Here is a 55,223-nt window from a genome sequence, read left to right as displayed (position 1 = left end):
TCGAGTCGACGAATTCGGTGTCCTCGGTGTCGGGATTCGTATCGTCGAACCGCAGATTGCACACCCCGCCGTGGTTGGCTGCGGTATCGAAGTCGACGGTGATCGCCTTGGCGTGGCCGATGTGCAGGTAACCGTTCGGTTCGGGTGGAAACCGGGTCTGAACCCGGCCGGAGTAGGTACCGGCAGCATTGTCAGCGCGCACGATCTCATTGATGAAATCCCCGGCCGAGGACACGGTCTCACTCATGAACAGGATTCTACCGGTGCACAGCGCCCGGGCCGGTGACTGACCGCCGGGGTATCCACGATGACCGAGCACCGCCACAAACCAGGACCTCAACCTCTCCGAGAGCCCAATTCTCCATGCTGACCAGCCGAAATACGCACCCGGCGTAACGGACCCGTGCCCTTCGTCGCCACGCGAACTACTATGGGTGGTCACAGGGAAGGGGGAAATTCATGCGCGGAAAGCAGAATACGGACGGCGATGCGCTGTCAACCATCCCCCCGCATCCGGTGAAACACCCGATCGCCATCGTCTTGCTGTCGATCCTTCTCGTGTCCTCGGTGGTCATGGTGGTATGCGGGGCGGCCTTCTTCGCCCTGGGTATCGCCCCACTGCTGATGCGCATACTGGCTCTGCTCGTCGGGGTGGGGTTGATCGGCTGGTATGGCTGGCTGATGTCGCAAGGGTCGGGTCGGCGCACCCCAGTAGTCACCGACCGCACGACGATGCACGTGGTACCCATCGCAGCCTTCGGGCTGCCGATGGGTTTTGCCCTGTTCGACGTACTCACCGGCCAGGGATCGGGCCCCCACTTCGCCATGCTGGGGGCCGGGACAGTGGGGATGGTCACATCCTGGGTGGTCTTCGTGCGCGACACTGCCCTGCTGGAGGATGCGGCCGAGGTCACGCAACAGCCGGTCGCGGTCCCATCTGCTTCCCAGCAACCCGCGATGATCACCCAGATCAAGGAGCCTGTCTTCTTTGATCCCACCGACACCGATACTGATACCGACACGCACGTCAGCCCGCCCCTACCGCAGTACGCATTCTCCGCCCCGACACCGCAAGCTCCGCTGCCGCCCGCATCCCGGTTTTCCGACGCGCTCCCGGCAGCCCCCAAACCCGGGGCGAGACGCCGGGCCATGGTCGAAGAGCCAGTGGAGGAATTCGCGGAGGTGGCTGCTCCTCGTCGCGCAGCCCGCAGAGCAGCTCCTGAGGACTGAGTTGATGCTGCCGTGACCTCGGCCGCTTTCGACCGGCTCCCTCCCGCCTATCCCCAACGCACCCCGTGGGGCACGTCTGCGTCCCTGCGGGCCTGGCAGCAGGAGGCGTTGGAGCTCTACCATTGCTCGCCCCGTAAGGATTTCCTGGCCGTTGCCACCCCGGGAGCAGGTAAGACCACCTTCGCGCTGCGCGTGGCATCCGAACTTCTGCACTCCCGGACCGTGAAGCGGGTCATCGTCGTGGTGCCCACCGAACACCTGAAGGTCCAGTGGGCCGACGCCGCCGCCCGGGTTGGTATACAACTCGATCCCGGCAATGGGGGACGCCGTCAGGGGAGGTCTAGGCAGTTCCACGGTGTGGCGGTCACCTATGCGGGGGTGGCGGTGAAACCGTGGCACTACGAAGGGTTGTGTTCCAATTACGACACCTTGGTGATCTTCGACGAGATCCACCACGCCGGTGATGCACTGAGCTGGGGGGAGGCTATCGAATCGGCCTTCACCATCGCGACCCGGCGGCTGGCCCTCACCGGCACCCCGTTTCGTTCCGACGAATCACGGATTCCCTTCGTCGCTTACGATGAGCAACCCGACGGTTCCCTAGTCTCCCGCGCCGACTACGTCTACGGCTATGCGGAGGCGCTGCGCGACCATGTGGTGCGCCCAGTGGTATTCATGAACTACGGCGGCCCGATGCGCTGGCGCACCTCCAGCGGCGAGGAGATGGCGGTCAATCTCGGGGAGATCCAGACCAAGGACATCACCTCCCAGGCCTGGCGCACCGCCCTAGATCCGAAGGGCGAATGGATCGCCGCGGTACTGCGAGCCGCCGACCGCCGTCTCACCGAGGTGCGTCGCCACATCCCTGACGCCGGCGGGCTGGTGATCGCCTCGAACCAGGAGTCGGCGCGCGCCTACGCCCGCACCCTGGGGAAGGTCAGCGGGGAATCCCCGGCGGTCGTGCTGAGCGACGATGCCGCGTCCTCGAAACGTATTGAGGAGTTCTCCGCGGGAGACTCGCGATGGATGGTGGCGGTGCGCATGGTCTCGGAAGGGGTCGACGTACCGCGGCTGGCTGTCGGGGTATATGCCACCTCGACATCCACCCCGTTGTTCTTCGCCCAAGCCGTGGGCCGGTTCGTCCGGGTGCGACGGCGTGGCGAACTGGCAACCGTTTTCCTGCCAACGGTGCCGATCATTCTGGCCCATGCCTCGATGCTGGAACGCCAGCGCAACCATGTGCTGGGCAAACCCCGCAGTAACGAAACGGCGGACGTGTGGGAAGAAACCGAGGCCCTGATAGAGCAGGCGAACCGCACCGAGGCGGCCAGTGACGACCTGCTCGGGGCCTACGAGATGGTCAGCTCCGAGGCGAGCTTCGACCATGTTCTCTTCGATTCCCAGGCCTACGGGATGCATGCAGTACCGACCAGCGACGACGAGGCCGACTACCTGGGGCTTCCAGGAATGCTCGACGCCAGCCAGGTGAAACTACTGCTGGCCGAGCGGCAGCGTCGCCAAGTGAAACGCCACGACCGGCAGATGCGACGCGAAAAGGTGCCCCCCACAGAAGCACTGCACCGTCAGATCACCGCCCGCCGCAAGGAACTCAACTCGCTGGTGGCCCAGTATGCGCGAATGAAAGGCATCCCGCACTCCCACGTGCACGCGAATCTGCGCCGGGAATGCGGTGGCCCGGCCCTGGCCCAGTGCACCAGCGACCAGGTGGAGGCCCGGATCGCCGCGATTAAGGCTTGGCTGCGTCGCTGATGCCTGGCCGTGGCGGCCCGGGCTCCCGATGGCCGTAGCCTGACCACAGTCAACGACGGTCCACTGCAGTCAGGACCTGATAAGCACCACCGCATTGTTGCCACCCTTGCAGGTGGTGGCATCGTGCTCTGCCCCGGTGATGTCAACGGTGACGCAGGTCATCTCGTAATCCTTGTGGGTAACCGGGGAGTGAGCCTTCACCACCTGGGTGGAAGCCCGGGGGGAAGCCAGGAAGGCCTTCTCGACGGCCAGGGAAAATTCGCAGCTGGTCTCCGCATTTCCCGCTGCGACAGTGGCGGAACATTCGGTGGCCCCGGGCGGATACTCCATCTCGGCCCCGGAGCTGGCCGATCCACCCGCCGTGGGTTGGGTACCCGCACTGACGCCGGGATTGCTAGCACCATTGGATCCCTTGAGCGCCTTAGATACGGCAGGCACCACCAGAAGCGCTGCGACGAGGGTATTCACCACAAAAAAGATGCCGAAGGTGAACCAGTACCTCTTCGACGACGCACCTGCCTGCTGTGCCCGGTCGTGGCTAATGAAGGCCGGGATCACCCCGAAGATGCCGAACAAAAAGGTGACGATGCCGGTGATCACTGGCGACGGCAGCGAGGGGCCCCGGCCCTGCTCCTCGACGATCGGGATGGGGGGCGCTGGGTCCACCGGGGGGCGCCGAGGGGGAGTCGATGCGGAGGCATCCGATGCTCCAGATGAATGGTCGCTCCAACCGGTCTCGTTGGCCAGGGGCGATGATGCGGTGTTCTGCCACGGCTGGTTGCCCAGATGGGTGGCGACCGCAGGTTTCTGGGGCGGGACGTCTGCAGGAACCGAGCCGACGGACTGCATCACCTGAGTTGGTGCATCATCGGATCCGGCATCTGTCCAGTTCCGGGACGTCGCATTGTTGCCGGAATGGGGAGCGGGAGCGTCAATCGGACCGCTGGTGATCACCACGGTGGGCTCATCTGGGCCGGAGGGCATCTGGATCACCCGGGTGGGTTCATCGTGGCCCCTGTTCTCAAGACGTGCGCCAGATGCAGGTGCAGCATCCGGGCTGGGAGTAGGACTCTGAACGACACCACCGGTGACCGCCGGTCCGGGTCGCATCTGGATGACATGGGTCCGGTCATCGTCCATCCCAGAACGAGCCATCCCGGGGGCGGGCTGGGGGTCCTGGGCGACGGGCGGTGGGGGGGCCGGTTCGGGCTCGGTGCCAAGCTCGGGGTCTGTTTCCGGTTCGTCGAATAGCAGCGTGATGCCGACGTCCTCGGCCTGGTCCAGGGATGCGCCAGGATTGGAGCGCCCTGGTGCCGCGCCGGGTGTCGCCGGTTGCCGGGTGGCACACATGGAGCAGAAGGCCGCCGTCATCGGCAGCATCTTGCCGCACTGGGGGCACTGTTTCCCAGGGCTGGACGTCATGCTCATGGTTCCTCCTGGTCGACGGTCGCGTGCGTGCTGGGGTTCCGTGGCAGGCCTAATCTTGAGGGATGCGCCGAACCATGACAGCAACCGATGCCCTGGCCGAGACCCACCTGCAAGAAACGATAGTTCGTTCTCCAACCTTCGCCACCCAACTCGGTATTTCCTCCGACGCCTATGACGATTTCTCCCCGGCTGGTCTGGCAGCCCGCGCAGACCTAGCTAGAACGACTTTGGCCACGCTGGAAAAGATAGAACCCGTTGACAGCACGGATCGGGTGACGGCTTCTGCTCTATGTGAACGGCTGGGTCTGGAGATCGAGATGCACGAAGCGCATACCGATCTAGCGAGTCTCAACGGGATTGTCTCCGGGTTGCATGCCATCCAGGAGTGCTATGACCTGATGGCCACCGACACCGACGAGGACTGGGCAGTGGTGGCGCGACGACTGCACCGTATCCCGGAGGCCGTCGACGGGTGGTTCGCCTCGCAACTGGCCGCCGTCGAGTACGGTATCCGCCCCGCGGCGCGGCAGGTAACGACCCTCGTCGAACAAGTGGCCGGGTGGATCGCCCCGGATGGCTATTTCGACAGATTCATCGCCTCGGCTGGTGACCGGCCGAAGGGGCTGGCCGAGGATCTGGCCAGTGGTTTGGCGAGCGCTCGGCAGGGGTTCCGCAGTGCTGTGGACCGGTTGCGCGGCGAGTTGGGGCCGCTGGCCACTGAGGTTGACGGGGTCGGGCGGGAACGTTATCTGTTGGCCTCACGAGAGTTCCTGGGCACGACGATCAACATCGACGAGACCTACGAGTGGGGGCTCGCCGAGGTGGCCAAGGTGCAAGCCGAGCAACGCACAACGGCCGGGAAGATCGTCGCGGGCGGCAGCGTCGCCGATGCGATGGCCGCCCTGGACGCCGATCCCCGCTACCGGCTGAATTCGACCGCTGAGTTACAGCGGTGGATGCAGACCCGGGCCGACGAGGCCATCGCCCGGCTGGTTGATGGCGGACATTTCGTCATTCCCGAGCAGTTGCGGCGCATCGACTGCCGGATCGCGGACACCACTTCGGGCGGCATCTACTACACCTCACCGTCCGAGGACTTCTCCCGACCGGGCACCATGTGGTGGTCGGTTCCGCTGGGGGTCACGTCGTTCACCACCTGGCGGGAACTGACCACGGTGTACCACGAGGGGGCACCCGGCCACCATCTGCAGCATGCCTTCGCGATGGCGAACCAGGATCTCAACCGGTGGCGGCAAAACGGTGTGTGGGTATCGGGACATGGGGAAGGCTGGGCGCTGTATGCGGAGCGGCTGATGGCCGAGCTCGGTTTCCTCGATGATCCCGGGATGTACATGGGCTTATTGGATTCCCAGGCGCTGCGGGCGACCCGCGTGGTGCTGGACATCGGCGTGCACTGCGGGCTTCCTGCTCCCGGCGAGGTGGGTGGCGGCGCGTGGACCTTCGAGAAGGCGTGGGAGTATTTCAATTCCCACGTGTCGATGCCCGAGGCCAATGCCCGCTTCGAGGTGTTGCGCTATTTCGGTTGGCCGGGTCAGGCACCCAGCTACCGGATTGGCGAACAGCGCTGGCTTGATCTCCGGGAGCAGGCCCGGGCAGCAGCCGGGGATGGTTTCGACCTGACCGAGTTCCATTCCAGAGCCCTGTCACTGGGTGCGCTGGGGCTGGACACCCTGACCGAAGCGGTTCTCGAGCAGCCAAGACGGTGAGAGCCGGGGTCGCAGAGCTAGGCCACCAGCTTCTGACCAGCGGATGAATGATTGAACCGATACCTTATGGGCAGACGACTCCAGATCATACACAAAGGGGCTCCTATGATTTTTGAACTCATAGACGGCAAAGGAACTAACAACATCCGAATTGGAATAAACAGAACCAAGCTTCAAGCCATTCTCGGGCCTGGCGAAGAGTTCCGCAGAACCCCAGATGCCCCTCTGTCTGAAGATTTCAATGGTTTCATGGCGACCTACGGTTCAAACGATAAACTGATAATGATGGAATTCTGCGAGCCAGCTATCCCCATGCTCTCAGGAATACCACTTCTTGGCGCGCCGCTTGCATCTGTTATCAATGAGATACAGACACGGCTTGGACTCAAAGTCACTCACGATGCAGAAGGAGCTTTCATCGATGAATTAGGCTTAGGTCTTTGGTCGCCTGATGGACCAACAGGAAACGTCGAAGGCGTCCAGTTGGGGGATGCATGAACCGGCTTCTATGGACCCGGCGAGGAATCCATGGCCTTCAGCCAAGCTGACAGGTGAATGAGAACGCACCAGAACGCCACACTAGCAACGGTCACGATCAGGCATTTGACAAGGCATTATACCACTAGATCCTCATGCAGAATTGTGACAGTACCTCGCAGGGGGTGAGAGATCGGGGCGGCATTCCAAACCGATGCGTGATGCTGCACCCGGCAGGATCAATACCGCGGATAACCGTGCCCGGTCACCGCACAGGTTCCCAGCCAACCTCACCATTGTCGGTGGCCAGACCTGCGTCGCACAAAGTAGCGACGATCGCGTCGGCGGTGTACTGGCGGGGGGTGCGCCCGTCGGGCAGGATCGTGGTCGCCGAATAGTAGCCATGGTCGCCAATATGGGTCAGCGATCCCATCGAGATGATCTCCAGGCGGCCATCGCCCAGGGCCTGGTTCCACGGGGAATGACGAAACAACGGCCAGCGGCGCACTGCGAGGGTCGCACCGATGGCCTCCACCGCATCGTGGTCGCCGCGCAGGTGCCAGATGTGTTCTGCCCGGCCAAGGCCGGGATCGGCAGAAATGATGCCGGCCATCGACATGATGCGCACCTGCGTGCCCGCACCTCCCAGATGCCTGGCCACCCCGGCAGCCACCTGCGCACCGCCGCTCCACCCCAGCAAGGTGATCGGACGACGGTTCTCGGGCACATATCCGGCCCTGACGAGCGCTTCTGCCACCCTGCGGGCGATGGTGCGGTTGTATCTGGTTACCCGGCGGTCTGCGCTGACGAACAGCTGGAAGCCGTTGCGGACATTGATGAGCGCGGCCAGGTAACGCAGCCGGTTCTTTTCGAATTTCCATCTGGTTGCCGCCGCCCAGAACCTCGAACCTCGCCGCCTACGGATCAGCGATGGGGTGCGCACCGCATAGGGACATACCTGCCACACCACCTTGGTGCCCCCAAGTCGCTTGGTGAGATGTTCCACCATGGGAATTTCCACCACAGGCAGTTGCTCGGGGGTAGACATGCCGATCCCGGACAGGTAGACGAGGTAGTGAGGCTGTTCTTCAGGGAGTTCATCGGGCACCAGCGCCGGGATATCCGCGGCAGCGCAGGCCTCCTCAAAACCGGGCCATTCGATGATCTGCTCGTCGACGGGGAACGCTCTGCCCGACCCACCGGCCGCATCACTCACCCGATCATGATCTCACGATCACGCCATGAGCACTGCGACGGTTCACCGACGGATAGGCCACCAGTAACGCACGCACCACACCAGGAGAAGCAGGCCCATCCAGACGATCGCCGGGGTGATATCGCCCTGCAGCCAGTGCCCGGCCGAGGCCGCGGAGATCTCATCAATCGGCAGGAAATCCCGGCCCCGCGCCCACGTACGGGTGAGCAGGGGCGCGAACCATACGAAGCACAGGATCACCGACGCCCCCACCACCGCATTGCGCGCCAGATCAGCGAGCATGGCGGCACAGGCCGTCAGGCAACCGAGTAGCACGAACACCGGCAGCAGTTCACCCTTGATGCCCAGGTGCAGGGCGACGGATAATCCCGCCGTACTCACCACCGCCCCCAGCATCGCCACCACGACCAGACGCACCGCATCCGCGCACAGCCTCGTCCATACCCCGGGAACAGCGAGCTGGATGGTCCGGTGCTGGTCACCGCGGTATTCCCCGGCCGCAACGACCGCAGCCCAGCACACCGGAGCCGCCATGACAAGTGGCAACACCGTGGATAGCACCTGGGACACCGAGATCTCGGGAGTTGCCCGTCTCACCACCGTCGCTAGGCCAGCACCCAGCAGGGGGCAGGCCATCAGCACCCACCAGTTCAGCTGAATCGTCGTCGCCCGGCGCAGCCCGGAAACAGTCGCGTTGATCACACCGGCCTCCTGCGCTCAAGCACCCATGCGACCGCCATCACAACCACCAGCCAGCCAGCTGCCACCAGCCCCGATACCACTTTCGTGGGCTGATGGGGGTCATCCATGCGCGCGACCACCAGGCCAATGAGACTGGTATCCGGCAGATACCAAGCCGCTGCGGTCAACCGGGTGAGCAGAAAGCCCGGCGAGAACAAAGTATTGTTGACCACCAGATACACCATGGGCACCAGGCCACTGCGCAGCACCGTCGTCACCGACGCACCGAGCAGCCCGGTAGCAATCATGTACCAACATCCCGCCAGCATCCCCGCGATACGCTCCCGGTCCCAGCCGATCCCGGCAGGTTCCAGTATCCACAAGGCCACTGCGGTGCTGAGCAGGTTCGTCGTCACCGCGACCGGCACCATGAGCAGCAAGGCGACGAGCATCTTGGCCGCCAATCCCGGCCCACGGCGGGGAATAGCCAATGCCGTCGTGACCCGTTCATATCCCCCTCCCTGGTCGACGGACAGTTCCCGGTACTCGCTGGAAACCAGCATCACCCCGACCGCAGCCAAGGCAGCCGCCGCAAGTAGCGATTCAGTGACCCCGATCTGCGCCAGGTCCTGCGTCGTCCAACCGTCGGTGCCTGTCTGCCAGCCGCGCAAAGCGGCACGAGCGTTGAACCAGGTGAGCAGGGCGGGGATGACGGCACCGGCGATCAGGGTGTGTCGTACCCCGGCCAGAGTCACAGCCTTGAGTATCTCGGCACGAAGAACTCCCATCATCGCCCCTCCTCGGTTGTGAGGGCGAAGAATGCCTCCTCAAGGCCCCCATGACCGGCGACCACCTCGGACACTGTGCCGCTGGCCCTGACCCGGCCACCGGAGATCACGACGAGGTCGTCGGCGACGGTCGCGAGTTCGGCCATCACATGGCTGGATAGCAGGACGGTTCCCCCGTCGTCGGCCCGGCGGCGCACGAGGGTGCGAATCCACCGGATGCCTTCCGGGTCCAGGCCGTTGATCGGTTCATCAAGGACGAGCACCTCGGGATCACCAAGCAGGGCGGTGGCGATGCCCAGGCGCTGCGCCATGCCCAAAGAAAAGGTCCGCACCCTGGCCTTCGCAGCGTGGGCAAGCCCCACCTGTTCGAGTACCTCATGCACCCGCGCCCGCCCATAACCGTGGCTGGCGGCCACCCACCCAAGATGGTCGACTGCCCGTCGCGACGGATGGGCGCCTGCGCCACCGAGGCTGGCCCCGATGTGATCGAGAGGACGGCCGAAATCCCGGTATCGTCGCTTGCTGATGGTCGCTTCACCGCTCGTTGGAGTCTGCAAGCCGAGCAGCACCCGCAGGGTCGATGATTTGCCCGCACCGTTGGGTCCGACGAACCCGGTGACCCTCCTAGGTGCAGCCCGGAAACTCACGTGGTCCAAAATTGTGCGGCCCCGAAGTGTCCAGGTCAGTTGGTCGATGTCAATCATTGGTCCACGCTCTCGCGAGCGAGCCCTAGCGCGCATCGGATTTCCGGCCTCGGCCCCTGGTCCGATCTGTCAGCCGGACGACTTGCCTAGACTCAGCCGCGTGCAGCTTCCCGAGGACGGTTTCTGGGCCCGATGGCGGTGGGCGGTCGTCGCCGCATGCGGGTTAGCCTTCCTGCTCACGATGCTCTCAGTGGGTTTCGCTCAGCCCACGACTATCGTCCCACTGGTGTCGATCACGCTGCTCGGTCTGCTGGCAGCCCTGATCATCCACACGGCTAACCAGCAGCGGCAGGCCTACCGTGCCGCGCTGCATGACTGGAGTGTGCGACAGGCGGTGCAAGCAGACCGGTTGCGGATCGCCACCGAACTGCACGACGTGATCTCCCACGGTCTGGGCGCGATCACCATCCGGGCGCGAGCCGGGCGATTGCCCTCGCCATCGCGGCCAGGTGCTGCGGTGGAGGCACTGGGCGACGTCGAGGCCCTGGCCCGGGCGGCCACCGACGACCTGCGACATCTGCTGAGGCTGCTGCGTGATGAATCCCAGCCCGCGCCACTGTTGCCCGCCCCCGGGGTGGTCACCCTGCCGCAACTCGTCGAGGAGGCCCGCCAAGGCGGGCTAGAAGTCCAGACCAACGGTCTGGAGGTGCACGGGCTGAGTCCCGGTCAAGAGCTGACCGTCCATCACATCGTACGCGAGGGACTGGCGAATTCGGCCCGCCACTGCGGGACAACCAGTGTACAAGTCGACCTGGGTTTGGAGACGTCTGAGCTTGTCGTGACCATCACCGACACCGGTCCGGTTCCCGGCTGGGAAGCTACCCCGGGCTCAGGTCACGGGCTGGAGTTGCTGCGGATGCGCGTTGAATCCTTGGGCGGAGTCCTTGATTTCACCCGGCAGGGCACCGGTCATCGGTTGCGTGCGGTGCTGCCCAGGAGCATCAATGACTGAGCCGGTGCGGGTCGTCGTCGCCGATGACCAGGTCCTGTTGCGGCATAGCCTGGTGGCCCTGCTGGAGTCGACCGGGCAGGTCACCGTCGTGGCCGAGGTCGGTGATGGGGCCACCGCCGTGGCCGAGGTTCGTCGTACCCACCCCGACGTAGCCCTGCTCGACATCCGCATGCCAGAAACCGACGGAATCGCCGCGACGCGGATGATCTGCTGCGACCCGGACCTCGCCGATGTGCGGGTGTGCATCCTCACCATGTTCGAGCTCGACGACTATCTGTTCGGTGCGTTGCGGGCGGGGGCCTGCGGATTCCTACTCAAGGACACGACCCCCGAGGTGCTGATCCGCGCACTGCACACCATCAGGGCTGGTGATCAGGTGCTGTCTCCGTCGTCGCTGCGTCGGGTGATCGCTCGGTGCGTCGATGCACCGTCACGCCATGTCGCAGCGCCCGAGGCATTGACACCGCGTGAGGTGGAAGTGCTGCAGGCGATCGGCGGCGGGTTATCCAATGCTGAGATACAAGCCACATTGTTCATCAGCCGGGGCACCCTCAAAACCCATATCGGTCATCTGCTGATGAAACTCGGGGCCCGCGACCGGGCCCAGCTGGTGATTGCGGCCTACGAACACGGGTTGGTGGATTGATATGCAGACGTTTCCTATCGGGTGACGGGGTCAGTCTGAGCGGGGTCGGTCTGGGAATCGGGATCAGCCTGCGGAACCACCCGCAAGCCGCGCAGGGGCGTGACCACCACCCACAGCGCTGCCACCGCAACCCAGCAAGCGGAAACCACCAGGGCAGCACCCGTCCCTGCGACCTCCCCGACGGCCCCACCGATCAGCGAACCCAGTGGCATGACTCCCCATTCAGCAAACCGCAGGGTGCCCAGGATGCGTCCCCTCATCTCCTCGGGGGCCAGCGACTGACGCAACCCGGCGGCCAGTGACTGCTGGGCGAGCAGCCCAGCACCTGCCAGTGCCGCGCCCACGTGAACAAGGAGCACCCCGGGTGCCGCGATGCGACCGGCCAGGGCGAAGACGACCAGCCCGAGGCCACCAAGCAGCGGGCCGACCATGAGGCAACGCCCCACCATTGCCCGGGCTGCCAGCTGGGAAGCAGCCAGCGCGCCGAGGGCCGCGCATACCGCGAAGGTGAAAAAGACAAGCCCGATTCCCAGGGAGCCCAGACCGACGACATTGGACAGGTCATGGATGAGAACGGCGAATGCAGCATTCATGCCGATGGATACGAAGGCCCCCGCACCTGCGAGACCTACCAGTCGGCGATCCCGCAACACCGCCACCAAGCCCTGCTTGATCTCGGCTCCGGGGCTGGTCCCTGATTCCTTGGGCTCAGGTTCACGCCCGGCACAGCGTCGTACCATGACCAGCGATCCTGCCGACAACAGATAGGAGAAGGCGTCGACGAGCATCGCCACGGGTGCCCCGACGGTCGCGATGAATACCCCGACGAGCCCCGGGGCCGCTAGTGATGCGATGCCCGTGCTGGTCTGCAATGCCCCATTCGCCCCGACCAGTCGATCCTGCTCAACGAGATCGGGAAGTTGGGCTTGGCAAGCGACGTCGAAGACGATGTTGCCGATGCCGACGGCGAAGGCCACCACACACAGGTGCGCAAAGCTGATCCCGTGAAAGATGAAGACCACCGGGATGGAGACGACGGCTGCCGCCCGCGTCAGATCGGCGATCATCATCAAGGAGCGGCGACGGTGCCGGTCGACTAGCGAACCAACTGCCAGCCCGAACAACAGGTAGGGCAGATTGTCCAACGCACCCAGCAGCCCCATCTCCCCCGGCGAGGCATTGAGGGTGACCACCGCGATCAGGGGCAGAGCCATGAAGGTGACCTGGGAACCGATAGCTGAGACTGCTTGCCCGGCAAGCAACCATCCGAAACTACCTGGGCGTTGCATCTCCCGCCTCCAAACTTACGCTGTATGTCTGTTTGCAGCAGGTTACAATTACACCGTAAGTTCGTCAATCTCCAGGGAACCGTGATGCCACGTCCGACACCAATCACCAAGCAGGCCATCATCGATGCCGCGCTGGAGCTTGGCGACGCCCAAGGCGTCGAGGCGATCTCCATGAGGCGGGTGGCCGCCAGCCTGGGAATCCAGGCAATGTCCCTCTACAACCACATCGCCAACAAAGAGGAACTGCTGGGGGCACTACACGAGCGGCTGATCCTTGAGATCCATCTGCCCGGCGACTGCGGCTCCTGGCAGGAGGCTTTACGGCAGGCGGCACGCGGTTATCGCGACGTCGCCGTTGCCCATCCCAGTCTGTTCGTTCTGCTGGCCACCCGCCCACTGGGCACCGACAGGGAATTCACGCACGTCGCCCCGACTCTGGCCTATCTCGACCGGGAGGGATTGAGCGCCGAGCAGCAACTCTTCATCGTCGACGTGTTTTTCAATTCACTCAACGGGTATCTCCTCGCGGATGTGGCGCCGGTTCCCGGTCATCCGGACGTCGCGAATCCTGCACTCGATACACCGAAAGGTGAGGTTCCCCCGCTGATCAAACTGGTGGCATCGATGGCCACCACCAAGCAGGGCGAGGAATACCTGCGCAACACCTTCGACGAGTTCGTTGAGGTGCTGATCGCCGGGCTGGAGGCCCATCTGCGTCGAAGGTCGCCAGCATCGGTGAACAACCACCCGGCAGGAAGATTGCATGCTCCCCCACGACGCAGGTAACCCATGGTGTACCGGTTGGCGCTGCCGTGCGGGATGGGCGGATAGAAAATAGAGTTGGTCCATGACATTATTCGGAGCCCACGTCGACCCGGCCGATCCTCTCGCAGCCGCCCAGGAGATCGGAGCCGAGATCATCCAGGTGAATATCGGCGACCCGCAGTCATGGAAGGCCCCCGCGCCGAGGTTCCCATGGGATCTGGAGGAGTTCGGTGCCCGCGCAGCCGAGGCCGGGATCGGTATCTACGTCCACTCCCCCTTTGTCATCAACGTCGCATCCACCAACAACCGGATCCGCATCCCTTCGCGCAAGCTGCTCCAGCAGCACCTTGATGCGGCTGCGAGACTCGGAGCCTGGGGCGTGATCGTGCACGGCGGTCATGTCACCGCCAATGACCCGATGGAAGCCGGTTTCGAGAACTGGTTCAAAGCCGTCGACGGGTTGCGGATCGAAGTGCCCCTGCTCATCGAGAACACCGCCGGCGGGAACCATGCGATGGCCAGGCGTTGGGAGAACCTCGCCCGGCTGTGGCAGGCGATTTCCACCTCTAACAACGCGAAACGGGTGGGCTTTTGCCTCGACACCTGCCATGCGCACGCCTCAGGGAATCCGCTGCAAGGCCTCGTCGATGATGTCTTGGCGATCACCGGGCGCATTGATCTGGTGCACCTGAACGATTCCCGCGATACCGAGGGCTCGGGTGCGGACCGTCATGCGAATCTGGGCAAGGGGCAGGCTGATCCCGATTGGCTGGTCGAGGTCATGCGTCGGGCTCAGGCTCCGGCCATCCTGGAGACCCCATCCGAGGGCCATACCGACGACCTGGAGTGGATCCGTTCCCGGGTGTGATGCGCCTGCGAAGATCGCGACCGTCCTCAATGCCTAGTGGGGTCAGAGATGCCCCTATGGTTCTCTGTTAAACCGCTGCGGGGGCTTTCGCCTGGTAATAGGGCCGTTGCGGAGCATGCGTGATGATGTGCTCCTTGCCAACATCAAGACCACCTAGAAGGTAACTGGTGATTGGAATGCTATAGATTTTGTGGACGACAGCAGAATATTGGATTGTGGTTTAGACTGCTGTTTTATGATCCTCGAGGTTTGGTCCGTTTTGTGTGAGCGGAATGGAGGAATAGTGACTTCGCGCGACCACAGTCTGGGTGATGATCCGAATAGTTCACGGGCAAGTGTGATCAGCGGTTGACGGGGATGAATTGGCAGTGATCGCTGCGGGGTTGACGTGTGGGAAGTCAGTGGTCGCGATCACTCATAGTTTGAGACGGCATCGTCAAATGGTGTCTCGAGAAATCAATCGTGGTTGTGACGAGGGCATTATCGTCCTGGGCGAGCCCAGCAGTGAATATGCAGCGGTTGAAAGGTCTCAAGCCCAGGAAGCCTGATGTGCGCCTTGGCCTGCAGGCCAAGGCGGTGGAGTTGTTGAATGACCGGTGCGCTCCACGCCAGATCTTGATGCGGCTGAAGTCCGATTTTCCTGATGACCAGACTATAAGGATGTCTTATGAACAGATCTATTAAGCTCCCTATTACTCAAGCCATTGGATCATTACAACTCCGGGTTGAGGGTTGACAAAGCGTTACTTACTGACCGGGCGTTCCGGTTTTCTCGTTCGTCACTGGCAAGGATGACAACCTCGACACGCCGTGAACCATAAACGAGGGAGCTACCATCAGCCTGCGTTCACTTCAGGTCGAAGACCGAGCCGTACCGAGTTACTGGAAAGGAGACCCGGTCATCGACGCTGAAGGGCGTAGCGCATTTACGACATTGTGGAACAACACTCCGACTCTTGCCCACGCACCGGTTGAGAGCCGATCACCGCACCAATGACGACACCCACGTCGTCGACGGATGGTTCGAACGACTCTCGTAACCAGCTCTAGCGACCAGATCGCTAGAGCTGGGCCCGGGCTTGGTTCACGACAGCATAGACACCCTCCAAGTTGACCATGCGGGCCATTGATGCTTGAGCGATCTCCACGCTGCACTGTCGCTCGAGCATCGCGAGGATCTCGATGGCGAGCATCGAATCGGCGCCGTGGTCATCCTTGAAGAGTGAAGTCTCAGTCACCTCCTCGGCGTCCACTTCAAGGATGTCGCAGATGCGTTCCTTGAGGTCTGCCTTCTCCTCGGGAGTCAGTTCAGCCATGGCACAAGCCTCCTTGAGCTGCAAAGTGGCCCCGTGGGGCCCGGACGGGGGCGAGCGACTCGCTAGAAGCGCGCGAAATAGCCGTGTGGCTTTGGAGATTTTCCCCACTAACCGCACTCCACTTGAGGTCATTGCTTGGTGCTGCCCCGATGGTTATATTTTAGAGGCACCTCCGACCGTCCGTCAATATATTGCGTTGGCTTAATCTCAAAGTGCCCACGTGGGTCCAGGGCGAGCAGATGGAGTTGGAGCTAACTCAACGCAAAGCAATCCCTGCTGCGCAGGCGACGAAATGACCCATGGCGACCAAGAAGGAAAATAGCGAGATCCTGGACACGATCTACCACATCACTGGCTGGCATCGCGACCATACCCATCAAATGATCCAGCAACGACTGACGGAGTCGGGCCCAGCCTGCATCAGCGCCGAGAACCCATACTCACCTACGGTCCAGACGCTGCGTCGATCACGACCATTGAATTTGCCCCGTGTGGGCGGACACCAGTGTTGCGGCCTGGAGGCCGCGGGTCTTGGTGTTCTCTTAGTCTACGGGACTAAAATAGCCCAGTGCTGAGTGGCTGCGGCCTCGGTTGTAGATGGCGTCGATCCAGGTGGTGACCGCGGTGATCGCGGCTTGCCGGATGGCGAAGTGATAGCGGTTGTAGAACCGTCTTGAGAGTGGACCAGAAAGGATTCCTGCTGGGCGTTGTCCCAGCACACACCGGTACGACCGACTGACAATCTCACACCTGCATCTCGGGCTGCTTGGGCCAACTGGACAAAGATGTACTGGGGACCTCTCATGTAGGAGCACATTGGTGGTATCGCCCTCCATGATTTCCTCCCCACGCGGATGAAGACCTCACGGATCATGCCGGATACCTCGGCTGCGACGTGCCCGGTTTGAGGTGCTTTATCCGGATTCTCCAGTGGAAGTGGTGGACGTCGAGGCTTCCGCGAGTCGGCAGAGGATTCTCAATTGGCGATCCATCATCGCAACGTCACCCCACACCAGCAGCAGTCGCCGCAGACGAGGCGTCAGCCGACCAACCTGCCCGAACCAGATGGCAACCACCAGATGCCGAACCCCGAGCCTTTCCTCGATCGTGTAGGTGAGCACGACCTCGCCAAAGAGACGGGTCGGTCGACCTGGACGCATTCGCAGCGTCAGAGAGCGGCCCGGCTCCATGTCCACCAGAGTGAAAATGGTCATGAAGCGATCGCCCGGCGACGGTGTGCACAGTGTCGGATCCGCGTCACGCGGGCTGCGGCGCCCGAAGTTATCAATCCAGTCGTAGCTGTACGGAGCTCGACGCAGCTGGCACAGCCATAGGAAGAGCGTATCGGCAGGGGCATGCGTCGTCCGGCTGCGTACTGCCCTACGGGACGTGGGATCGGCCACGTAACGATCGCATGGCGCGGGAAACTCTGCCCACTCGGCTGGGCCAACAAGCCAAGGAAGTCGACGAGACCCGGTCCGCCCGTCTGCTCGACCCGAGCCTCTCATCTTCGGGTGTCCTGCTCGACCCGATCAAGGAACTCGTAAACGAGGCGATCGTACTCAGCTCCGGCGGAACTACTCAGACGCAGGTGGCCACCAGGTATCCGATGTACTTCAGCACGCGACCATGCGTCGACAAGAGCACTCACTTCGTCAGCGTGGATCACGGTGTCCTCCTCGCCCACCAGGTACAGCTGTGGAATATCCGCCAGCAGACCTTCGGTAGCCCTAGGTGGCCAACTTGCCCCGAGCATCCTCACCGCGGCCGCAGCGGTCGCGTGCCGTAACCCGGGAGAGCGCATGAGGCGGCCCAGCAAGGTGGAGCGTTTACTGGCCCTGAGGAGGAAGCTCTCGAACATGCCCGCAAGGTTGAGGCCAGGCCCACTCTCGCAGACAACGGCATCAGCAGGCAGGGTCCCAGACGCCAACGCGTACACGGTGGGGAAGGTGGAGAAAGAATACCCGAAGACCACCAAAATTCTCGGGTCGAAGCGTTCGGCCATCCATCGGGAGGCAGACAGAATGTCGTCGGTGAAACGATCCGCTACCCGCCAAATCCGGCGGTCCCCCTGAGAAGCCCCATGCCCACGGTGATCGAACATCAGCACCTGATAGCCGCGCGCCACCAGTAATTGCGCAGTGCGCAGCGACGCCGACTTACCTTGCCCGATGCCATGCCCGAGCACAGCGACTCGACGCGAATCGGAGCCGACGAGCCAGCAAGCAAGACGATGCCCGTCGTGGGTCCGCACCGTCTGTTCCACGAAGGACAGGCCAAAAACACTAGGGTCCTTGTGCGGGCGGCGGCGCAGAGGATGCAGGATCAGGTAAGCGAAGACCCCACCCAACGCATTCTCAACTCGTGTCACAACGTCGCATCCTCTCTAATTCTGGCGCAGTCAGCCGCAGCCACCGGCATGATCATCATCGAAACCCCGTCCCAGCACTGATCCATCGCTTTCCCACGGGGCAGAGCTCGAACAATGATGCTTCTCGGCCTCTTCCAATCGCTCCAGGCCCCAGAAGCTCTCCCTACCCACGCGAAAAAACGGAACCCCAAAAACCCCATCCTCGTCCATTCGTTCGGCAACGGAGACCAGCAACTGGCGACCTTCCGGTCGGGAGTGCAGCGTGGCCAGATCGCGGGGAAAGCCCCCATCGTTGAGCAATGTCGCGACCTGTTCCGCGTTATTCAGGTCAGCGCCTCTGGTCCAGCGCGCACGGCTCAACTCCAAAACGAGCTGTTTGCCGCGCGCCTGATCTTGCGCCAAGACCCCCGCGCATGCAGCGGCGGTGATCTCCCAGTTCGCCGCTGAGTCGTCGGGCCAAGTAATCGCTACTCCCAATCGGCTGGCAAGTCGACGTACATCACGCAGGATATACAGATGCTTGGCTCGGCTCATGGGGGTGTAGTGAAAGGTAATTGCACGCTCGTCCAAGAATTGCTTAATTTCCGCACCCGGCTCGAAGAAGATATGCATGGTGGCGGCTTCAAGGAGGGGCGAGCGGGACGCTATCCCACGTTCTAGAGCGAGCCACGAATAGGGGCTTCGCAGTGACGCATACCAGCGAGGTGTGCGGCTCATAGGGACAATCCTCCGTCGACGCCGATCACCTGACGAGTAACGTACCTAGCATCCGGGGAGACGAGATACGAGACGAGGCCGGCTACGTCGTCGGGCTTACCGAATTCTCCAAGCGGGATATCGTTCTTTGCTTTCTCCTTTGCCTTCTCACTCAGCATCATTGTCATATCGGTCTCAATGAAACCTGGGGCCACCACGTTGACTCTGATGCGCCACCGAGCGAGTTCCAGCGCTGCTGTGCGCGCCACACCGACCAGACCTGCCTTCGACGCGCTATAGTTTACTTGGCCGGCGTGGCCATCCCTGCCTGCAATTGAGCCCACCAACGTCACCGAGCCGCCGTTGCCGCCACGGACAAGGGCCCAAGATGCCGTCCGGCAAAGATGGAAAGCCCCCGCAAGGTTCGTGTCAATCACGTCCTGCCAGTCTGTGGTCGTCATTGTCATCAGTGGAGCATCCCGCGTGATGCCTGCACAGTGAATGACGGCATCTAGTCGACCAAACCGCGTGACCGTATCCGAGACAAACTGCTCGACCTCCTCGAACGAGCGGACATCGACGCGAGCACACAACGCCGTAGCCTCGGGCGGGAGGGCTGAAATAGTTTCGTTGGCAGCATCCTTGTTTGCAGCAAAGCAGAAGGCGACATCGAACCCGTCATGGGCCAGACGCGTCACAATCGCCCGTCCGATACCGCGAGAGCCACCGGTTACGAGCGCCACGGGGCGAGACTGCTCATTCATGATCGGACCTCCGGAACTCGGCGAAGGGCCGTACTGCGGCAGTGACCCCGGTAGCGACGAGCACAGGCGCCCCCTCAACCCAAGAGATGAGGTCGAGCACTAATACGTCACCCAGATCTCTGACGCCGGTCAGCTCATGGCGAAGCACGGCCCCGAGCGGCACCCTATCTAGCAGATCGACCGATTGCAGGCCCATGAACAAGAAGCCCTGATTGGGGGCAGGCCGCCCATCACGGGCACCCGCGATGAATCCGGCGATGGCGCCTTGCGCTGCCGATTCGAGGAGAAGAGCCAACGGATAGATTGGCTCTCCGTAACACAACAGTTCATCGGGACGGATCTCCTTCTCGGCCACCATCCGATTGCCTACCTGAAGGAGGTGGTCGACGAGCAGGATCGGATCCCGGTGGGGGAGCAGGGAGGTAATCTCTTCAGGGTAAGTGTCTGTCACGGCACCAAGCTCCGGTCGGGGTGGTGGCGGCGGCGGTGGCGTCGTCTGTGCAACGAACGAGGCGCACCGGTGGCCATCGCGCATGACCTGGCACGAGAAGGCAAGGGGGTCCGTTCTGGTGCCTTGGTCGACGTGCACCTCGAACACGTCCCCAGGCCATAGCGGCTCTGCGAAGCGGACTTTTCGCAATCCGGTGACCTCGGATCCTGCCGGATGCTGGGAGACGAGATCGGCACCGATCCCCAACAGGAAGTTCCCGGGAACAATCGGTTGTCCGGGATAGTGACCGGCAAATACGGGATGTTCCGGATCGTAACGGCACCGTGCTCCGATCACCGTGCCTATCTGATCTAGGAACTCGAATGAGTCTGGTCGTGGCGAACCTGTTAGCGTGCGGTCAGTCGCTTGCACTTTTGGCCTCCAGAGCTCGGTCCAGCACATCGATTAGGTCATCAAAAGTACGTACAGGCTTCATTTCGTCCTGCCCGATCTTCACGCCAAACTCTTGTTCGAGGACAACCATCATCTCAAGGGACATTAGCGAGTCAACCTCGAGGTCGTCGCGGAAATCGGCCGTATCGGTGAGTTCGGACACGTCTATGTCGATGGCGTCGGCAACGAGCGTGCGAAGGCTCTCGCGGTCAATTGAGTTTCTCATGGATGGGCCTTTCTATTTTGCGGTTCAGGGTTGGGAGCAAGGGTTGAGATCGGTAATGGATACGGGGCCTCGCTCGTCCGCCGAAACGATTCGAGCGCGGGTACCCGAGCGAGCGACTTCAGCGGCCAAGGTCAGCGCGAGGGCTGAGCCCCAAGCGCCTAGATCCCCTAGGCTGTCGAGCGCGAGGGTCCGGGTCGGGGTGTCCAGTCCGTTTTCAGGGATGGCGAGAGCGTCGAGTAGCCGATCGATAGCGACTGAATGTCCGACCCGGATCAGCATCTCCGGGGCCTCGGTAGGCAAGTTGGTGCGCCAGCGCCTCACCAGCTGGGTGGCGGAGTCAGAGTCGTGTACAACACCAGTCAGGACCATGGAGACACGGGCGAGTGGGGTCTCCTGCCAGAGGGCCGACGGTCCAACGAGGAGGGCCGCTGCCCCCTCGACGAAATCACCCCTGGATCCGGCGTCATGCTCGAGTTGGACTCGCTCCGGCGTCCACTCCTCGACCCCGCCGAGGATGAGCGCATCAGCCTGCCCGAGTTCGATTAGCCGCCAGCAATAGTCGAGACCGTGGAGAGCCGAGCCAGCCCCAGCAATCAGCGTGGCGTTGGGCCCGCGTAATCCGTGTCTGATCGCACCCTGGCTAGCGGCGAAGTTCATGACGGTATTGGGGAAGCGGGAGGGGTCGACCAAGTAGGGCCGATCCCCCGACAAGCTTTCCTGCGTGAACTGGATGGTACTAGCGATCGAACCGAATGACGTGGCCAGCACGATCCCAACATCGTCGCGCCCGGCAGGGATAGTAGCGAGGCGCCCCAGTTGCCCCATGGCGGCTAACGCAAGGCCCGCCGAACGGTCAAGCGTGCGCGTGCCTTTGGGTCCCACTTCCTTCCGGATATTAAAATCCTCGATCTGAGGCTGCAGGACCGAACCCTCCGTGAGAACCGCGAAGACCGGGTCGGTACCTGAGCCCGCGGAACAGCGGACGGCAATATCCCAGACTGCCAGAGTGTCGTGGTGCTTAATCATCGTGCCGACTCCTTCTAGAGGAACAGCATTCCGCCGACTTCCGCCAGCAGAGCCGCTAATTGGACGGTCGAGAGGGGGGTGATACCGGGGGTGATGGGACGATCGTCAGGCACCGGGGCTGGTTCCAGGACATAAATAGTAGCACCCTCATTGACTAGGGCAGCGAGATTGCGACGCAGAAGCAGAGCGGGGTCGTCAAGCGCTTGGTCCCAATCATCGTGGGAAGGTAGCGGAAGGGCCCTCGCGAGGGTGGCTGCCTCGCCAGCCAAAACGAGACAGAGGGCCCCGTGATATTGAGTCATAAGCACTCGGAAGGAGTAGAGAGCGTCGTTGAAAGAGCGTTCCAGATCTCCTCGCATAACCGTGTCCACAACCGCCACGAACCGAGCACTCATCAGACAACCCCCACCGAAATCAGCTTGTCCGCAGCATCAAAGTAGCGGCGCATCTGGGTCGCCAACCGCATGCGGACTGGCGCCGCGTGATTCGTCAGGCGGCGCTCCATGCTGCAGGTACGGCATGCCGTCCAGAGTAGGGACTTCGGATACTCGTTGATCATTTCAAGCACAACGCCCGATGCAGAAGGAAACGAGAACTCCCAGTCCAGCGCGCCAGCCGGCTTGACTGGCTCCCCCACTTGGGTGAGCCACGTCGCGAAGCCACAGGCCCACACGTGAACGGATGCGTCGCGGGCCAAGAGTTGCTCTACGGTGCGCAGGGCGGTTCCCAGGGAATCGTCGCTGTAGGGCGCTCCGGCAAGCACCATCATGACGTCAAACTGCCGCCGGTTCATCGCCAAATCACCTGGGTCTTTGGGTCGAGAAGCGCGTCGGCGATCACGCCCTCGTCAGCAACCACTCCGACAGGAACTTGGTTTTCCGGCCAGCCCACCCGTCGCAACGTCTTCCGGTCTACTATGACGCGGGTGCCAGGTATCGGATCGGGCGCGATGAGGTGATGGAGTGCACACGTTCCGGCCAAGTAGATCGCGACTTCTGATGTGGTTGCGAGAACACTAGCCACCTCCCGGATCACGTTCGGGCCCACCGCCTCTGCACGATTCAGCACGAACATCCAACGGTCAGGCATTCGAATCAGCCTCCTTGGCCATGGTCGACAGCAGGGTCAGATATCGTTCTGGGGCAGCCGAGAAGAGGCGACAGTGGGTTGCCTTGTCGAAGATGATGTGCCGAGATCCGGGCACGGTGTCAGCTACCTGAGCGACCGCGGATGCAGGAATGACCCGATCGCGGCTGCCGGAGAGGAAGAGCCCGGGCACGCCCGACCGCAACGGACCGGGGGGCCACGCGGCCTCCTGGCGCAACGCACTGGCCGCGTGGCAAGTGGCTAGTTCGAGCACCTCCGCGAACGACTCACGCAGTTCGTCATCATTGGAGCCACGTGCCGAGGAAGCAACCAGCCACCCGATATGTTCGGGAGCGCTCGGCGCAGGCCCCGAATCACACACGACTCCAGCGACCTTTTCGCGGCCGGGCCCACCTGCGTATGCAAGAACGGTCCAAGCGGAGAAAGACTGGCCCACCGGGATCGCGCGCCGGGCTGTGGGAATCAGTTCACCCAACTTATCCATCACGCATCCGAGGTCAACGATATGTTGATTGACCATGCCGCTGGTAGTCAACTCGGCGGTGCTGTTTCCGTGCCCTCTCAGGTCATAAGTAACCACAGGCCAACCGGAGGCAGCCAGCCTCTGCGCACTTGCTCTTATGTCATCTTGGGTGTGTAGGAGTCCGTGTATCACGACGAAAGCGATCCGCCCCGCTGCCGGGTAGCACCGAACGGCTAGCTGCCCACCATCGGTAGAGACGAAGTCATCGTTAACGTTCGCGGGCCGATCGTCCCGGACGCGCGGTACCAAGAGCTTGAATGTCTCCCGTTCCGCGAACTCACGGACCCGGGCGGACGGCCAGGAACTCATAGTGCCCCCGGATCAAGACGAAGCGCTGCCCAGGCACCAAAGCGCGAGCAACAGAACAGGGTGGTGGTGCGACGCTGCTGGCAGGCCTCGGCCACCGCGATGGCCTGAGGTAGGAGTCGGCCATTTGGAGCGTTCAAGGGTCGCCCCTCGGTCAACTCGTCGGGTAGGGCCTCGATCAGATGTCTAGGAGCATCCTCCAACGCGGTTAAGAGGGAGACGTCAGGTCCTGCCAGCAACGGTGGCAACAATCGCTCCAACCGCTCGAAGCCTCGCATGGTGACCGCCTGAGGCAAGAACCCCCGGGCCCAGGTGAGGTGGGTGCCCCGACCCTCAGGGTGAAGCATCAGAGCAACGCTACCCTCCGCGACTTCACCACCGACATCGGTGGTGACCACCAGCGCAGTATCGCACCGACCGCTGCCGAGGGAAAGGGCGGCGGAAGCGCAGGCGTCCACCAAGCCCGTCCCGGGCGTCGTGATCGTGACAACCCGTCCATGGATCTTGTAATCCTGGGCCACACGAGCCGGGAGCAGATTGACAGAGAAGTAGGGAGCACGGGCGGGACTGAGCGCCTCTGCCGACTCCGCGCGCACCACGGCATCCATCTCATCATGCATGTGTTCGGCGAAGGACGCAGTACAGGCCCAGAGCTCACGGCGATGCGACTCGCAGGCCAGCGCGCCACTCACGTTTAGTTGAGCGGCGGCCGCAGCTGTCAGCTGCACTGCCCGGGGAAGGAGAGCCGTGCCACGGCGTCCAAGATGGGCACGCGGATCGAACCAGTCAGAGCCCTCACCCGAGGGCGGGCCAGAAAGGACGGCGGCCCGCTCAATCACGATTGTCATGCTGCGCCTCCAATAACGAGAGAGGCATTGTTTCCGCCGAAGGCGTACGCGCTGACCACCACCGGGCCAACGGCTGTAGTGCGCTCTCCCAGATGTGTCGACGCCGTGTCCAGCCACGGTCCGTGCGGACCATGCTCCGGACGCTCACCGGCCTCCAGCATCGCGAGGGCCGCGATGATCCCGAGAATCCCGGAGGCCCCGCCAGCGTGCCCGATCGTGTCCTTGATGCTCAGCCAAGGCAGGTCCTCGCCGGCGACCTCATGGAGAATGGCCGCTTCCAGCTCGTCGTTCAACTGGGTGCCCGTCGCGTGGGGGACGGCTGCGCGTGGGGCAGCCTGTCCCACTACCGTCTGAAGAATGCGTCGGATCTGAACACCGGCCTGCTCCGGTGCGGTGATGTGATCAGCGTCACAACTGAAATCCGCGGTGATTAGGCTACCCAATGCCGTGGCCGAGCTACTCTCCGGCTCAAGCACGAGGGCTCCTGCGCCCTCACCGAAGAGAGTGCCCGCTCGCTCCAGTTCAAAGGGGCGTGCTCCAGCTGGGTCGAGAGCCAGCATCCGGTTAAACGCGGCCAACGCCACTCGGGAGTAAGCCTCAGCACCGGTAACGAGTACAGCGGAGGCCTCCCCAGCGGCCAGGATATCTAAAGCCAACCCCACCGCGTAGGCGCTTGCTGCACAGGCATTGCTGGTACTCAGGACAGGGCCGCTCAGCCCCAGAGCATCGGCAATGAGATCTGCCGTCTCAAACATCCGTTTATCCGTCGGGGTGCTGGCACGAGCCCTATCCAGGGAGGTGGCCTCACCCATGCCCGTGCCCACCACGAGGCCGAGATCGCCACAGGTGACGCGCGAACCCGCGGCCTTCGCCTCCGCAAGCGCCTCTCGGGCGGCTTCTACACCGTATCTGGCGGCCGAGTGCTCGAGACAAGGTGCATCTTCGACGAGGTGCATATCGCGGACTTCAGCATGGAGATCCGGATCGTCCACCGCAGCACGCCCGGTCCGGTGTGCGCAGAGACCACGCCAGAAGTCCGCCCGACCCCGTCCGCACGAGGCGACGACTCCAGCGCCGGTAATTTTCGCTATCGGCGGCATCATCCCACTGCCGCCCTGAGCCGATCGTCGAACTCAATCATCGACCAATCACGGCGGCTGTCGATGTGGGCATAACCATGCATTATCCGACCCGTGCTCACATGAACGGCATTACCCTCACGAAGGGCGTACGTGTCCATGCGCGCCGTGTACACGGAATTCTTGAACACCGATTCCACCTCAAATACCGTGAGAATCTCCTCTTCCATTCCCACTTCATCCCAGAGTTCAATCTCCGAGTTCGGAACGACGGGAATCAAGTCCGCCGTGTCGAGCATCGTCCGGATGCTGGCGCCCTGCTCCAGCAGGAATAGGTCGACGACCTCTTCCATATTGCGAAGCAGACCGCTCATCTGAAGCCGGGTCACATAGTGACAGTAGAAATATGGCACCCGCCAGCGCCAGGCGATCGCATGGCCGCTTCCCGTCCGGAACTGCCGGTCAACTTGCCTTGTCACGGCGTTTCGACCGATGCCCACCGCAAGATCCGACATAGGAAGTGAGCGCAGTTCGGCGACGCGGTAAGTGTCGACGACCAAACCTCGGATTTCCTCGGGGATAGGAGCGACCTCGCCGCCCACGCGGGTGTCGCGCAGCAGTACCACGGAAACTTTGGCAGAGACGGCCTTCGTCTTTCCTACCGACAAGGTGACGGCAAGCTGGGCACCTCTCTCGATGGTCAGAACACGCACCTCGGCCGTCACCTCGTCGTCCACATGGAGCGCTTTGAGGATGCGTGTGGAGATACGGGTGATGTCCAGACCGAGACCGTATTCCTCGTAAAGCCGACCCGGGGCCATGGTAGCCGTTCGGAAAAGACCGAGAACAGCTTCTTCTACGAGGTAATTGACATGCTTGAAGCCGATCCAAGTGCAAATATTGCAGCCTTCGTAACGAGGACGCAGTTGCACGGTCGTGCTGAAACCGGGGGTGAAGGTCATTTCAAACTCACTTTAACTAGGGTAGGGGTAGAGGTAGAGCACTGCGGATCGCAAGTGCAACGGCTTCAGGGGTGTCCACCATGGGGAAATGTCCGCCCTTGAAGATGTGGAGGATGCTGCCGGGGACTTGGGCGTGCAGGGCGCGGCTGTCAGCCGGATCAGCGGAGAGGTCGGCGTCGCCGTGGATGAGCGTAAGCCGATTCACGAGCGCGCGCGGAGATCCTTGCCACGTAGCGTGATAGGCCTCGTAGAAACGGAGCCAGCCAAGGGGGCCGACGGCGTCGACTACGACCTCAGCCATCCGGTCGAGGAGAGCGGGGTTGGCCCGCCCTTGGGATTCGGCCCGCAGTCCATCCGCCATGACACCCGGGAAGGCTGCGCGATGCCGATCGAAGTGACTCCAGTCGAAGTGCTCGGCTCTGGACGCGTAAAACATCGATAGGAGGACGACGTGCGCGGGCGGCGGGGGCCTGTTTGGCCCGGTGAGCAGATTGAAGACGGACACGGCCGCAAAGGAGTGGGCCACGAGCACGTCGCAGTCCGCCAATTGGGATCTGCAGAACCTCTCCGTGATCTCCGGATCGTACTTCCAAGCCGAGGCGGTAGACGCCCATGGCACATCCGGAATGGACACCGCACAATCAGAGAGCAGCTCCTTGACATCTGCCCACACACCAGCACTGCCACCTAGGCCACTGATCAGGCAGATCCTGGAATTCACGACCTCGCCCCCTCGGGGACGACATAGTTGATGATCCCAGCGAGGGCACCCAATTCCATTCTGGCGGGTTGAAGCGGCCAGCGGCGAGCAACCATGGGAGACCGACTGTGTCTATCATCGATCGCCGCGACAAGCAGCGCGACCCCGCCGGTCACGACAGGCCTGCCTCCAGCCAGCCATCGGGCAGTGGGGCTATCACTCTCCGCTGCAACCACCAGTACCTGTTCACAACGACCGCCAGTGATGAGCACCTGGGCCCACTGGAGGGCACTAGCCGCTCTATCTCGCTCATCCTCGATCGTGAGGCAGACACCCTTAATCCCCAACTGGATTGCGACGGTCGAAGCCAATACGTTAGAGCTGGCGTTTGGTAGCCCCATGGGGCTCAGTGCATCGGCACCTTGCTTGATGACGATCTGCGCGGCGTTTACCACCGATTCGGCGTTTCCATATCGCGACGATGCGATTAGTCCGAGTCGCTCAGGCGGGCAGTCATCATCAGGGCAGCGACAGGCCATCGCCTCCACAGCTGCAGCCTCAGCAAGCAGCGTAGCGGGGGTGCTATAGCGCAATCCCTTGCGGCCCAACCGAGTTCGGAAATCGATCTCTACAGGGGCAAGCGGCGCCGTGAGGTGGGCGTCGGTTAATACACCCTCCTGCGGAAGGAGAACCGCGTGGGCCAGCAATCCGAGGTCCTTCATGGTCGCATCACCGGCACTTTGCGGAGAAGCGCAACTGCATTGAGCCCGCCAAAACCGAAGGCGTCCACCTGCGCTAGCCTCGCATCCTCGAGCCTTGTGCGGCTGCGGTTCAGGCGAAGCGCCGAGGCCATCGGGTCGGGCACGTCCAAGCCCACGACCGGCGGAACCTCGCCAGAGAGAAGGCATTGGCCAGCGACGATCAGGCTATGCAGACCGGAAGCACCTGAGGTGTGGCCGGTACTACCCTTGACACCAGTCACGAGTGGCTTGGAAGCACGTTCCCAGACCCGCGTCAGAGCAACCGCCTCGGCCTCGTCGTTGAGTGGTGTCCCGGTACCGTGTGCCACGACGAGGTCGATGGAGTCCGCTCCCACCCCTACCCGCGCGTGCGCTTCGCGCATGACGTGCTCGATCCTTGCTGGGTCTGGTGCCGTCACGTGGTAGGCATCACACCCCAATTCCACTCTGGCGAGACGTAACGGCTTTTCATGCGGGAGCTTGCTCAGCACCACGGCCGCAGCGCCCTCGCCCATTAGGACACCGCGACGCCCCGCGTCGAACGGGCGGACGCGGTCGGGCGGTTCGACCTGAACCCTGTCGAGTGAGCCGAACATGCTCAGCGACAGCACGTCGACTCCGGCAACTATCACGTGTTCAAGGGACTCCTGCTCCAGGAGATCGCAGGCGAGGGCCGCCGCGTACAACGACGCGGCACAGGCGTTCGAGAAGACGGAAACCCGATCAAAACCCCAGCGTTTCCTGAGCTTCGCAGCGAGGTCCAAGTTGGGCTTGGGTCCATCCTCTAGGTGTGCGATCTCCAACGTGCGGGCTTCGCCGAGTCCTGTCCCGATCACCACCGGGATAGAGTCGAGATTTTGCATCTCTGTCAGGCCGGCATCCAACAGGGCTTCGCTGACAGCCTGAACGAGCAGGCTCGCCGCCCGTGGCCCCCGGGTAGGAGACCCCGGGAAGACGTAGCCATGGGGACCACGGAAGGCCTGGTCAAAGGGAGGTTCGAAAACGCGTAGGCCTATGTCACCCCGGAGGAGGGCGGCAAAGACATCGTCCGCGGTCGCGCCGAGGGTGGTTACAGCCCCCCAGCCTGCGAGCCATGACCCCTGAGTCGACTGCCCCTTCTTTGCTGTCGCGTTCACGGGAGTCGCTCCAACAACAGCACCGCGTTGTTGCCGCCGAAGGCGAACCCGTGGTTCTCCACTACGGTGAGTTCGGCATCCCGAGAGGTGTTGGGGACGCAATCGACCGGGCAGTCAGGATCGCCTTGCCTGAAGTTGACCGTCGGGGGTATGAATTGGTCCTCAAGGGCTAGCGCAGATGCGATGGCGCCCAGCGCACTAGCTGCACCCATTGAGTGCCCGATCATCGATTTCACCGAGGTGACCGGAGGCAACTGGTCACCGAAGACCGCCGCTAGCGCCTCACACTCGGTGACGTCATTGGCCTTGGTACCCGTTCCGTGGGCTGAAACCAGATCGACCTGGCCAGGATCAATGTCCGCGAGTCTCAGCGCCTTCCTGATGCTCGCGGTGATGCCCTTCACGTCGGGAGCCACTGGATGCTTGGCGTCGCACGTGAGCCCGTACCCCAGCACCTCGCAGTAGATGTGCGCTCCGCGTTCGATTGCAGCCTCAAGCCGCTCAAGGACCATCATCCCCGCGCCTTCACCGGTCAGAATCCCTTGCCTGTCCTTGTCGAAGGGACGGCACGCATCGGGTGCCACTGTGCCTAGGCGATAGAAGCCTGTGAACGTCTTCCGGCACAGAGCATCCGCCCCTCCCACGAGGGCGACCTCTGCGGCCCCCGAGGCGATGGCATCGAAACCGTTGCCGATCGCGTAGTTGCCCGCACTGCACGCGGTCGCGATCGTGAGGGTCTCGACGTCGAAGAGTCCGAGCCGGTCGACGATCGACATTGCCAAGTTCAAGGGGTGAGCGGCCCGGGCATCGCTCACGGAGACGGGAGTACCGGTCAAGTAGCTGGCCGAGATGGCATCGATCAATTGCGATTCGCCGTCTGTCGTGCCAACGGCCACCGAAACCCGCCGATCACGGAGCCACTCGGGCGTCAGTCCGGCATCAGACAACGCCAACAACGCGGCCTGCACTGCGAACTGTGAGGCTCGCCCATGGGGCCCATCAGTTGTGTCCTGGGGGACCTCGCAAGCCAGCGCGTGGGCGAAACCGGTGGTGTCAAAAGCACTGATAGGGCTGGCGCCGCATCGACCTTCTCGGATAGCATCCCCGAAATCTTCACGGCCACCGCCGATAGCCGAAACGGGCCCCACCCCGGTCACGGCCACGCGCTGTCGCTGGCTCATATTTCATACTATTACCCCACCTAGGGCCCGTTTTGCAAGCGAATTCGTTGACTTAATTTCAAAATGTCCACGTGGATCCAGGGCGAGCAGATGGAGTTGGAGCTGACTCACCGCAAAGCAATCCCTGCTGCGCAGGCGATGAAATGACCCATGGCGACCAAGTCCACAGCAAAGGCGAACGCACTGTGTACGCCGGACCGGAGCAACTGCAACTTCGCTTCCCGTTCACGATCAAAGAGATCCACTCCGACAACGGCAGCGAGTTCATCAACCACCACCATCGACACCATCACCCGTACACGGGCACCCAACCGTCACACAGAGCTAGGGGCCTGGGCCCGATCAGCAGCCTGACCCCGACGAGCGGCAGCCGCCTGAACGGCGGAGGCCTCTTGGCGTCCGATCCATTCCTCCTCCGGTTCGCGACCCTCAAGAATTGACTTGGCCCGGCGGTGGAGTCGCCCGGCCCGGTAGGAGGAGCGCACCATCGGCCCGCTCATCACGCCCTCGTAGCCGAGTTCCTTCGCTTCCTTCGCCAGTTCCACGAATTCGGCAGGGGTCACCCACCGGTCGATCGGCAGCAGGGTGGGGCCGGGACGCAGGTATTGGGTGATGGTGATGATGTGGGTGCCCGCCTCGCGCAGATCGCGTAGGGCCTGGGAGACCTCGTCGCGGGTCTCCCCCATGCCCAGGATCAGATTCGACTTGGTGACGAATCCGGCCTTGTTCGATTGGGTGAGCACGTCGAGGGAACGCTCGTAGTTGAATCCCGGGCGGATGCGGCGGAAGATCCGGGGAACTGTCTCGACGTTGTGCGCAAAGACCTCCGGTTTCGCGTCCAGCACCTGGGCCACCAGCTCCGGTTTGCCAGAGAAATCGGGCGCGAGCATCTCCACTCCCACTCCGGGATTGTGGGCATGCACCTGGCGGATCGTCTCCGCGTAGAGCCAAGCCCCCTCGTCGGGCAGGTCGTCGCGGCAAACACCGGTGATCGTGGCATACCGCAGCCCCATTTTGGTCACCGACTCGGCAACGCGACGAGGCTCGGTGATGTCATAGCCCTTGGGGCGGGCCGATTCGATCTGGCAGAAATCGCAGCGCCGGGTACAGGCGTCGCCACCAATGAGGAATGTGGATTCGCGGTCCTCCCAGCACTCGAAGATGTTCGGACACCCCGCCTCCTGACAGACGGTGTGCACCTCCTCACGCTGGATGATCCCTTGCAGATCCCGGTAATTGGGGCCCATCACCACCTTGGTCTTGATCCACTCGGGCTTACGCTCGATCGGGGTCGCCATATTCGCCCGTTCGATGCGCAGCAGCTTGTGTCCTGAGGCATTGGTGCTCATTACACGATTCCTTCCCGTTCGACAGGAGCGGCGAGCTCGAAGGGAGCGAATTTGCCCAGCAGCTCGTCGATGTGGGGGGTTAGGTCGGTGGCCACCTGGGCCACCGAGGGCGGATGGGGCATTTCCCGGGCCAGGGAGGTGATCCCGGCGTCGGCGATACCGCAAGGAATGATGTTGGAAAACGGTTGCAGGTCGTCATGCACGTTGAGAGCGAACCCGTGCATCGCGACGCGTTGTGCAACGCGCAACCCGATGGCGCAGATCTTCCGGTCGCCGCGCACGCCATCGCCAAGCAGCCAGACCCCGGTGCGCCCAGCAATGCGCACTCCTTCCAGGCCATAACCGGCGATGGTGCGGATAACTACTTCCTCGACGCGGCGCACGAAGTCGACGACGTAGATCCCGTCGGCCAGCTTCACCAGTGGGTAGCCAACCAATTGGCCCGGACCGTGCCATGTGATCTTTCCGCCTCGGTCGACGTCGATGACGGGGGTCCCGTCGAAGGGTCGTTCACTCGGCAGGGTGCGTCGTCCAGCGGTGTACACCGGAGCGTGTTCGAGCAGTATCACGGTGGACGGGTGTTCGCCATGCGCGATGAGGTCGTGCAACCGGCGCTGTTCTTCCCAAGCCTGTTGGTAGTCGATGTGGGTGACCGGGTCGTCGTCGATGCCCCAACGCCAGTGGGCAAGGACGTCAGAGGTGGTGGGAACTAGATCGGTGGTCATGATGTATCAAGACTACCCGCGACGGCCCTGCTGGCCATCCGGGTGTGTCTGCCGGGGCTAATGTCTCGGCCTGCGGTGTGGCTCATGCTTACCGTTTCCCCACTACCTATCCACTGGATGCTGGTCTCATCCGTACGTTGCGTGTGGTGGTCATCGGCAAAATCCTGCTCGACGCGATCTCCTTGGCAGCCGCCATCATCTCCGGTGGCGCTTCGGCAGCAGTGTCAGTGTTGGTACGCACCGGAGCAAGCGCGGCCATCAATGTAATCATCGACCAAACCATCAACGAACTACTCGGTGGAGGCCAATGATGGCCCGCATCACACCCTCAGGCAACGCAGGAAGCAAGCTCGTCCGAGCCATCCTCGATCTTCTTCACGTTAGCAAGAAGATGAACCTGAAAGCGCTGCCCCCAGCGCCTAAAAGACCGCAACTTCCAGCCCCAAAACCAAGCGGACGACCAATCAGAGACCCCCACTGGAAACCCCCATCGGGCTGGCACAGGCCAGCGCGCAGCAAGGGTTCATTTACCGGAGCAGAAGGCAACTCGCCTTTCAAACTCAACGATGCCACGGCGGACCATCTAGGATTACCACGTGGAACCGAGATCGACTTCGTCAACGGCACACCAGACTTCGGGCCATTCACCCACAAAGGCCTGGGAGGACAACCACCAGGCACCTACAACGTAGACGGAATCAACCTCAACCGCACGCACGACTACAATGCCACGGTATCAACCATTGCAGATACCATGGGCATGAGCAAAGCAGCAGTAAGAGAGGCATTAAGAATAAACAAGATCAATTTACACCATTTTTCTGGAGATATAATGCAACTAGTTCCAACAAATATTCACAGAAACATTCACCACAGTGGCTCAGTTCACTTGGAAGGGAGAAACTAATCGATGATTGAAGAAATTGAAGAACTGATCATCCCAGCCACCCCCGACAGCAGGCCCGACACGCCAGAAACTATCGCGGAATTTGAATCTCGAATTAGTCACCTACCAGAAGAATACAAAAACCTACTACTCAAGTATGGCCCTTTTGCTTTCAACGGCTCTGCAGAGCTTAGCGGAGGTGGAATCAACGACCTATGCCTCACGGTTTGCCGAGGCATTGGCAGTCAATACACCATTGCTGAAGTATACGAAGAAATGGAAGATGTGTTTGGCGACCACTGGATACCTTTTGCCGACGATGCTTACGGCTCTGTCTATGGCTTTGATCGTAATGACGAGACCATCTGGTTCTTCGACATTGAAGCAGGATTCACACCCACCAAAATCTTCAACTCCATGCGGGCCTTCCTCGACGCCATCATCGTAGAACCAGACTGAGTCGACATACTTGACAGCACCGCTCAGGTCAACCCTACCAGGCAAAACAGCAAAGTCTTTCATCTCCAATGATACATCCGCAGCGATGCCATTCCTTACAGACTACAATTTCTAGCTCCCAAACCAAGCGCACGACTAATTGGAACCAGTTTTTGGAAATACAATGTAAAAATACAATGTAACTTGTCCCACGCGCGATTCACGGAGGCATCCACCACAGCGGAACAGTCCATCTAGGAGGTAAGTGATCATGTTGGCAGATATCAAACCCTTCATCAAGCCCGTGACCCGAGAAACTGTCCCGGACACCCCCGAAGAGATTGCCCAAGTTGAGGCTGATTTCAGCATTCTCCCGGAAGTCTACAAGAACCTACTTCTAGAATATGGTCCTTTCGGGTTTAGAGGCTACGCCGATCTGACCGGTGGAGCAATTGATGACTTGACAGTTTTCATCTGCTACGGGGCAGGGAGTCAACATACCATATACAGCCTTCAAAACGGCATCGAAGAAGTCTTCAGAAACCGTTGGACACCATTCGCTCGGGACGAATATGGCTCTATCTACGCACTTGATCGCGATGACGCGACCATCTGGTTCTTCGACATAGAGGCAGGATTCACACCCACCAAGGTCTTCAGCTCCATGCAAACATTCCTCGACGCCATCATCGTAGAGCCCTTTTAGCAAGGCCCCGCCCGGCGTGATCTCCTTGAGATTGCTAAACAGTCCGGATTTACTCAAACAAAAGTTGAAGCTTGGCTGCGTGAAAACAACCTTCAAATTCACCATTTCCAAGGCAATAAAGTCTAATTGGCTCCTGCTAGAATTCATGGATTACACCATACTGGCAGCCGTTCGACGAAAGAATAATCCATGCACCCAGAGGTAGAATCGAGCATAATTCCAGCCACGAGCAAGAACACTCCAAACAGTCCCGAGGAACTCCAATCACTGGAGAAACTGATTGGGCCAGTTCCTGCTCCCCTGAAGAAGTTGATGAGCAATTACGGCTCATTTGCCTTCAGCAAGCCTGCTTTCGTCATAGGAACCCCTTTCGGCGATTTGCCACTGTTCGTGTTCTACAGCGCCACAGATCCATATGGAATAGCTGCCGGCATCGAAGATTTCGACGAACTGGAAGAGAACAACTTGGTCCCATTTACTGATGACGTGTTCAATGACCGCTACGCCTACTCTAAGCAAGATCAGAGCGTATGGTTCTTGGATACCACATACGAACTGGGTTTACAAAAAATCAGTCCTGGCATTGAGACATTCTTGAACTCAATTCGCATCCAAGAGACTGAGTGATGGCGTAACTTTACGGCTCATGAATCCTTAGGCTTGTCACAGCCAAGAATATACACTTCGCCTCATCCCGGCGAGAAGACGAGACCACTTTCGGAAAGTATTTCCCTGCTTAAGCTACATTTCGATCAACTCGTCAAAAGTCGAGGACCGGCACGCCAATGGGCGACGTATCGAGAGGCCGACCAGGCCTCAAGGACATGGGTTGACCATATCCAGCCCATCGGAACCTATATCAGCTCCCCAGACAGGTGACAGGCCTACAACAGCTGCCGGTATCTTGCACTACGACAAGAATGGTGGCGTGCACATCGTGCCCGGTAGACCGAACGTACCCGGCAATTCGAACCCGTGAACCGAAGGAGCGAGGATGTCCCTACAACAAGTCGTCCTGCCAAGTCTGCTGCGCGGCATGGTCGGGATGGTGACTCCCGGCCTGCGGGCAGTGTACGTCCGAGTCGAGGAGTCGGATGCTTATGTCAGGTTTGTGTACGACCATGAGCCCACCGAGGAGGACATCGAAGATGTCGACGACGTGGAGACCGAGATGATCGCCGACTTACATCCCCAGATCACACCACATCTGGTGACCGAATTCGCTCCAGGCACACGAGCAACTGCACGCAGTGGCGAGATTGTGGCTTTCATGCGTAAGGAGCCGACACCCTGACCTGCACCCAGCTGGCACACTGACAAGGAACCACCCTCGGCAAGGAGCCATCCTCCGATGCCGCCACGCAAAATCACCAGAGAAATCTCCCCTGCGGTTGGCGAGTCTCACGCCAGTGGATGCCGACCCGGATCTCCGGCACTCAGTCCAGGACCGTGGGCTCCAAGTCGAGCACCATACCGGCAAGTACGTCGTCATCCTCATCGTCGAAGAACTCCACCGGATCATTGTCGTCGACGTCGGACGCCAAAGACACGAAACGCCGCAGATCGCCCCACGTGAGATCCGAGAAATCGAGCCGCGCTGCCACTTTGAGATTTTCCATGCCCACATGATGGCATGCCGGTGAGATCCACGAGACCAGGGGGTTCGCTGATTCAGGGCCCGGCGCAAGCCTCACCGAAAAGATCGCAGGTGCTCACAGATTCCACCGGCATGGGACTAGGCAGGATGGCCCATGCAAGCCCTCCATCCCGGCACCAACGTGACCGCGGGCTCCCCCTGGCCACAAGCACCGAACGGTCACGGCACGAAAGGAAGAGACCCAATACGGTCACCGGCACGATGGCCGAAGCGGCTTATGCTGCACCCGTGTCAACGCTGGTCCGCATCATCAGGTTCACCCGCGACCTGTGGAGACTGTACGCCCTCATCGTCATCACCGCTGTCCTGGCCACCGTCACATCACTGGCGGTTCCCTTCCTCGTCGGGGCAGCCACCGACACCGCTGCCCAGGCCGCAGCTGGTTCAGTCAGCCCATCCACCGCGACCAGCCGGATCGTCTGGTCGGCTGTGTGGATTCTCGTGGCCTTCATGGCAAGCACACTGTTACAGAACCTTGGAGGCTACGTCGGCGATGTGACGGGCAACCGGCTGCGCACCATGCTGTCGGTGCGCTACTACGAGAAACTGCTCACCTTGCCCCAGTCATGGTATGACTCTGAACTCACCGGCACAATCGTCGCCCGGCTCAACCGATCCATCGCAGAAATCGGCAACTTCGCCAAGACGATGTCGAATGCCTTCTTTTCAATGCTGCTGACAGCCGTCTCGGTGCTGGCCATCTGCGCCTGGTACTGGTGGGGATTGGCCGTACTTTTATTCGTGATGTTCCCGGCCTTCGTGTGGCTCACCTCGCTCACCTCCCGGAAATGGCAGCAGCTGGAAGCCGAGAAGAACACCGAGATCGATATCGCCTCCGGCAGGTTCGCCGAGGTCGTCGGGCAGATCCGCGTGGTGAAGTCCTTCGTCCGGGAATCCTCCGAGCTGAGCAGCTTTGCCAAACGATTCCGCCGCACCGATGCGCTGACCCGCGAGCAATCCGCCCACTGGCACCGGATGGATGTGTGGCGACGCACTGCGCTGAATCTCGCTTTCTTCGCGATTCACCTGATCATTTTCCTGCGCACCCTGTCGGGAGATTTCTCCGTCGGCGACATGGTGCTGCTGATCCAATTGATCGGCTTGGTGCGCGCCCCGATCGAGAGCATGAGCTGGGTTGTCGACACCTCGCAACGGGCAATCGCCGGGTCAAAGGACTATTTCTCGGTCATGGACATCGCCCACGAAGTCTGGCCGACCGCCTCACACGGGCTCGCCCTGCCTGCCCCTGTCGCCAACGCCCCGACGATTTCTTTCACCGACGTGTGTTTCGCCTACGAACCCGGGCATGACGTGCTGCACGACATCTCCTTCACCGTCAGCCACGGAGAAAAGATCGCCCTGGTCGGAGAATCCGGGGGCGGAAAATCCACCATCGTCAACCTGCTGCTCGGACTGTACCAGGCACGTACCGGAGAGGTCGCCCTGAGCGGCCACGATATCGGCGAACTGCCCATCGACGAGGTGCGGCGACGGGTGGGGGTGGTGTTCCAGGATGCCTCGCTGTTCTCCGGGACGATCCGCGAAAACATCGCCTATGGCCGCCCCGAAGCCACCGACGAGCAGATCCGGGATGCCGCCCGGCGCGCCAATGCGTCGCTGTTCATCGAGCAATTCACCGACGGCTACGACACCCTCATCGGTGAGCGCGGCTTGAAACTGTCAGGTGGCCAGCGCCAACGCATCGCGGTTGCCCGAGCGATGCTGAAGGATGCCCCGGTTCTGGTGCTCGACGAAGCCACCTCGGCGCTGGACACCAAGGCGGAACGCTCGGTACAGGAAGGATTAGATGCGCTGATGGCCGACCGGACCTCGGTGATCATCGCTCACCGATTGTCCACCATCGCCGGGGTTGATCGGATCATCACCCTACGCAATGGGCACGTCGACGAGATAGGTACCCCCGCCGAGCTGGCGGTCTCGGGCGGCATCTACGCCGAGTTGCTCAGCCTGCAAAACGCCGGTTCGAAGGCAGCCAAGAAATTGCTGGCCCGCTACGACATCACCGGTTGAGCCCCATCATGGTCAAAGGACCATCCCATCACCCGGCCCATAGAATTGATCCATGTCCGACGATTTCACGGTGACGGTGATCGAGGCCTTGACGATGATCTCCTCGGGAGGCGTATTCATCGACGTGCGTACACCCGGCGAGTATGAGGCCGGGCACATCCCCGGTGCCAGGCTGGTGCTCATCACCGATCTGCAGAAGGCTCCCTTCGATGCGATCTGGGGCCACGATCCACTGGCGATGATGGATCCGGCAACCTTGGAGAAAAAGATCGTCGTGGTCTCCTCCACCCCGAAGCATGCCGCGGCGGTCACCACCTTGTTGCGCAACGAGAACCTCCAGGCCTTCACCCTCACCGGCGGGTTGCGTGCCTGGGTGCGCGACGGTCAGATTCTTCTACCGGGCCCGATGAGGTAGGCTGGGTCATCGCGTCTCCCCTGTGGGACGTGTGTGTCCGCTGGACACACCGCATTCGCCCTCCTGCCACGGGAGATTCCCGGGGCCGTACAGTCCGAAGGAGGTGGAGTCAGCGTATGCGCAAGTACGAGGTCATGATGATCATTGATCCCGAAACCGATGAGCGTCAGGTTGCTGCTCTGCTGGAAAAGCATCTGAAGGTCATCACCGACGCCAAGGGCACTGTCGAGAACCAGGACATCTGGGGCAAGCGCCGCATGGCCTACGAGATCAACAAGAAGCCCGAGGGCATCTACGTCGTTCTCGACATCACCGCAACCCCCGATACCATCGCCGAGTTGGATCGTCTGATGAGCATCGACGAGGCAATCATGCGTACCAAGGTGATGCGCACCGACAAGTAGTCGGAGCGGTCATCCACAGGCGCCGGGGAATCTGGATGGTTCCCGGCCATGGCGCCGACAATTCGGATGACCACCACACCACACACCCGTCAGGGAGGACATCATGGCAGGCGAGACCCAAATCACCGTCGTCGGCAACCTGACCGCAGATCCGGAGTTGCGTTTCACACCCTCCGGGGCAGCGGTCGCCAACTTCACCGTCGCGTCGACCCCGCGTATCTACGACCGCCAGTCTGGCGAGTGGAAGGACGGCGACGCCATGTTCCTCAACTGCTCGATCTGGCGTCAGGCGGCCGAGAATGTTGCCGAGACTCTGACCAAGGGCATGCGGGTGATTGTGCAGGGAAGGCTCAAGTCCCGTTCCTATGAGGACCGCGAGGGCAATCGCCGCACTGTCTTCGAGATTGACGTGGACGAAATCGGTCCCTCCCTGCGGTACGCGACCGCGAAGGTGAACCGCACCACCTCCGGTGGTGGTGGCAACTGGAACAGCGGCGGAGCGAGCCGTGGCTCCTCCGGCGACAACTGGTCGCAGGGCGCTTCCCAGTCGAACAATCGCGGTCCGGTGAATGATCCCTGGGCTGGCGCCCAGAGTGATGAGCCCCCGTTCTGATTGATCCGGGAGCAGTACAACAACAAACCAGGCACATTCCGGTGAGGGAGAATGTCTCGAGCCGGGCTCAGGGGCGAGGACCCCACAAGAAAAGGAGCACCACAATGGCCGGTCCACAGCGCAAATCTGTGAACAAGCGCAAGATCGTCCCCGTCAAGACGGTCCGCATCGACAATGTCGACTACAAGGACACCGCAACCCTGCGGAAGTTCATTTCCGAGCGTGGCAAGATCCGCGCCCGCCGGGTCACTGGCCTGAGCGTGCAAGATCAGCGCAAAGTCGCGATCGCGGTGAAGAATGCCCGCGAGCTCGCTCTGCTGCCCTACACCACCAGCGCTCGCTGACAAGGAGGTTTTTCGATATGAAGCTCATCTTGACTGCTGCTGTCGAGAACCTCGGTGTTGCCGGCGACGTCGTTGAGGTCAAGGACGGCTACGGCCGCAATTACCTGCTGCCGCGTGGTTTCGCCATCGCCTACAACCGTGGCACCGCCAAGCAGATCGAGGGCATCCAGCGTGCGCGCGCGGCCAAGACCGTGCGCGACAACGCCCATGCCATCGAGCTGCGCACCGCTCTGGAGGGCCTCGACGTCCAGGTTCCGGTGAATGCCGACCCCAAGTCGGGCAAGCTCTACGGCTCAGTGACTGGCGCTCAGATCGCTGTCGCGATCAAGAAGGCCGGCGGCCCAGCCCTCGACAAGCGCGTGGTGAAGCCCGCCAAGCCGATCCGTTCGCTGGGCAAGCACACCGTCGGCGTGAAACTCACCGACGCGGTGACCGCCCATCTGCATGTGCACGTCGTGGCGGCCGCCTGAAGTTGCATCTGACTGAAGGGGCTGTGACTTCGAAATTCTTTGAGTTGCGGCCCCTTCGCAGTGTCGTCCGGTGCACGGGCTCACCGGGAAAAGAGCCTTTACGGTCATACGATGGTCAGGTACCGGCCCTGTGTGCGGGGCAGGCCTCGAAGGGATGGACCTAGTCATGGGTATGGCATCAGGAACAAGCGTGCCGGGCGTCGGCTCGCTGGGGCGGGACCCCGCCCGCCGTGCAATGCCGATGACCGTCATGGCAATGTACGGAGAAGGCGCTACTCCGGCCCGTCGCGCCATACCACCGGCTTCCTTGGGCCCCGATGTACCTCCTTCCGAGGCTCGGTACCACAGAGATCACCAGGATCCCGGCACCAAGCTGGCCGCCCCGACGCCTGCTTTCCCTGATCCTCCTGCTCCTGAGACAGGGCTCATCGCAGCGCTGCTTCACCCCGAGCCTGCGGCCCACACGGACGCACCAGGTTCGCTTTCCGTCCCGTCACCAGATCTTGACCCGGGGCCCATGACGGAAGATTGTGCCGCGAAAGCCCGTCGGACGCCGTCATTCCATTCGGGTCAGGTGCCCTTTGCCAACGAGTTGGCACGCTTTCGCGCCTCGCTGTTCCCAAACGCAGCAGCATCGCAGGCCAGTGATGCCGCGACACAACCTGCTGCACCGCAAACACCTACGCCGAGCGTCGCTGCCTCCCCGGAGTTATTGGCGACCACCTCCTTCGAGTCCCCTTACCTGGGAGGTCAGGCATCCAACGATGTCGACGACGGGCCAGACACCGTCGAGTTGCCCGCAGTCGATGATCACTCCCTTCCCAATCACTGGCGCTGGGCGTTGTTCGCGGTGCTCTGCTTACTGCTGCTGCTGCTGGGGTTGAACATCGGGCGGAAGTTCGGCACCCCGGTGACGGTGACCACGGTGGCACCTGCACAGACGGTGACGACCATCGTCACCCCCGCCGGAGAAAAACCAGAATCACCGAGTACCGCACCGATGACATCGGCTTCCGCCCCAGCATCGGGGGTTCCCTCAGCAAAAAGCGTGGCCCCCGGAAGCCCTGATGCGACGATCAGCCCGCGGCAGCCCAGTCCCACGGCGGTCACCTCACCAGCTTCCAATACCACGACGACGAGTTCGGCCCCCGTATCAATTCCGGCAGTGTTCGAGCAGAACCAGACCGATGAGACGAACCGCTAAGCGGAATCCTCGTCACGCAACCCGGCCCACCGCAGCGGTATTCAGGGGGCGGGGTAGACCATGACAGAGATGGTATTCAGGACGCACCATGACAGTTGACTTTCCAGAAAAGGATAGTCAACGGCACGGTATCCGGCAGCTTCTACTGGTCAGCGGGAACCTCGCCCGAGAGGACACGCAACAGCAGGACCAGCAGCCGAAGCCACCACAGCGAGTGCCATCCAGCACCCGTCCTTGGGATACACCCGGTCACGGCGCGTGTGGTGACCCGGTCCGCAAAAAGGAAAACCTTACAGGCCAGGAGCAGACACATCTGCAGGAACATTCGCCCCGTGACCCTGGGCGCGCAACTCACCGCGAACCCGCTCGACGGCGACGCGAAGCTCCTGCGACTCGGCGCGCTTGGCATTCGCGAAGCTCAGATCCCCCTCGCTGTGGATCGGCATCACATGAACATGGAGGTGGGGGACCTCGAAACCGGCGACGATCAGTCCGGCCCGGGGAGCGTCGAAGGCCTTCTCCTGAGCGCGGCCGATAATCGCCGCAACCTTCATGAGATGGGCGAGCAAGTTATCGTCGGCCTTGGTGAAGGAGACCACTTCGTCGCGGGGAACCACCAACAGGTGACCGGTGGTGATGGGGTCGATGGATGCGAAGACGACGCACCGGTCGTCGGCCCAGGCGAACAGCCCCGGGAACTCGCCGCTGATGATCTTGGTGAACACGGTTGCCATGTCTCCATGCTCGCACCATCCCAAGCCTGTCTGCCTCCCCAGGCACGAATCCACTCGGAACCAATACCCAAACGACCCGGAGATCCAGCAAACCAACACCGCCACACCCCAGTTCCTCCCCACCACAGAAGAATCGCATACCACCTTGTCAAGGATCTGGGCCGCGCCCTCACCCCATCCCAGGACGAGAACCCGGACCGTCCCGCATGGTGGAACTTGCATCCCGGTAATTGACACTTCCACCGTCTGCACGGTTCGATGATCACATGCAGATCTGGAATACGAATGTGGACGTGCTCATCGCGTCCGCTCGTATGCCGCACCACATCGGTGCGGTCGGCTGCTGTTGTCTATGACCTCCGGGGTTCATTCCGCGATCGCTTGATCGCTCTTGCCGCCCTGACAAAGGCATCCATCACCCCGTTCCACACAATTCCCACGCGCACCTCCGGTATGCCCAGTTCCCGGGTGCGCACACGAAAGGAAACACCATGCAGCGCAGGACCTTCCTGACCGCACTCGGAGCATTCGCCACCGCCACCACCTTGGCCGCTTGCGGGGGCTCCACCCAATCCGGTTCCTCCGGCGCATCCTCGGCAGTGGGCCTCCGCACCGTCGACGAGATCAAGTCGGCCGGCACCATCATCATCGGAGTCTTCTCCGACAAGTCCCCCTTCGGCTATGTCGATTCCTCCGGCGACTACGCTGGATACGATATCGAGTATGGCAATCGCATCGCCCAGGATCTGGGCGTCGAGGTGAAGTACGTGCCGGTGGAGGCCGCATCCCGGGTCGAGTTCCTGCAAACCGGCAAGGTCGATCTCATCCTCGCCAATTTCACCGTCACCCCCGAGCGCGCCGAGAAAGTCGACTTCGCCAACCCGTACATGAAGGTATCGCTGGGTGTCGTCGCCAAGCAAGATCTCGCCATCACCAAGGTCGAAGATCTCGCGGACAAGAAGGTGATCGTCGTCAAGGGCACCACTGCCGAGACCTATTTCGAGGACAACCATCCCGAGGTGAAGCTGCAGAAATACGACCAGTACACCGAGGCAACCAACGCCTTGGCCGATGGGCGGGGCGACGCCTGGGCGACCGACAACACCGAGGCCCTCGCCTGGGCCCCCAACAATCCCGGCTTCACCGTGGGAATCACCTCCCTCGGTGCAGTCGACACCATCGCGGGAGCCGTCCGCAAGGGCAACACCACCCTGCTCGAATGGCTGAACGAGGAACTGGTCGAACTGGGCAATGAGCAGTTCTTCCACGCGGCCTACGACAAGACACTGCGCCTGGTCTACGGCGATGCTGTTCCGGCCGATGAGCTCGTCGTCGAGGGTGGCGTGGTCGCCTGACCGCGTCCCGCGACACCAGCCCCGCCCGCCCGTCACCCGGTGCTCCCACCGTCATGACGGGTGGCGGGGCTGCTGCCCGGACTAATCATGGACTGGTCAGTCATTTCGTCATCGATCCCGGTCTACGGGGAAGCAGCCCTGCTCACCCTGCGGATCGGTGTGATCGGCATCATCGCCTCTGCGCTTGTCGGCCTGTTATGTGCCGCGGTGCAGAGTTTCCGGATTCCGGTGTTGCGGCAGATCGTCGCCGTTTACATCGAGTTGTCCCGGAATACCCCGTTGTTGGTTCAGCTGTTCTTCCTCTACTTCGGGCTGCCGAAAGTGGGAGTGGTGTGGCCCAGTGAGGTCTGCGCCATCGTCGGGCTCACCTTCCTCGGCGGCTCCTATATGGCCGAAGCGTTCCGTTCCGGCCTGGATTCGGTGCATCCGATCCAGTTGCAGTCTGCCTTGGCACTAGGCATGTCAACGCCGACGGCATTCCGCCATGTGCTGGCGCCGCAAGCCTTCGCCATCGCAGCCCCGGCCCTCACCGCGAATGTCATCTTCCTCATCAAGGAGACCTCGGTGGTTTCGGTAGTGGCCCTGCCTGACCTGGTCTACGTCGCCAAAGAGCAGATCGGCACCGACTACGACACCTCGGAGGCACTGCTGCTGCTCGTCGCCTTCTACCTGCTGCTCCTGCTGCCGATCTCCCTCGGCGCGAACTGGTTAGAGAGGAAGGTGCGTTCCAATGCCTTCGGATCTTGAACTCATCTTCCAAGGCTCCAACCTCGGTCGCCTGCTGGGCGGGCTGTGGGTCAGCGTGTGGATCGCGCTGGTTTCGATGGGCGCCTCGGTGGTGCTGGGCCTGCCCTTCGGGGTGGTGATGACCTCGAAGAATCGCTTGGTGAAACTGCTGTGCCGTTGCTACCTGGAGTTCGTGCGAATCATGCCGCAGCTGGTGCTGCTGTTCTTGGTGTTCTTCGACCTGACGAAGGTGGCTGGACTGAACCTGAGCGGAGAATTCGCTGCCGTCGTCGTGTTTACCATCTGGGGAACCGCCGAGATGGGCGACCTGGTGCGCGGCTCGATCACCTCCATTCCCCGGCACCAGTTCGAGACCGCCCGGGCGTTGGGTATGTCCCCGGCCCAGGTGCAGCGCCACGTCATCCTTCCGCTGGCCGTCCGGCAGCTTCTCCCCCAGACCGTCAACCTCACCACCCGCATGATCAAGACCACCTCGCTGGTGGTCCTCATCGGGGTGGTCGAGGTGCTGAAGGTCGCCCAGCAGATCATCGACGCCAACCGCTTCCAGTACCCGAGCGCGGCGTTGTGGATCTACGGCGTGGTGTTCTTCCTCTACTTCATCGTATGTTTCCCGATCTCCTGGTTGTCCCGTCGTCTCGAAGCAAGGTGGCAGATCTCATGAATGCACTGTTGAGTCTCACCGATGTCCGCAAGCAATACCCGAACAACGGGGTGACCGCCCTCGACGGAGTCTGCCTCGACGTGAAGGCCTCGGAGGTGGTGGCGATCATCGGCCCATCGGGGTGCGGCAAATCCACCCTGCTTCGGTGCATCAACGGCCTGGAGGAGATCCAGGGGGGCACCATCCGGCTGGGCGACGACATCGTCTCCGACTGCGGCACCAACTGGCGGCGGGTACGTCAGCGGGTAGGGATGGTATTCCAGAATTATGAGCTGTTCCCTCACCTTGATGTGATGGGCAACCTGCTGCTGGGTCCGAAGGTTGTGCAGCGCGCAGACCGGGCCGAGGCCACCAAGCGTGCCCAGCAGTTGCTGGACCGGGTCGGATTGGGCGACCGCGCACATTCGCTGCCTCGTCAGCTATCGGGTGGCCAAAAGCAGCGGGTGGCAATCGTGCGGACGCTGATGATGCGGCCCGAGGTGTTGCTGCTTGACGAGATCACCGCATCCCTCGACCCAGAAATGGTGCGCGAAGTGCTCGATGTCGTCGCCGAGTTGGCGGCCGACGGCATGACGATGCTACTCGTCACCCACGAAATGGCCTTCGCCCGGGCAATCGCTGACCGGGTGGTGTTCATGGACGCAGGTCGCATCGTCGAGGTCGGCGAACCAGAACAGTTCTTCACCTCACCGGCCTCGGAGCGTGCCCAGCGTTTCCTCAATACCTTTGTCTTCGAGGCCCCGCACAAACCAGATGCCGATGAGGAATGAGCCCTGCACCGCATGCCCGGCGACGACCCAGCCAGACAGCAGCAGGATCGTCGCCGGGTGCGTGGCGTCTTGACGGACCTATGGCACTATCTTGATTGTGGCCGACCGGCCTCACCGCGCCCGAGGCGAGTCGGCGAGTTCCCGGGCCCGGTCACGTTAGAGTTCTTGGCATGAAACGTCTGACCATCGTTTTGGCGATACTGGCCGGTGTGTTCGCCGTCCTCTCGGTGCGAACCAGGATCCGCGCACGTCACGAAGCTGAGTTGTGGGCTGCGGCCACCGCAGAACCCATCCGCTGAACCCGATGACAGAGGTTCCCCGTCCAGAACCACACTCTTGACTATGCCTGGCCTTGACTATGCCTGGCATCAACTGATCCGCGTCGTGTGACGCGAACCGGTGGCCCAGTCGAGCACCAATTTGTGGGTATCCCCCTGGAAGGTGATCGAGATCGGGTTACGCGGGATCAGCACCCCGGGTGCCTCGCACCGCGGGTACTCCGTGCCAACCAGCCGACCATTGACCCGGAAGGGCCCACCCGAGCGAAGGGCAAATCTGCCGTGCGGCCCCTCGGCGGTGACGGTGTCCCCGTGCCGGGTAATGCTGTGTTCGCGCAGCACCCGGATGAATTCGCGCAACGACCCGAATTCCTCGTCATCCCCACAGATCACCAGATAGGCGCCCCGGGCGGCACGCACCACCAGCTCACTCTCGCTGATCTGCTCGAAACGATGGGTGGACAAAATGCCGACGTATCCGTCGCTGCGTCGCCCGGCGACCCAGTCACGGCCCAGACCGGCACGATCCAGGTCGACGAAGGGGAAGTGAAAGTGCACCCAGCGAGCCCGGCGCGCCTGACGATTGGTGAGATCGTAGCTTGCCAACAGCACATTGTGGTGCTGGGCGATGTCGGGATTGATGCCATTGCCCACCCACTCGCCGGGGGCGATGCTGCTCATCGGGAAACGCTTGACCGATCCGGGATGTGTACCGAAGACCTCCACGTCACCTGGCAGCGAAGCATGCCACAGATGCTGTTGGGAGCCGAAGGCACCCGGAGCGTAACGCTGGACGCTGGACAATAGATAGTTGGCCGTCGACACGGTCTGTACATTGGCTCGCCCCAGGGTGGCCCCGGCAGGGACCGGGTTGAGACATCGCACCACCCAGTCCGTCAGGCGACGCGGTGACAGCGCATCCCGGATCGCCGACAACCAGCCATCATCGCCGAATTCCTGGAAACCTCTCACCGAGTTCCGCATCGAATCAGCCTTTGACAAAGCGTGTTGTCCCCACCAGAAGCGAATGCGATCACGAATGGCGGTGCGCGGGAACCAAGGGTGGGTGTTCAGCGCGGAAGGCACCTCGTGCGGATCGAGCCCGTGCGAGGAGATGACGCGGCGCACTGGTTGGTTGGCGATCTGGCACAGAGCCGGAGGCGCCTGGTGATGGGAGGTGATGAACAGCGAGAGCACCGACGACGGGTCTACCTGCGGATTGTCCTCACCGAAGGCACGCTCCCACACCTGATGAAGCGGGGATGCGGATGGGCAGATGAGCTCCTCGGCGAACCCCACCCCCATGGTCGCCCCCAGCCGGTGGTTGAACCCGTGAAGTGCGATATCGGCGAGCAGCAGATCGAGGACAATCCCGGCTCGGGCACGAATATCCTTGTCGCTGGCGTGATCGACGAGCAGGCCGAGGGCCGCTGCGTTACTCGCGTAGCAGCTGGGGGACAGCCACTCGCTGAACCCGAAATAGAACCGGTCAGACAGCCAAGTGGACAGCTGGACGCGGGCCGTCCGCATGTGGCGGACCCCGACACGCCCGTCGACGGCGAAGGTCTGGTCGCCAAAGAGTTGACCGGCGAGCAGCTCGGCCGTTGCGAAGGAGAGCTGCCGGTGCTCCATCCAGGCATCCATTGGATCCCTGCGAGGATCGACGAGCCCGTAACGAAAGCCGAGCACCGCCTCGGTGGCCAGCCGACGCTGTCTGCCGGGGAGATCGTCGGCGAGCAGGCACCGCAGCAGCAGGAGCACCGCATGATCGGCGTCGCGTTGCCGGGCAACCACCCGGGCAACCAGCGCATCCACCAGGGCAGTATCAAGCCCGTCGTGGCCGAACTCGGGCCACGACGGATTAATGCGAACAGTCGTCATCGATGGTGCTTCCGGCATTGTCGAGGTCCCGAACTTAGCACCCACGCCCGCCGATTACCCGTTATCACCGGGGTGTTTCAGGGTTTCGCTACGGTGGTCAGACCCGGTGCGGGCCTGCCGTGGGATCACCTGGGGAAGACCCGACTAGCATTGGTGCGATGAGTACGGAGACAACCGACCACCAGGTACCTGGCGTCGATGAGACTCCGGTCGTCGTGCTCGAAACCGACCCGGTGGAACTCATCTCGCCGCGCTCGGTGCAGTTTGATATCGCCATGGCGGTGGTGCTGTGCCTGGCAACCTGCGGGTGGGGGGATATCTTCGCTACCGGCTACCGGCATCCCGATTTCCTCGCATCGGTGGTCACTTCCGTCGCCATGGTGCTGCCACTGGCGTTGCGCCGGGTGAACCCGATGCTGATGATCGCAATGATGGGCTTGGCGGGGATAGGACAGGTGATCCTGCTGCGCAGCCCGACGTGGTCGGTGGTGGCGATCCCGATCGCCTGTTATTCCGTGGCACGCTGGGTGGACGGACGCGAATCCCGCTGGGTGGTGATGCTCGGAGGCATGGGCTCTGTGCTCGGCCCGCTGCGCTGGACGAACACCGCCCCGACGCAGTTGATGCCCCTCGACTACGTCGTGATACCCAATATCGGCCCGCTCGTCGCTTTGTGCCTGGGCTGGGTGGTGATCCCTTATCTGATGGGCAGGCGCGACCGCGACACCATGAAGGCCCGTCAGGAGCGGGAACGAGCCGCCGCCGAACGTCACGCCGCCGAGATCACCCGTGCCGAGCAGCAAGCAAAAATGGCCAGCTCCAGGGTGCGCACCGAGATCGCCCGGGAGTTGCACGACGTCGTCGCCCACTCGTTGTCGGTGATCATTGTCCAAGCCAACGGAGGTAAAGCACTCGCCCGTAAGCGTCCCGAGGCAGCAACCGAGGTGCTGGAGACGATCGCGGCCACCGGCACCGAGGCGTTGGGGGAGATGCGCCGGATTCTTGGGGTGCTACGCGACGGTCCGGAGGCCGCCAGTTCCGCCGACTACCAGCCTGCCCCCGGGCTGGGCGAGATCGCGGCGATGGTGGAGCGGACCGGCGAACGAGTACACCTGTCGGTGTCGGGCCCCCAGCCCGACGTGTCGGCTGCGGTGGGGGTCACCGCCTTCCGAATCGTCCAGGAAGCGATCACCAATTTCCTCAAGCACGCCGGCGATCAGGCGCAGGCCACGGTCACCATCACCTATCGCCCCAACACAATCGACATCAGGGTCACCGACGACGGGGCGGGCACCACTTCGGGAGATCTCGGGAGCAAGCTGACCAAACACAAGGGCAGCGGCTACGGGCTGTTGGGTATGACCGAACGGGTCACGGCCATGGGTGGGCGGATGACGGCTGCCCCAGGCGAAGATGGCGGCTGGACGGTGCACGCGGTGCTGCCCATCGACGGCCGAAAGGTTTCTGACAAGGAATAACTATGATGAATCTGAACACGGAAAGGACCAAGCGGGATGTCGAAACTGAAAATCTTCCTCGCAGATGATCAGTCCTTGGTGCGCAGCGGTTTCCGCATGCTCATCGACGCCGAGGACGACATGCAGGTGGTCGGTGAGGCGACAAATGGCATGGGGGCCCTGAGTGCCCTGTCCAATGAGCCCGCCGACGTGGTGCTGATGGACATTCGCATGCCGGAGATGGACGGCGTGGAGGCAACCCGGCGGATCGTCGAGGCTGGACTACCGACGAAGGTGCTTGTGCTGACCACCTTCGACCTTGATGAATATGTTTTCGCAGCACTGAAGGCGGGTGCCTCCGGGTTCATGCTCAAGGATGCCCGGCCCGACGATCTGCTGTCGGCGATCCGGTCGGTCGCCGACGGGGAGGCCGTCGTCGCACCCTCAGCGACTCGGCGGTTGCTGGAGCAGGTTGTTTCCAAGCTGCCCGAAGACCCGGGAAAGACCGATGAGCGGCTGGAGGTGCTGACCGACCGCGAACGCGAGGTGCTGGTGGAAATCGCCAAGGGTGCCACCAATTCAGAGATTGCATCGACCCTGTTCATGGCCGAAGGAACGGTGAAAACCCATGTCGGACGCCTGTTGTCGAAGCTGGATGCACGCGATCGGGTGGGGCTGGTGTTGATCGCCTTCGAAACTGGCCTGGTGGACTGAGGCCACCGGGCCGAGCGTAGGTGCTAAGCGACGGTCATTATGACGGTGATCGCCAGGGCCCCGTCGTCGCGGCGCAAGCACGATCAGTCGCCGGAGACCGGATATTGTTCGCTGGGTTCGGCGACCGCCTTTCGGAAGAGGTTGCGGCTGCGTCGCAGGATGAGATATTCGCCGATGGTCTTGCCGATGACCAGCACGGTCACCACCAAGCGACCGCGCACGGCCTGGGAGTGTTCGTATGCGGTTCCCACATCAACGGGTTCCATCGTGTCGTTCCACGACAAGCCCACGGTGAGCAGGGCGATGTTGATAATCCAACCGAGGATGATCGCCAAGTGCAAGACGACCATGCGGGTCATTGCGTCGGCCACCGTGCGTCGGTCGAGCAGGTCGCGGGTGTGCCCGGTCTGGCGGGTCAGGGATGTGCCGCTGGTGACTTGGCGGGCGAGCGCCATGAGAATCGGCAGCCCCAGTGATACCACCGTGATCTCGACCCCGACCATGAAACCGAGGACGACGCTGAAAACCATATGCACCAGGCTGAAGAATCCATAGGCCGCCAGGAACTTTAGGGGATGCTGTGCCATATTCGTCGTGTGGCCCTTGTTGCTCCAGAGGAACTCCTTTGCCTCGGTATTCCCGGAACGTTTGGCGTGGCGCAGGGCGATGAAGGCGACGATGCCGATGAACACGTTCTCCACCCAGAACACCCACAGCACGTTGCCGGGGGCAACTCCCAGACCGAAGACCTGGATGAGCAGCATCGCGTTGTAGCAAAGCATCACCACGATGTCGAAGGAGATCGGATCGCTGCTGCGGGGGTTGGACATGCATGCAGCCTAACCGAGACCGGTTTGGTACGTTCTTCACTAGGCTGAGCCCATGAGCGATGTGGCACTGGTCGGTCCCGGCAAGATGGGCGCCCCGATGGCGCGGAACCTGTTGAAGGCGGGACACCGAGTACGGGTGTGGGCACGTCGTCGGCAGGCCGCCGAGCAGCTGGTGGCCGAGGGGGCGAGTTTCGCTGCGACACCGAAGGAACTGGCCGGGGCGTCGGTGATCATCGACATGCTGCAAGACATCTCGCAGATTTATCCGCTGCTTGATGGGGCTGAGGGGTTGATGGCCCATGTCACCAGCCCCACGGTATTGGTGGTCTCCTCGACGGTGGCCCCGAACGACGTGCGGGCCCTCGACGCTTACCTGGCCGAACACACACATGGCCTGATCAAGGTGGTGGATGCCCCGGTTTCCGGAGGTGAGGCGGGGGCGATCGCTGGCACTCTGTCGATCATGGTCGGTGGGCAGGGCGAGCATGTGGCCCATGCCATCGAAGTGCTGCGGGCCTGCGGGAACCCGGTGGTATGCGGGCCGCTGGGGGCCGGTGAGGTGGTGAAGGCCTGTAACCAGATGGTCGTCGGCATGACGATGGCTGCTCTGTCCGAAGCAGCATTGATCGCCGAGGAAGCTGGGGTCGACGTCGAGTTGATGTACACGATGCTGGCCAATGGCTGGGGTGATTCCGCGGTGCTGCGGGCTAAACGGGCGAAGGTGGAGCAGCAGGACTACTCGAATACCGGTGCCGCGAAGTTCATGGTGAAGGATTTGAAGATCGCCCTGTCGGAGGCGAACTCGAAGGGGCGCACACTGCCGATGAGCACCCAGGCCCTGGCCCTCTACGAGGGGCTGACCGCAGCCGGGCTGGGCGACGACGACCTGGCGGTGGTGCACAAATACCTGGAGCAGACCACCCGGGAGGGCTGAGGCTTGGTGGTTGCGCGGGCCTCTTGCGATGGCCCACGGCCAGCAGTTACAACCAGAAGATGTCTGAAAAGAGCTCTTTACGAGATACGAGAACCTGATTACGATGAACTCGTCGCCCTCCCAAGGAGCCCTCATGGCAGCGATACTTCAGCCCACTGCAGCGCGTCGATATCTGGAACGGCTTCAGTTGTCCAACACAGACCTGGGACTAGCCCTCGCTATCATCGATCTTCTTGACGGCGAGGGCAGGGTCAAGGTCGCGATGATCCGTGACAAACACTTCCCCTTCGACAATGTGAGCGCCGTGAACAAACGGCTCAGCGATCTTCGAAGGGCGATCAACCAGGAAGCCGAGGCAACCGGCTCGACCTTCCGGATTCAGGTGACGTCGGCACGCAACATCGGTGCAGAACGCCGCTTCATCTGGTTCGAGGCCGAGAGGCTCCCCGCCCCCACGGCCTCCACCGGCGAGCTCGACGCCATCGGCCCCGAGCAGTTGATCGACGCAAAGGCAGTGGAAACCGGCCCCACAGCAACGGCCGTGGTGCTCACATTCAACACCAACGAGGCACAGGCCGTCTGGCGTGAATTCACCGGCTCAACCGCCCCGCCGCAACGCTATACTGGACGCGGCATCACCTATTACGAACTCGGCGCCTGCGGTGGCATGCGCATCATCCACCGGCACAGCGAGCAAGGCTCACTGAACGCCTTGGCGAGCACTCTTGAGGCCATCGATCATTTTGATCCCGAGATCGTGATTGCCTCGGGAATCGCCTTCGGTGCCGACGAGAGCAAGCAGAGCATCGGTGATGTCCTCGTCTCCGAGGCAGTCCTCCCCTACGAATTGGCCCGGGTGGAGCCCGACGGAACCCATACGCACCGAGACCATCCGCGAGACATGTCCTACGAGCTCATTGAGCGCGCCAGGGCACTCACGTTGGAGCATGCCGATAACATGCAGTTCCCCGTCCTGCGCATCGGGATCGTTCTCAGCGGCGATAAATTGGTGGACAATATAACCTTCCGCGACGCACTGTGTTCCGCCGGTAACGTCGTGGGCGGCGAGATGGAGGGCTCCGGGCTCCACACGGCATGCCGAGAACGTAGGGTCGAAGGCTTGGTCGTCAAGGGGATCTCCGATTGGGGTGATGGGAACAAGAACGGCAGGCTCAAGAGCGCCCATCAGAAGCAGGCTGCACGCGCAGCGGCCACAGTGACCAGGGCCATCCTCGAACGGGGACCTCTGAGTGGACCCCGCCCCCGGGCGAACACCACGCTGGGCCCGACACCGACCCAGCACACCCCGCGCCCTGCTCCGACAGCGGCGTGCTCTGCCCCGGCAGCGGACCACATGGGGCGCCACGACGCGATCCTTGAGGACAGGTCGCTGCTGATCCGAGACACTCAGGCATCAACGCTGGAGCTAAAACACGGCGCTGCCCCACCAGATGCCCAGGGCACGCTCGTCTTGGAGGCCATGCTTCGTTGGGCAACCAATCCCACCGAACCACGGTTATTCGCGCTGCTCGGTGAATATGGCATGGGCAAGACGGTGACCTGCCAGCGTCTTGCCCGCAAGCTAGGTGCGGAGCGGGCGAATGATCCGACGGTTCCGATGCCGCTGTACTTCAACCTCAAGACCATCACGAATGCCGAGATTGCTGACGACCTGGAGACACTCATCACCACATGTATGCGCGAAGACTGGCTCCCGCGGCATTCGGCAGCGCACACCTGGGAGGCCTTCAAGCAATGGTTGGCCGCTGGCCCATGTGTCGTGATCTTCGACGGGCTTGATGAGATCCTGGTGAAGCTTTCGCGCAACCAGGGACAGTCACTGCTCCATCGGCTTTTGGGAGTGCTGCACCTGTTGGAGGAGGACGAGCTAAACAAGAGGGTTCGGTTGGTGTTGTCTTGTCGTACCCAGTACTTCAAAGACCTCGACCTGCAACGCAACTTCTTCCTGGAGAGGGGACGCTCGGATGTGAAGCCCGACTCATATCGGGCGATGACTCTGCTCCCACTCACCGAGAAGCAGGTCCGCACCTACCTGACCGCAGCCATCCCCGACCAGGATCCCGAGAAACTGATGGATCTGCTCAAAAGTGTCCACAATCTATCCGAATTGTCGACCCGACCGTTCTCCTTGGACATGATTCGTGACAATGTGGCCGAGCTAGAGGCCAAACGCGCCCGTAAGGAACGAGTTCTCGGGGTCACCCTGTACCGGCTCATGGTCGACAAATGGCTGATGCGCGACGAGGGGAAGCATTTCATTCGTCCAGAACATAAGGCGCAGTTCATGAGCGCACTGGCCGCATGGCTGTGGCGACAAGGGCTCTCCTGCTTGTCGGCGGACCGGGCAGAGGTCGTTTTCCGCCGGTGGTTAGCAGAAGACCAGGACCGGCAGTACGCATACTCGTCGACGCTGAGCGTAGAGGATCGTGAGTCGAAGCTGAGCGCAGGGGATCGTGAGAGGCTGGCCGAGGACCTCCGCACGGCCACCTTCCTGGCGCGGGAGGACGGCCCGAATGCCAGCACCTTCCGATTCGCGCACACCTCATTGCTGGAATTCTTCCTCGCCAACTACCTGCTAGATGCCATCAGACGCGACGATCGCTCGGCATGGCAGATGCGCACGCCCAGCACCGAGACCCTGGACTTTCTCGGGCAACTCCTGGCCGAGGCCGATGACCCATCCTTGGTGAGCACTCTCACAGACTGGAAGGCCCCCTACCTGGCCCAGGCCAGCGAGTTGCTGCTCCACTACGTATTGCATGCAAAATCAAAAGAATATCCCACGCCAGATCTTGCTCGGATAGATCTATCGGGAGCCGATCTGGATGACATGGTATTCGCCGGGACGCCGACCACATTGCTCAACCTGGCCGAGGCAAATCTCGCGGGGGCGTCACTTCGCAGGTCGGTTTTCGCGTGGGCGAACCTCACCGGGGCTTGTTTCACGGGCGCCACACTTACTCAAGCAGAATTCCACAACAGCACTTCGCCAGAGGTGGCCTGGAATGACGCGACGATGGGTGGGGCCTCGTGGTATCAGGCCATGAATATGGGAACACCGGCCATGCCCACCCTCAAAGGCCACACACGATCGGTGACCGCCGTCGCATGGTCACCCGACGCCTCACGCCTGGCCACCACCTCCCGCGACGGCACCTGCATCATCTGGAACCCCACCACCGGCGACCAACTCA

Annotated in this window: 63 protein-coding genes (1 of these 63 only partly in view); 30 read left to right on the top strand and 33 right to left on the bottom strand. The window is 62.0% G+C overall.

The annotated features are described in order from the left end of the window. Positions 1-247: the start of a glutamine--tRNA ligase/YqeY domain fusion protein gene (locus HMPREF1531_RS04915; RefSeq protein WP_036898387.1), read on the bottom strand. It extends 1,430 nt beyond the left edge of the window; 247 of the gene's 1,677 nt are visible here — the first part of the coding sequence; the start codon lies at positions 245-247; its stop codon lies off the left edge, out of view. 212 nt (positions 248-459) lie between these two features. Here HMPREF1531_RS04915 and HMPREF1531_RS04910 point away from each other — a divergent pair, with 212 nt between their 5' ends. Both HMPREF1531_RS04910 and HMPREF1531_RS04905 read left to right on the top strand, forming a co-directional pair. Beyond that, positions 460-1,230, top strand: coding sequence for a hypothetical protein (locus tag HMPREF1531_RS04910; RefSeq protein ID WP_016668812.1), 771 nt, complete (start codon positions 460-462; stop codon positions 1,228-1,230). Positions 1,231-1,242: 12 nt separating this feature from the next. Continuing rightward, positions 1,243-3,000 carry a DEAD/DEAH box helicase gene (locus HMPREF1531_RS04905; protein ID WP_016668811.1) on the top strand — a complete coding sequence of 586 codons (1,758 nt, stop codon included), beginning with the start codon at positions 1,243-1,245 and terminating at the stop codon, positions 2,998-3,000. 69 nt (positions 3,001-3,069) lie between these two features. Here HMPREF1531_RS04905 and HMPREF1531_RS04900 read toward each other — a convergent pair whose 3' ends face one another. Next, entirely contained in the window at positions 3,070-4,428 is a 1,359-nt protein-coding gene (locus tag HMPREF1531_RS04900) for a zinc ribbon domain-containing protein (RefSeq protein WP_016668810.1), read from the bottom strand. 62 nt (positions 4,429-4,490) lie between these two features. On the opposite strand from HMPREF1531_RS04900, the gene HMPREF1531_RS04895 reads away from it, so the two are divergent. Beyond that, the gene (locus HMPREF1531_RS04895) at positions 4,491-6,155 is read left to right on the top strand and encodes a DUF885 domain-containing protein (RefSeq protein WP_036897270.1); all 1,665 of its coding nucleotides are present in this window, start codon (positions 4,491-4,493) and stop codon (positions 6,153-6,155) included. A 105-nt stretch (positions 6,156-6,260) separates the two neighbouring features. Next, positions 6,261-6,653: a hypothetical protein gene (locus HMPREF1531_RS04890; protein WP_016668808.1), complete on the top strand. Its 393-nt coding sequence runs from the start codon at positions 6,261-6,263 to the stop codon at positions 6,651-6,653. 244 nt (positions 6,654-6,897) lie between these two features. Here HMPREF1531_RS04890 and HMPREF1531_RS04885 read toward each other — a convergent pair whose 3' ends face one another. From HMPREF1531_RS04885 to HMPREF1531_RS04870, 4 genes are read right to left on the bottom strand one after another with little or no spacing between them, the layout of a single operon-like run. Next, positions 6,898-7,848: a hypothetical protein gene (locus HMPREF1531_RS04885; RefSeq protein WP_016668807.1), complete on the bottom strand. Its 951-nt coding sequence runs from the start codon at positions 7,846-7,848 to the stop codon at positions 6,898-6,900. 42 nt (positions 7,849-7,890) lie between these two features. Next, the gene (locus HMPREF1531_RS04880) at positions 7,891-8,550 is read right to left on the bottom strand and encodes a hypothetical protein (RefSeq protein WP_016668806.1); all 660 of its coding nucleotides are present in this window, start codon (positions 8,548-8,550) and stop codon (positions 7,891-7,893) included. After that, on the bottom strand, positions 8,547-9,320 hold the full coding sequence (locus HMPREF1531_RS04875; RefSeq protein ID WP_016668805.1) for a hypothetical protein: 774 nt from the start codon (positions 9,318-9,320) through the stop codon (positions 8,547-8,549). Before HMPREF1531_RS04875 ends, HMPREF1531_RS04880 begins: the two co-directional genes overlap by 4 nt. Further along, the gene (locus tag HMPREF1531_RS04870; RefSeq protein ID WP_016668804.1) at positions 9,317-10,021 is read right to left on the bottom strand and encodes an ABC transporter ATP-binding protein; all 705 of its coding nucleotides are present in this window, start codon (positions 10,019-10,021) and stop codon (positions 9,317-9,319) included. Before HMPREF1531_RS04870 ends, HMPREF1531_RS04875 begins: the two co-directional genes overlap by 4 nt. A gap of 100 nt (positions 10,022-10,121) precedes the next feature. Here HMPREF1531_RS04870 and HMPREF1531_RS04865 point away from each other — a divergent pair, with 100 nt between their 5' ends. After that, positions 10,122-10,973, top strand: a complete 852-nt coding sequence (locus tag HMPREF1531_RS04865) for a sensor histidine kinase (protein ID WP_016668803.1) — start codon at positions 10,122-10,124, stop codon at positions 10,971-10,973. After that, positions 10,966-11,619 (top strand): response regulator, encoded by a 654-nt coding sequence (locus tag HMPREF1531_RS04860; protein WP_016668802.1) that lies wholly within the window; start codon positions 10,966-10,968, stop codon positions 11,617-11,619. The genes HMPREF1531_RS04865 and HMPREF1531_RS04860 overlap by 8 nt, the downstream gene beginning before the upstream one ends. A 14-nt stretch (positions 11,620-11,633) precedes the next feature. Here HMPREF1531_RS04860 and HMPREF1531_RS04855 read toward each other — a convergent pair whose 3' ends face one another. Then, a complete protein-coding gene (locus HMPREF1531_RS04855; RefSeq protein ID WP_016668801.1) occupies positions 11,634-12,908 on the bottom strand; it encodes an MFS transporter in 1,275 nt (424 codons plus the stop codon). 84 nt (positions 12,909-12,992) lie between these two features. On the opposite strand from HMPREF1531_RS04855, the gene HMPREF1531_RS12840 reads away from it, so the two are divergent. Both HMPREF1531_RS12840 and HMPREF1531_RS04845 read left to right on the top strand, forming a co-directional pair. Beyond that, on the top strand, positions 12,993-13,694 hold the full coding sequence (locus HMPREF1531_RS12840; protein ID WP_016668800.1) for a TetR family transcriptional regulator: 702 nt from the start codon (positions 12,993-12,995) through the stop codon (positions 13,692-13,694). Between the two features lie 61 nt (positions 13,695-13,755). Continuing rightward, positions 13,756-14,541, top strand: coding sequence for a deoxyribonuclease IV (locus HMPREF1531_RS04845; RefSeq protein ID WP_016668799.1), 786 nt, complete (start codon positions 13,756-13,758; stop codon positions 14,539-14,541). Between the two features lie 1,061 nt (positions 14,542-15,602). Here HMPREF1531_RS04845 and HMPREF1531_RS04840 read toward each other — a convergent pair. From HMPREF1531_RS04840 to lipB, 22 genes are all read right to left on the bottom strand, one after another. Then, entirely contained in the window at positions 15,603-15,857 is a 255-nt protein-coding gene (locus HMPREF1531_RS04840) for an acyl carrier protein (RefSeq protein WP_016668797.1), read from the bottom strand. Positions 15,858-16,771: 914 nt separating this feature from the next. Next, positions 16,772-17,071, bottom strand: coding sequence for a hypothetical protein (locus HMPREF1531_RS13590; protein WP_156860177.1), 300 nt, complete (start codon positions 17,069-17,071; stop codon positions 16,772-16,774). A 290-nt stretch (positions 17,072-17,361) separates the two neighbouring features. Then, on the bottom strand, positions 17,362-18,228 hold the full coding sequence (locus HMPREF1531_RS04825) for an alpha/beta hydrolase (RefSeq protein WP_016668794.1): 867 nt from the start codon (positions 18,226-18,228) through the stop codon (positions 17,362-17,364). A 30-nt stretch (positions 18,229-18,258) separates the two neighbouring features. Continuing rightward, entirely contained in the window at positions 18,259-18,945 is a 687-nt protein-coding gene (locus tag HMPREF1531_RS04820) for a DsbA family protein (RefSeq protein WP_016668793.1), read from the bottom strand. Next, the gene (locus tag HMPREF1531_RS04815; protein WP_016668792.1) at positions 18,942-19,688 is read right to left on the bottom strand and encodes an SDR family oxidoreductase; all 747 of its coding nucleotides are present in this window, start codon (positions 19,686-19,688) and stop codon (positions 18,942-18,944) included. Before HMPREF1531_RS04815 ends, HMPREF1531_RS04820 begins: the two co-directional genes overlap by 4 nt. Continuing rightward, entirely contained in the window at positions 19,681-20,139 is a 459-nt protein-coding gene (locus HMPREF1531_RS13585; RefSeq protein ID WP_156860176.1) for a 3-hydroxyacyl-ACP dehydratase FabZ family protein, read from the bottom strand. Before HMPREF1531_RS13585 ends, HMPREF1531_RS04815 begins: the two co-directional genes overlap by 8 nt. Positions 20,140-20,536: 397 nt before the next feature. Beyond that, positions 20,537-20,797 (bottom strand): acyl carrier protein, encoded by a 261-nt coding sequence (locus tag HMPREF1531_RS04805; RefSeq protein WP_016668790.1) that lies wholly within the window; start codon positions 20,795-20,797, stop codon positions 20,537-20,539. 24 nt (positions 20,798-20,821) lie between these two features. Beyond that, entirely contained in the window at positions 20,822-21,823 is a 1,002-nt protein-coding gene (locus HMPREF1531_RS12830) for a beta-ketoacyl synthase N-terminal-like domain-containing protein (protein WP_016668789.1), read from the bottom strand. 14 nt (positions 21,824-21,837) lie between these two features. After that, positions 21,838-22,218: a hypothetical protein gene (locus tag HMPREF1531_RS04795; protein WP_016668788.1), complete on the bottom strand. Its 381-nt coding sequence runs from the start codon at positions 22,216-22,218 to the stop codon at positions 21,838-21,840. Beyond that, positions 22,218-22,616, bottom strand: coding sequence for a hypothetical protein (locus HMPREF1531_RS04790; protein WP_016668787.1), 399 nt, complete (start codon positions 22,614-22,616; stop codon positions 22,218-22,220). Before HMPREF1531_RS04790 ends, HMPREF1531_RS04795 begins: the two co-directional genes overlap by 1 nt. Beyond that, entirely contained in the window at positions 22,613-22,912 is a 300-nt protein-coding gene (locus HMPREF1531_RS04785; RefSeq protein WP_016668786.1) for a hypothetical protein, read from the bottom strand. Before HMPREF1531_RS04785 ends, HMPREF1531_RS04790 begins: the two co-directional genes overlap by 4 nt. Beyond that, a complete protein-coding gene (locus tag HMPREF1531_RS04780) occupies positions 22,905-23,762 on the bottom strand; it encodes an alpha/beta fold hydrolase (protein WP_016668785.1) in 858 nt (285 codons plus the stop codon). Before HMPREF1531_RS04780 ends, HMPREF1531_RS04785 begins: the two co-directional genes overlap by 8 nt. Next, the gene (locus HMPREF1531_RS04775) at positions 23,759-24,607 is read right to left on the bottom strand and encodes a beta-ketoacyl synthase N-terminal-like domain-containing protein (protein ID WP_016668784.1); all 849 of its coding nucleotides are present in this window, start codon (positions 24,605-24,607) and stop codon (positions 23,759-23,761) included. Before HMPREF1531_RS04775 ends, HMPREF1531_RS04780 begins: the two co-directional genes overlap by 4 nt. Then, positions 24,604-25,563: a beta-ketoacyl synthase N-terminal-like domain-containing protein gene (locus HMPREF1531_RS04770; RefSeq protein ID WP_198010991.1), complete on the bottom strand. Its 960-nt coding sequence runs from the start codon at positions 25,561-25,563 to the stop codon at positions 24,604-24,606. Before HMPREF1531_RS04770 ends, HMPREF1531_RS04775 begins: the two co-directional genes overlap by 4 nt. A 143-nt stretch (positions 25,564-25,706) precedes the next feature. After that, positions 25,707-26,648, bottom strand: a complete 942-nt coding sequence (locus tag HMPREF1531_RS04765; protein ID WP_016668782.1) for a hypothetical protein — start codon at positions 26,646-26,648, stop codon at positions 25,707-25,709. Positions 26,649-26,664: 16 nt separating this feature from the next. Continuing rightward, a complete protein-coding gene (locus tag HMPREF1531_RS04760) occupies positions 26,665-27,369 on the bottom strand; it encodes an alpha/beta fold hydrolase (RefSeq protein WP_016668781.1) in 705 nt (234 codons plus the stop codon). Continuing rightward, positions 27,366-28,070, bottom strand: a complete 705-nt coding sequence (locus HMPREF1531_RS12825) for a beta-ketoacyl synthase N-terminal-like domain-containing protein (protein WP_016668780.1) — start codon at positions 28,068-28,070, stop codon at positions 27,366-27,368. The genes HMPREF1531_RS04760 and HMPREF1531_RS12825 overlap by 4 nt, the downstream gene beginning before the upstream one ends. Continuing rightward, positions 28,067-29,224 carry a beta-ketoacyl synthase N-terminal-like domain-containing protein gene (locus tag HMPREF1531_RS04750; RefSeq protein ID WP_016668779.1) on the bottom strand — a complete coding sequence of 386 codons (1,158 nt, stop codon included), beginning with the start codon at positions 29,222-29,224 and terminating at the stop codon, positions 28,067-28,069. Before HMPREF1531_RS04750 ends, HMPREF1531_RS12825 begins: the two co-directional genes overlap by 4 nt. Further along, positions 29,221-30,405: a beta-ketoacyl-[acyl-carrier-protein] synthase family protein gene (locus HMPREF1531_RS04745; RefSeq protein WP_016668778.1), complete on the bottom strand. Its 1,185-nt coding sequence runs from the start codon at positions 30,403-30,405 to the stop codon at positions 29,221-29,223. The genes HMPREF1531_RS04750 and HMPREF1531_RS04745 overlap by 4 nt, the downstream gene beginning before the upstream one ends. A 107-nt stretch (positions 30,406-30,512) precedes the next feature. Beyond that, complete coding sequence (locus HMPREF1531_RS04740) at positions 30,513-30,680, bottom strand: hypothetical protein (protein ID WP_156860175.1); 168 nt, start codon at positions 30,678-30,680, stop codon at positions 30,513-30,515. Between the two features lie 39 nt (positions 30,681-30,719). Continuing rightward, positions 30,720-31,754 (bottom strand): lipoyl synthase, encoded by a 1,035-nt coding sequence (gene lipA, locus HMPREF1531_RS04735; RefSeq protein ID WP_016668776.1) that lies wholly within the window; start codon positions 31,752-31,754, stop codon positions 30,720-30,722. Then, complete coding sequence (lipB, locus tag HMPREF1531_RS04730; protein WP_016668775.1) at positions 31,754-32,479, bottom strand: lipoyl(octanoyl) transferase LipB; 726 nt, start codon at positions 32,477-32,479, stop codon at positions 31,754-31,756. Before lipB ends, lipA begins: the two co-directional genes overlap by 1 nt. A 44-nt stretch (positions 32,480-32,523) precedes the next feature. Between lipB and HMPREF1531_RS04725 the strand changes: the two genes are divergently transcribed. The 6 genes from HMPREF1531_RS04725 to HMPREF1531_RS04705 all read left to right on the top strand — a co-directional run bounded on the left by HMPREF1531_RS04725 (position 32,524) and on the right by HMPREF1531_RS04705 (position 35,803). Continuing rightward, entirely contained in the window at positions 32,524-32,790 is a 267-nt protein-coding gene (locus tag HMPREF1531_RS04725) for a hypothetical protein (protein ID WP_016668774.1), read from the top strand. Beyond that, the gene (locus HMPREF1531_RS13580; protein ID WP_198010989.1) at positions 32,787-33,386 is read left to right on the top strand and encodes a hypothetical protein; all 600 of its coding nucleotides are present in this window, start codon (positions 32,787-32,789) and stop codon (positions 33,384-33,386) included. The genes HMPREF1531_RS04725 and HMPREF1531_RS13580 overlap by 4 nt, the downstream gene beginning before the upstream one ends. A gap of 3 nt (positions 33,387-33,389) precedes the next feature. Next, positions 33,390-33,824 carry an SMI1/KNR4 family protein gene (locus HMPREF1531_RS04720; protein ID WP_016668772.1) on the top strand — a complete coding sequence of 145 codons (435 nt, stop codon included), beginning with the start codon at positions 33,390-33,392 and terminating at the stop codon, positions 33,822-33,824. Between the two features lie 250 nt (positions 33,825-34,074). Next, positions 34,075-34,509 (top strand): SMI1/KNR4 family protein, encoded by a 435-nt coding sequence (locus HMPREF1531_RS04715; RefSeq protein ID WP_016668771.1) that lies wholly within the window; start codon positions 34,075-34,077, stop codon positions 34,507-34,509. 189 nt (positions 34,510-34,698) lie between these two features. Further along, positions 34,699-35,136 (top strand): SMI1/KNR4 family protein, encoded by a 438-nt coding sequence (locus HMPREF1531_RS04710; protein WP_016668770.1) that lies wholly within the window; start codon positions 34,699-34,701, stop codon positions 35,134-35,136. Positions 35,137-35,503: 367 nt separating this feature from the next. Next, positions 35,504-35,803 carry a hypothetical protein gene (locus HMPREF1531_RS04705; RefSeq protein WP_016668769.1) on the top strand — a complete coding sequence of 100 codons (300 nt, stop codon included), beginning with the start codon at positions 35,504-35,506 and terminating at the stop codon, positions 35,801-35,803. Between the two features lie 142 nt (positions 35,804-35,945). Here the strand turns inward: HMPREF1531_RS04705 and HMPREF1531_RS04700 are convergent, their stop codons facing one another. Then, complete coding sequence (locus HMPREF1531_RS04700) at positions 35,946-36,128, bottom strand: hypothetical protein (RefSeq protein WP_036897247.1); 183 nt, start codon at positions 36,126-36,128, stop codon at positions 35,946-35,948. 266 nt (positions 36,129-36,394) lie between these two features. On the opposite strand from HMPREF1531_RS04700, the gene HMPREF1531_RS04695 reads away from it, so the two are divergent. From HMPREF1531_RS04695 to HMPREF1531_RS13575, 7 genes are all read left to right on the top strand, one after another. Then, entirely contained in the window at positions 36,395-38,197 is a 1,803-nt protein-coding gene (locus HMPREF1531_RS04695; protein ID WP_036898356.1) for an ABC transporter ATP-binding protein, read from the top strand. A gap of 52 nt (positions 38,198-38,249) precedes the next feature. Further along, the gene (locus HMPREF1531_RS04690; protein ID WP_016668766.1) at positions 38,250-38,612 is read left to right on the top strand and encodes a rhodanese-like domain-containing protein; all 363 of its coding nucleotides are present in this window, start codon (positions 38,250-38,252) and stop codon (positions 38,610-38,612) included. Positions 38,613-38,728: 116 nt separating this feature from the next. Continuing rightward, a complete protein-coding gene (gene rpsF, locus HMPREF1531_RS04685) occupies positions 38,729-39,016 on the top strand; it encodes a 30S ribosomal protein S6 (RefSeq protein WP_016668765.1) in 288 nt (95 codons plus the stop codon). Positions 39,017-39,119: 103 nt separating this feature from the next. Then, entirely contained in the window at positions 39,120-39,629 is a 510-nt protein-coding gene (locus tag HMPREF1531_RS04680; RefSeq protein ID WP_016668764.1) for a single-stranded DNA-binding protein, read from the top strand. Between the two features lie 104 nt (positions 39,630-39,733). Further along, positions 39,734-39,973 carry a 30S ribosomal protein S18 gene (rpsR, locus tag HMPREF1531_RS04675; RefSeq protein ID WP_016668763.1) on the top strand — a complete coding sequence of 80 codons (240 nt, stop codon included), beginning with the start codon at positions 39,734-39,736 and terminating at the stop codon, positions 39,971-39,973. A gap of 17 nt (positions 39,974-39,990) precedes the next feature. Beyond that, a complete protein-coding gene (gene rplI, locus HMPREF1531_RS04670) occupies positions 39,991-40,443 on the top strand; it encodes a 50S ribosomal protein L9 (RefSeq protein WP_016668762.1) in 453 nt (150 codons plus the stop codon). 190 nt (positions 40,444-40,633) lie between these two features. Next, entirely contained in the window at positions 40,634-41,647 is a 1,014-nt protein-coding gene (locus HMPREF1531_RS13575; RefSeq protein ID WP_156860174.1) for a hypothetical protein, read from the top strand. 290 nt (positions 41,648-41,937) lie between these two features. Here the strand turns inward: HMPREF1531_RS13575 and HMPREF1531_RS04660 are convergent, their stop codons facing one another. Next, positions 41,938-42,381 (bottom strand): HIT family protein, encoded by a 444-nt coding sequence (locus HMPREF1531_RS04660; protein ID WP_016668759.1) that lies wholly within the window; start codon positions 42,379-42,381, stop codon positions 41,938-41,940. A gap of 491 nt (positions 42,382-42,872) precedes the next feature. Here HMPREF1531_RS04660 and HMPREF1531_RS04655 point away from each other — a divergent pair, with 491 nt between their 5' ends. From HMPREF1531_RS04655 to HMPREF1531_RS14300, 5 genes are all read left to right on the top strand, one after another. Next, entirely contained in the window at positions 42,873-43,736 is an 864-nt protein-coding gene (locus HMPREF1531_RS04655; RefSeq protein ID WP_016668758.1) for a cysteine ABC transporter substrate-binding protein, read from the top strand. An 87-nt stretch (positions 43,737-43,823) separates the two neighbouring features. Then, positions 43,824-44,483, top strand: coding sequence for an amino acid ABC transporter permease (locus HMPREF1531_RS04650; RefSeq protein ID WP_016668757.1), 660 nt, complete (start codon positions 43,824-43,826; stop codon positions 44,481-44,483). After that, positions 44,467-45,144: an amino acid ABC transporter permease gene (locus HMPREF1531_RS04645; protein WP_016668756.1), complete on the top strand. Its 678-nt coding sequence runs from the start codon at positions 44,467-44,469 to the stop codon at positions 45,142-45,144. Before HMPREF1531_RS04650 ends, HMPREF1531_RS04645 begins: the two co-directional genes overlap by 17 nt. Then, complete coding sequence (locus HMPREF1531_RS04640; RefSeq protein WP_016668755.1) at positions 45,141-45,914, top strand: amino acid ABC transporter ATP-binding protein; 774 nt, start codon at positions 45,141-45,143, stop codon at positions 45,912-45,914. Before HMPREF1531_RS04645 ends, HMPREF1531_RS04640 begins: the two co-directional genes overlap by 4 nt. A gap of 170 nt (positions 45,915-46,084) precedes the next feature. Then, entirely contained in the window at positions 46,085-46,213 is a 129-nt protein-coding gene (locus tag HMPREF1531_RS14300) for a hypothetical protein (RefSeq protein WP_016668754.1), read from the top strand. A 69-nt stretch (positions 46,214-46,282) separates the two neighbouring features. Here HMPREF1531_RS14300 and HMPREF1531_RS04635 read toward each other — a convergent pair whose 3' ends face one another. After that, positions 46,283-48,073, bottom strand: coding sequence for a hypothetical protein (locus tag HMPREF1531_RS04635; protein ID WP_016668753.1), 1,791 nt, complete (start codon positions 48,071-48,073; stop codon positions 46,283-46,285). Between the two features lie 158 nt (positions 48,074-48,231). On the opposite strand from HMPREF1531_RS04635, the gene HMPREF1531_RS04630 reads away from it, so the two are divergent. Together HMPREF1531_RS04630 and HMPREF1531_RS04625 are read left to right on the top strand one after the other, a co-directional pair. After that, entirely contained in the window at positions 48,232-49,551 is a 1,320-nt protein-coding gene (locus tag HMPREF1531_RS04630) for a sensor histidine kinase (RefSeq protein WP_016668752.1), read from the top strand. Positions 49,552-49,587: 36 nt separating this feature from the next. Then, entirely contained in the window at positions 49,588-50,244 is a 657-nt protein-coding gene (locus HMPREF1531_RS04625) for a response regulator (protein ID WP_016668751.1), read from the top strand. An 83-nt stretch (positions 50,245-50,327) separates the two neighbouring features. On the opposite strand, the gene HMPREF1531_RS04620 is transcribed toward HMPREF1531_RS04625, so the two are convergent. Continuing rightward, complete coding sequence (locus HMPREF1531_RS04620) at positions 50,328-51,074, bottom strand: DUF6498-containing protein (RefSeq protein ID WP_016668750.1); 747 nt, start codon at positions 51,072-51,074, stop codon at positions 50,328-50,330. A gap of 52 nt (positions 51,075-51,126) precedes the next feature. On the opposite strand from HMPREF1531_RS04620, the gene HMPREF1531_RS04615 reads away from it, so the two are divergent. Continuing rightward, entirely contained in the window at positions 51,127-52,008 is an 882-nt protein-coding gene (locus HMPREF1531_RS04615) for an NAD(P)-dependent oxidoreductase (protein ID WP_016668749.1), read from the top strand. 133 nt (positions 52,009-52,141) lie between these two features. Next, positions 52,142-55,223: phosphorylase family protein (locus HMPREF1531_RS12820; RefSeq protein ID WP_016668748.1), on the top strand; the 3,082-nt coding region annotated here is incomplete at its 3' end.

It is taken from the genome of Propionibacterium sp. oral taxon 192 str. F0372, from assembly GCF_000413315.1.
Taxonomy (GTDB): Bacteria; Actinomycetota; Actinomycetes; order Propionibacteriales; family Propionibacteriaceae; genus Brooklawnia.
This window is presented reverse-complemented; position numbering and strand designations above follow the sequence as displayed.

Bases quoted from the DNA above. Each gene is read 5' to 3' on its own strand.
- HMPREF1531_RS04645 (WP_016668756.1), top strand. From the start codon at position 44,467: ATGCCTTCGGATCTTGAACTCATCTTCCAAGGCTCCAACCTCGGTCGC.
- HMPREF1531_RS04855 (WP_016668801.1), bottom strand. From the start codon at position 12,908: ATGCAACGCCCAGGTAGTTTCGGATGGTTGCTTGCCGGGCAAGCAGTC.
- HMPREF1531_RS04775 (WP_016668784.1), bottom strand. From the start codon at position 24,607: ATGACAATCGTGATTGAGCGGGCCGCCGTCCTTTCTGGCCCGCCCTCG.
- rpsR (WP_016668763.1), top strand. From the start codon at position 39,734: ATGGCCGGTCCACAGCGCAAATCTGTGAACAAGCGCAAGATCGTCCCC.
- HMPREF1531_RS04895 (WP_036897270.1), top strand. From the start codon at position 4,491: ATGCGCCGAACCATGACAGCAACCGATGCCCTGGCCGAGACCCACCTG.
- HMPREF1531_RS04715 (WP_016668771.1), top strand. From the start codon at position 34,075: ATGTTGGCAGATATCAAACCCTTCATCAAGCCCGTGACCCGAGAAACT.
- HMPREF1531_RS04790 (WP_016668787.1), bottom strand. From the start codon at position 22,616: ATGAACCGGCGGCAGTTTGACGTCATGATGGTGCTTGCCGGAGCGCCC.
- HMPREF1531_RS04820 (WP_016668793.1), bottom strand. From the start codon at position 18,945: ATGAGCCGCACACCTCGCTGGTATGCGTCACTGCGAAGCCCCTATTCG.
- rpsF (WP_016668765.1), top strand. From the start codon at position 38,729: ATGCGCAAGTACGAGGTCATGATGATCATTGATCCCGAAACCGATGAG.
- HMPREF1531_RS04765 (WP_016668782.1), bottom strand. From the start codon at position 26,648: ATGACCTTCACCCCCGGTTTCAGCACGACCGTGCAACTGCGTCCTCGT.
- HMPREF1531_RS13590 (WP_156860177.1), bottom strand. From the start codon at position 17,071: ATGACCATTTTCACTCTGGTGGACATGGAGCCGGGCCGCTCTCTGACG.
- HMPREF1531_RS04845 (WP_016668799.1), top strand. From the start codon at position 13,756: ATGACATTATTCGGAGCCCACGTCGACCCGGCCGATCCTCTCGCAGCC.
- HMPREF1531_RS04660 (WP_016668759.1), bottom strand. From the start codon at position 42,381: ATGGCAACCGTGTTCACCAAGATCATCAGCGGCGAGTTCCCGGGGCTG.
- HMPREF1531_RS04655 (WP_016668758.1), top strand. From the start codon at position 42,873: ATGCAGCGCAGGACCTTCCTGACCGCACTCGGAGCATTCGCCACCGCC.
- HMPREF1531_RS04860 (WP_016668802.1), top strand. From the start codon at position 10,966: ATGACTGAGCCGGTGCGGGTCGTCGTCGCCGATGACCAGGTCCTGTTG.
- HMPREF1531_RS04615 (WP_016668749.1), top strand. From the start codon at position 51,127: ATGAGCGATGTGGCACTGGTCGGTCCCGGCAAGATGGGCGCCCCGATG.
- HMPREF1531_RS04890 (WP_016668808.1), top strand. From the start codon at position 6,261: ATGATTTTTGAACTCATAGACGGCAAAGGAACTAACAACATCCGAATT.
- HMPREF1531_RS04870 (WP_016668804.1), bottom strand. From the start codon at position 10,021: ATGATTGACATCGACCAACTGACCTGGACACTTCGGGGCCGCACAATT.
- HMPREF1531_RS04690 (WP_016668766.1), top strand. From the start codon at position 38,250: ATGTCCGACGATTTCACGGTGACGGTGATCGAGGCCTTGACGATGATC.
- HMPREF1531_RS04840 (WP_016668797.1), bottom strand. From the start codon at position 15,857: ATGGCTGAACTGACTCCCGAGGAGAAGGCAGACCTCAAGGAACGCATC.
- HMPREF1531_RS04635 (WP_016668753.1), bottom strand. From the start codon at position 48,073: ATGACGACTGTTCGCATTAATCCGTCGTGGCCCGAGTTCGGCCACGAC.
- HMPREF1531_RS04780 (WP_016668785.1), bottom strand. From the start codon at position 23,762: ATGAGTTCCTGGCCGTCCGCCCGGGTCCGTGAGTTCGCGGAACGGGAG.
- HMPREF1531_RS04910 (WP_016668812.1), top strand. From the start codon at position 460: ATGCGCGGAAAGCAGAATACGGACGGCGATGCGCTGTCAACCATCCCC.
- HMPREF1531_RS04640 (WP_016668755.1), top strand. From the start codon at position 45,141: ATGAATGCACTGTTGAGTCTCACCGATGTCCGCAAGCAATACCCGAAC.
- HMPREF1531_RS04900 (WP_016668810.1), bottom strand. From the start codon at position 4,428: ATGAGCATGACGTCCAGCCCTGGGAAACAGTGCCCCCAGTGCGGCAAG.
- HMPREF1531_RS13580 (WP_198010989.1), top strand. From the start codon at position 32,787: ATGATGGCCCGCATCACACCCTCAGGCAACGCAGGAAGCAAGCTCGTC.
- HMPREF1531_RS04785 (WP_016668786.1), bottom strand. From the start codon at position 22,912: ATGCCTGACCGTTGGATGTTCGTGCTGAATCGTGCAGAGGCGGTGGGC.
- rplI (WP_016668762.1), top strand. From the start codon at position 39,991: ATGAAGCTCATCTTGACTGCTGCTGTCGAGAACCTCGGTGTTGCCGGC.
- HMPREF1531_RS04875 (WP_016668805.1), bottom strand. From the start codon at position 9,320: ATGATGGGAGTTCTTCGTGCCGAGATACTCAAGGCTGTGACTCTGGCC.
- HMPREF1531_RS04745 (WP_016668778.1), bottom strand. From the start codon at position 30,405: ATGAGCCAGCGACAGCGCGTGGCCGTGACCGGGGTGGGGCCCGTTTCG.
- HMPREF1531_RS14300 (WP_016668754.1), top strand. From the start codon at position 46,085: ATGAAACGTCTGACCATCGTTTTGGCGATACTGGCCGGTGTGTTCGCC.
- HMPREF1531_RS04720 (WP_016668772.1), top strand. From the start codon at position 33,390: ATGATTGAAGAAATTGAAGAACTGATCATCCCAGCCACCCCCGACAGC.
- HMPREF1531_RS04705 (WP_016668769.1), top strand. From the start codon at position 35,504: ATGTCCCTACAACAAGTCGTCCTGCCAAGTCTGCTGCGCGGCATGGTC.
- lipB (WP_016668775.1), bottom strand. From the start codon at position 32,479: ATGACCACCGATCTAGTTCCCACCACCTCTGACGTCCTTGCCCACTGG.
- HMPREF1531_RS04805 (WP_016668790.1), bottom strand. From the start codon at position 20,797: ATGAGAAACTCAATTGACCGCGAGAGCCTTCGCACGCTCGTTGCCGAC.
- HMPREF1531_RS04680 (WP_016668764.1), top strand. From the start codon at position 39,120: ATGGCAGGCGAGACCCAAATCACCGTCGTCGGCAACCTGACCGCAGAT.
- HMPREF1531_RS04625 (WP_016668751.1), top strand. From the start codon at position 49,588: ATGTCGAAACTGAAAATCTTCCTCGCAGATGATCAGTCCTTGGTGCGC.
- HMPREF1531_RS04710 (WP_016668770.1), top strand. From the start codon at position 34,699: ATGCACCCAGAGGTAGAATCGAGCATAATTCCAGCCACGAGCAAGAAC.
- HMPREF1531_RS04770 (WP_198010991.1), bottom strand. From the start codon at position 25,563: ATGCACCTCGTCGAAGATGCACCTTGTCTCGAGCACTCGGCCGCCAGA.
- HMPREF1531_RS04630 (WP_016668752.1), top strand. From the start codon at position 48,232: ATGAGTACGGAGACAACCGACCACCAGGTACCTGGCGTCGATGAGACT.
- HMPREF1531_RS12840 (WP_016668800.1), top strand. From the start codon at position 12,993: ATGCCACGTCCGACACCAATCACCAAGCAGGCCATCATCGATGCCGCG.
- HMPREF1531_RS12825 (WP_016668780.1), bottom strand. From the start codon at position 28,070: ATGAAGGACCTCGGATTGCTGGCCCACGCGGTTCTCCTTCCGCAGGAG.
- HMPREF1531_RS04620 (WP_016668750.1), bottom strand. From the start codon at position 51,074: ATGTCCAACCCCCGCAGCAGCGATCCGATCTCCTTCGACATCGTGGTG.
- HMPREF1531_RS04795 (WP_016668788.1), bottom strand. From the start codon at position 22,218: ATGAGTGCTCGGTTCGTGGCGGTTGTGGACACGGTTATGCGAGGAGAT.
- lipA (WP_016668776.1), bottom strand. From the start codon at position 31,754: ATGAGCACCAATGCCTCAGGACACAAGCTGCTGCGCATCGAACGGGCG.
- HMPREF1531_RS04700 (WP_036897247.1), bottom strand. From the start codon at position 36,128: ATGGAAAATCTCAAAGTGGCAGCGCGGCTCGATTTCTCGGATCTCACG.
- HMPREF1531_RS04650 (WP_016668757.1), top strand. From the start codon at position 43,824: ATGGACTGGTCAGTCATTTCGTCATCGATCCCGGTCTACGGGGAAGCA.
- HMPREF1531_RS04815 (WP_016668792.1), bottom strand. From the start codon at position 19,688: ATGAATGAGCAGTCTCGCCCCGTGGCGCTCGTAACCGGTGGCTCTCGC.
- HMPREF1531_RS12830 (WP_016668789.1), bottom strand. From the start codon at position 21,823: ATGATTAAGCACCACGACACTCTGGCAGTCTGGGATATTGCCGTCCGC.